Here is a 57,671-nt window from a genome sequence, read left to right on the forward strand (position 1 = left end):
CCTGGCTCAACAAATTCAAACGTGTTCTCACTCGTTGGGACCGTTGCGCTGATCGATATACAGGCTTTGTTCATCTGGCTTTCTCTATGATTCTACTTCGAAGATATTTATGAAATGAGTTCTAGTAAAAACGATTAAGCTGGTATTTCAAAAAAAGAGAAAGTTCAAAGCGAATGATGGCTGAAATGGCTCGGATAAAAGCATAATCAAACAGAGGACGCTCACCGATGCGTCACGCTGCAATACAGAGATGAGATGAGATGAGATGAGATGAGATGAGATGAGATGAGGCAGATTACACCTCCAAAACCAGTCATAACAAGGTGCTTATCCGAAGTAACTGATAATTTACTGTTGCTCAGGATAAGGCACCCTGCCAAAATTATTTTTTCATACCAATAATTGTATAAGATGCGTTGGCATGCGATGTACCACCGCCTGGGAAAGGATGTTCAGTGACACGCATAACAGAACCAACAAAGGTAGGAATTTGATTTTTACCTTCTTTCCAAGTCGGTACTAACCATCCCGTGTAATCGTAGACCCAGCCTTCAGTCGTTTTATTACCTTGAACTGCACGCATCGTAAAGCGGTCCCCCTGAATATCACCTTCGAGTAAATGGCGCACGTCTTTGCCATGTTCGGTTGCTGTCATCACACCAGTAAAATGAGTTCCCGTGAATGGAGGGATGTCAATAACAGCAACGAGTAACTTCATATCGCCGATCTCTACATTAGGATCAGGAATATTTTTTAAACTGCGATATACCCATTGTCCAGCGAGTGTCGCCACTCCATTGGCATTGACTGTTTTTTCAACCGGTTCAGCAGAAATGGCCGTAGCCCAAGGTATGCTGACTAAGCTGATTGCAAGACAGAATTTGCTTAATACTGAAGAGTGAAGTTTGATAGTCATAGGAATTTTTCCAGAGTTTGATGAAATGATGGGAAGGATGTTATTCGTTGTTGATAAGACCTTCAGCCTGAATCGCCAGCTTGATTTCCGGCCTGAAACCCAGTTCCAAATTGACATTAACGCCAAAGTCAGCACGGTTGAAGCTACCAAACACATTGACGCCACATACTTGACGTTTGTAGATGTAACTTTTCATGCATTTGAATGAATCTATCTGTAAATTGAGTGGCTTCGTTACACCGTTCAAGGTAAGGTCACCAATAACTTCAACCGGTTTATCCCCATCAAAGCGCATCGATTTTCCTCGATAGTTAATCGTGGGGTATTTCTCAGCATCCAGAATACGGGATGATTTCAGGACAGCATTCATAGTTGAATGTCCGACATCGACCGAAGCCGTTTCAATCACAACATCTAATGTTCCTGTTTTGGCTTCACGATCAAGCACCACGTTACCAGTGGTCTTCGTGAATTTGCCACGCCAGACAGATAAGCCGTTCCAGTGATCGGCTTCGAAGTTGGGGTAAGTGTGACTAGATAACAAAGTATAGGATTCTGCAGCGTAAGTTTGCGATACGAATGCAGCCAATATGGTTGCAACAAGTAGTGCTGGTTTCATAGGAGATGTCCTTGCGTAGTAATCAACATAATCAACAAAAAAAGAAACGAGTATTTATTTAGCAGAAGCGACGATGTGAAACTTCAGTTGTACCTCGTCAGCTACAAGCGAGGTATCTTTCCATTCTTGTTCACCAATATTAAATTGCAGACGTTTGATCGGGAGCGTACCGTCAAATACATGTGTCGTATCTTCTTTACGAAACACCACAGGAATACTTACCTCCATGGTTTTCCCCTTAATACTCAGTTTTCCATTGACCGCATAACGACCGACAGCAGTCTGTTTAATCGAGCTGGAAACGAACTGTGCCTTGGGATAAGCGCTGGCGTTAAACCAGGTTTTACTACGGACTTCTTTGTTGTAACTGTCGTCACCTATATCAAAACTGGCAACATCAACATCAATACGAACTTGCCCTTGTTCTGGTTTAGACGGATCAAACTGCATATCCAGTACAAATTTTTGAAACTTGCCATCGACAGGTACTCCCATTTGCTTGAAGCCAGCAATGATGCTGCTCTTTGGAAGATCAACTGAAGTTTGTGCCTGACTCACCCAAGGAGTGAGCAGCGCTAGAACTAAATAACTACGAAGTAGAAAATGCATCTTTATCTCTCTAAAATAATGAATCATAAAAATTGAGTCATGGATTACGCTGAAGGAACGGCAGCATGCGCGCCAGCAGATTGTCCCGTTGAATGAACTGATGTTTAAGTGCCGCCAGTACGTGGAGAGCAACGAGCGAGAACAAGAGGTAATTCAATATCCAGTGCACCGTTTTGAGTATGACTTTCCATTGTGGATCGGGAGCAAGTACCGTAGGAATGTTGATCACTCCGAAATACACCACTGCGACACCAGCAGCCTGGCTATATAACAAACCTGAAATCGGAACTGCTATAAGCAAGCCGTACAAGGCCAGATGTGCCAGGTGTGCGGCATATTGATGCATGCGCCCCATCTCTTTTGGTAAGGCCGGTACTGTATGCGTCAGACGCCAGACGATGCGAGGGACTACACTCAGAAACGCCGTAACCCCTATCCATTTGTGCCATGAAAAGTACTTTAGCTTTGTCGGTGTCAGACCAGGTATGTCAGTCATAATCAACCCCAAAATGAACCCTGCCACGATGAGCACTGCACCCAGCCAATGCAAGAAAATAGCCGGCGCCGTATAACAAGTTGGTGATTCCTTCTCGTTGTACTGAATTGATAGAGGTGTTTTCATTGACGTTTCCTTATGACCATTGCTGATTCAAAACTGCTGCAACTGAGCTATGTCAAACTTGAGGCTCGACATAGCTCATTTTTTTCTCATCAGAACATCAGAACGAGTGGTGAATACCGACTGAAATACCGGTTTGATTGGTCTGGCCAGTAGTGGGGATCAAAGCTCCGGTGTAGCGGTTCTTATCGATATCTGCGTACAGGCGTGTTCGCTTAGAAAGAAAGTAAGCAACACTGGTGATAAACAGATCACGTTTACCTGTCGTCACGTTGCTATATTTAGTGTTGTACCAAGCAGCGATCAGTTCGATTTGTGAGGTGGGGCTGTAGATAATGCCCCCCCAGGTGAGCTGATTACGGAAAGTACCGGCATTGAGGCTGTCTTGCCTCTCTTGCGCATAGCCCAACTTGGTGCGGATAGCGCCAAACTGATAACCGCCACCAATGGTGTAGGAGCTATTATCGAAGCCAGTCGTTGTCTTTTTCTTGGTGTAAGCACCACCAAAATTGAGCGGACCTTCGTTGTATCTGAGTGCAACAGCCTGCGCAGCGCCGTTACTGATGCTTCCGGCTTGTTCACCCGCCGCATATTCGGCCATAGCCGTCAATGAGCCAAAGGTGGCGCTGTACTGAATATCGTTATTAAATCGGGTGCCGCCCGTGGCTGATGCTCCCAGACCTGCTGTCGTAGCGACTGTCGGCAGTGTCGTGCCGGCCCCTCCTCCCACCGGGATCAGGCTGATGTAGCGATAAGTAAAGGGTTCATATTCTTTCGCGGTCTGAAATGCGATCGTGTATTGCCGCCCCAGCGACAGGCTGCTTGATTTCCCCGCAATGGCAACAGCAGCAGTCCGGTTGAACAAGGTACTGGTGGTGTTATCAAGAGCGCCGGTTCCTGTATTAAAACCTGACTCCAGTACAAATTTGGCATTCAAACCATCCCCGAGGTCTTCTGTGCCGGTAAAGCCCAAACGATTGGCCAAATAGGTGCCATTGGAGCCTACTGATAATTTGCTGTCACCTGCTGCGGTGGTATTGGTCTGATTACGAAGTCCGCTATCAATGGTTCCGTAAATGGTGACGTTGCTTTGAGCGTGGGCCAAACCACTTGTGAGGCCAAGCATGGCTAGCGCCAGCATAGAATGCTTCATTTCCTATCTCCTTGATTTTATTGATATTTTTTACCGCAATCACAATCCGATGCAGAAACATCTCTGACGAGATGATCTGCATTGATATTGTTTGCCGAAGAAATTATATGCACAATTCAATTTAAAATACATAAAAATATTTTTATGCACAAAATAGTTTTGTATGTATATAATTGAAAAAATGCCGAAAAAATGGTACTTAGTAAGCCTTGTTAAATCAGTTAAGGAGTTGCTGGATGGGCGCTAAAGAAACCTTTGATATACCGTTGTCGGAGCGTGCGTTTCAATTGCTGCGAGGAAAAATATTGCGTTGCGAATATGAACCTGGCGAGAAACTGAAAATGGATACTTTGCAACGTGATCTTGGTCTGTCCAGCAGTCCTTTGCGGGAAGCCCTAAGTCGGTTAGCGGTAGAGGGTTTAGTCGTCAGTGACGAACGTCGCGGCTTTACTGCCGCTCCGGTGTCGCTGGAAGATTTGCGCGAAGTAACACGATTGAGATTAATGCTTGATTGTGAAGCGCTGAGTGAGTCGATCGATTGCGGTGACGACCAATGGGAGGCCAATATTGTGGCGGCTTTTCACTGGTTATCACGTATTGAAGAGCGTCATGGTGAAGGGCCACTCACTCTGGATGCAGACTGGACTATACGGCATAAAGATTTTCATATGGCATTGCTTGCGGCTTGCAAATCACGCAAGTTGATCAGACTGAGTTCCGCGCTGTTTGATCAGTCTGAGCGCTATAGAAGACTATCGATCCGCTATCGTGTAGAACCGCGGCAGAAAGCCGCAGAGCATGGGCAGATCATGGAAGTAGTATTGTCGCGCAACAAAGCCGAAGCAGTGGCGATGTTGCACGACCATATTTCACGTACCGCCGACAATGTCGCGGCAGTACTGGAGAAAAGGTCAGTAGTAACATAGAAAACACAAGGAGATAGTAGATGACTGAAACGGAAAAACAATACATCGTCGGTGGAGTCGCTCTGCCGCGTCCGTTCAAGATAAGACGCCTCGGACACTTTGGTATCAATGTACATGATCCAGAAGTGTCACGAAGTTTTTACGAAAAATTGCTCGGATTCCGCATCTCTGATGTGCTTGATTTTTCCGGTCGTTTGCCTGAAGAAGAACTCAACAAACATGGCCCCCGTGTTGGTTACTTCACCCGTCATGGCACAGAACACCACTCTTTCGTATTTTTCCCTCGCCGTGTCTTAAGTGCTGCCTATGGTTTTCCTTCTGATTATCCGGAAGTAGTCACCAACCAGATTACCTGGCAAGTTGGCAGTCTGCGCGAGGTAGTCAATGGCTACGAGTGGTTCGTCAACAAAGGCACGCGCATCCAACGCTCAGGCAGAGATTTACCAGGATCGAACTGGAATGTTTATCCGTTTGACCCTGATGGGCATGTCAATGAGCTGTATTACGGCATAGAACAAATCGGCTGGAACGGACAAAGCAAGCCATACAGCATGCATAAAGTGCGTCATACCCGCCCACCAGATTTACCGCATCCATCAGAATATTCTGAAATTAAAAAATGTGTGGAAGAAGGTATTGATGGCACCACCGGCTGGAAACAATTAGAAACGATGCCTGAAAAGTATGATGTGGACGGTGTGCTGCTGGGCAGACCCTACAAGATTACCCGGGTCGGACCTGTGCGTTTATTTGTACAGGATATGGAACAGTCCCTACGCTTTTATCGCGATGAACTGGGTCTGATGGTGACCGAAGAAGTAGAGTGGAACGGACACCGATGTGTATTTTTGCGTGCGAACACAGAACATCACTCACTGGCCTTGTATCCGATGGCATTGCGCGAAGAGCTCAACTTGCACCCGAAGGCAACTTTATTTTCTTTCGGGATGCAGGTAGCAAATTACCAGCAACTACGCGATGCAATCGCCTTTCTGACAGAACAGGGTGTGACTATCCGGATGCTGCCGCCAGAACTATTTCCTGGCATCGACTATTGCGCATTCGCGATCGATCCAGACGGTTTTGCGATTCAGTTGTACTACTACATGGAACAAGTCGGATGGGACGGATGTCCACGTCCGTCGAATCAACGTCCAAAAGTTGACCTGAATCATTGGCCTGATACAGTTCCAGCAAAGAGCGATAGTTATCTGGGTGAAACCTATTTCGGCCCCTGGAATTAAACCCGGCTAACGCTGACACTTTGTTCTATTTTCGTTAGCAATTTCTAATAACTTGTACGAAGCAGGATGTGCTCTGGCACAGCCTCGGGGTCTTCCTGCGTCTTCGATTTGTAAAATATCAATCTCTCGCCTAAGGCGAACGAAAGGACAGCTATGAAACTTCTCTCATTTTCTCATCATGGTCGTGAAAGCTGGGGCGCCGTAATCGGAAATGGCATCATTGATTTATGTCAGGTGTTAGGCGGGAAATATCCATTATTGCAAGATTTTATCGGCAGCCCGGACTTTGATCGTCGCGACGAGCTGGTACAAGGGCGTCAGGCAGATCTCTTGTTCGCAGATGTGACGCATTTGCCGGTCATTACCCGCCCTGAAAAAATCGTCCTGCTGGTTCGCAATTACATGGATCACCATAATGAAGTAGTCGCAGCGGGTCTGAAACGCGAGATACCTAAATTCCCTCCTTTGTTTCTGCGTGTGTGGCGCTCCCAGACTGGTCACGATACGGCGATCATCAGACCTTCAATCTCTAATGAACTCGATTGGGAAGGTGAATTGGCCGTTGTGATTGGCAAAGGTGGTCGTCATATCGCTGAAAGCGATGCCTTGTCTCATGTGGCTGGTTATGCTTGCTACAACGATGCCAGCGTACGCGAATGGCAATTTCATGCCCAGCAAATCGCAGCGGGTAAAAACTTTGTCGGCACTGGTGGCTTTGGTCCATGGATGGTCACTGCGGATGAGATACCCGACCCTTCCAATCTGAAACTGGAAACCCGTCTGAACGGCAACGTCATGCAATCATCCAATACCAATAATATGATCTTTGCATTGCCACGCCTGATCAATTACATCTCGACTATTTTTGATCTGGTACCCGGTGATGTAATCGTCACGGGAACACCCGCAGGTACAGGCTGGACACTCAAGCCACCACGTTTCTTGATGCCATCAGACATTGTTGAAGTAGAAATCGAAAAAATTGGCGTGCTGCGCAACTCAGTGGCTGATGAATTGGTAACACCGTAATCACATGAGCCAGAGTGCCATGACCGATACCGTAAACAACAGAGAAAAACATGATTAAAACCGAACATTTATTCGACCTTACATTGCGTCTGGGCACATTGTTGTCAGTCGGGACAACATCAATAGGTGAACGACGTGTCGCTGGTATTAACGGCGGTACGCTGGTCGGTTCAAAACTGAATGGCGAAATACTGAGTGGCAGCGATTGTCAATTATTACGCTCTGATGGCGTACTTGAAATTGATGCGATGTATGTAGTGCAGCTGGCGCAAGGGGAACATGTACGGATTATTAATCAGGGCTATCGGCATGGCCCTGCTGAAGTGCTGGAGCGCCTTGCGCGTGGGGAAGCGGTATCGGCAGATGCATATTTTTTTCGTACAGTAATGCGTTTTGAAACTGGTGCACCTTCATTCGCGTGGCTCAACAAAACCATCGCAATAGCACAAGCGGAGCGCCAAAGTGACAGCGTGATATTCCGTAGTTTTCAGTTGCTCTGAATTGTCTTTGATAGGAACAAAAATGATATACAACAATCTGATTGCTGGCGAATGGAGCAGTGGCGGAGAGCTAATACAGAACATCAATCCATCTAACACGGATGACGTGTTAGGAGACTATAGTTTTGCAACGGCAGAGCAGACGCATACGGCAATCGCAGCAGCACGTTTGGCATTTCCAACTTGGTCACGTAGCAATATTCAATCACGTGCTGAAATCCTGGATAGGATCGGCAATGAAATCCTGGCACGCAGCAAGGAACTAGGTCAATTATTATCGCGCGAAGAAGGAAAGCCGCTCGCCGAAGGTATTGGGGAAACTGTACGCGCAGGGAATATTTTCAAATTTTTTGCTGGCGAGGTACTGCGTACCGGAGGAGAAATTATGCCCTCGGTCCGGCCAGATATTTCGGTTGAGATCACACGTGAGGCAGTTGGGGTGGTAGCACTCATCACTCCATGGAATTTTCCGATCGCGATTCCCGCCTGGAAAATCGCACCGGCATTAGCTTACGGTAATTGCGTAGTATTTAAACCAGCTGAATTAGTACCCGGCAGCGCCTGGATGCTGGCTGACATCATTCACCGCAGCGGCGTGCCTGCCGGGGTATTTAATCTTGTCATGGGTCGTGGAGATGTAGTAGGTGAAGTGTTAGCGACCTCTGCTGACATTGATGCGATCAGCTTTACCGGTTCACAAGGAGTTGGACGTCGCCTTGCTCAGCATGCGATGGTAAACATGACAAAAGTACAGCTGGAAATGGGAGGCAAAAATCCACAAGTCATATTGGATGATGCTGACCTGGAAACTGCTGTGAATGTCGCATTACAAAGTGCTTTCTTTTCTACCGGTCAGCGTTGTACAGCGGCCAGCCGTTTGATCGTTACTGAAGGAATTCACGATCGTTTCGTCACTGCGTTGGGTCAGCGCATGGAAGCTTTGCGTATCGATGATGCGTTGTTGGCTGGTACAGATATTGGACCTGTGGTTGATCAGCGTCAATTATCAAAAAATCTTGAATATATTGCGTCGTCACACGCTGAAGGAGCACGTCTGATATTTGGTGGTGAAACGCTGCTACGTACTCATCACGGCTTTTATCTGGCACCAGCGCTGTTCGCTGATACGACACCCGATATGCGTTTAAACCGTGAAGAAATATTTGGACCGGTCGCCGGAGTTATCCGGGTCAAAGACTATGACGAAGCACTGGCCGTCGCCAATGACACGCCGTTTGGCCTTACTGCGGGTATTGCAACAACCTCTCTTAAATATGCCAGCGATTTTAGGCGCAATGCTCAGGCAGGTATGGTGATGGTGAATGTTCCTACTGCAGGTGTTGATTATCACGTACCGTTTGGAGGTCGCAAAGATTCCAGTTACGGCGCTCGTGAACAAGGTCGATATGCCGCTGAATTTTATACTGCAGTCAAAACTGCTTATATCTCATCACACTAAGGAGAATGAGCGTATGTCCTATGCCACTGCTGTATGCATTCCTTGCGATAACTCGCTAAACATCATATTTGCCACAAGGAGCGAGGTATGAGCGGCGCTTTATCCCATATTAAAGTACTGGATTTGTCACGCGTGTTAGCCGGTCCCTTAGCCGGGCAAATATTGGCGGATCTGGGAGCGGAGGTCATTAAGGTTGAAAGACTGGATAAAGGTGATGACACCCGTGCATGGGGGCCGCCTTATTTATCCGACGATAACGGTGTCACTACCTCTGAGTCAGCTTATTTTGCGACGGCGAACCGCAATAAAAAATCCGTCGTCATTGATCTCGCTCATCCTGATGGGCAGGCGCTGGTTCGTGCTCTGGCAGCCGAGTGTGATGTGATTATTGAAAATTTCAAGGTCGATGGCTTGCATCAATATGGCCTCGATTACGCCTCGTTGAGTGAGATTAATTCACGCCTTGTGTATTGCTCCATTACAGGATTTGGTCAGGATGGTCCCTATGCGGCACGTGCCGGATATGACTTTCTGATGCAAGGTCTTGGGGGGTTAATGAGTATCACGGGCCACGGTGGTGATCAGCCCGGGGCTGGTCCAATGAAAGTCGGCGTTGCACTGACTGACGTAATGACAGGATTGTATGCCGTCATTGGTGTGTTGGCGGCATTATCAGCGCGCGCATTATCAGGAAATGGACAGCATATTGACCTAGCGCTACTTGATGTGCAAGTCGCAGGTTTGGCAAATCAGGCGATGAATTATCTGAGTACAGGCAATGTCCCCCAACGCATGGGGAATTCTCATCCTAGTATCGTACCTTATCAAGATTTTGCCACTGCCGATGGTTTTATGATTATTGCGGTAGGTAATGATGGCCAATTTGAACGCTTATGCAAGGCGCTGGATCATCCGGAATGGGCCAGAGATGAACGCTATGCAACCAACGTAGCACGTGTAGCTCATCGCTCGGAATTGGTGTCGCTGTTGCACGCGGCAACGGTAAAACAGCCGACGTCGTATTGGATTGATACCTTGGAAAAAGCCGGCGTCCCATGTGGGCCTATCAATGATGTTCGTCAGGTATTTGAGGACCCTCAAGTACGCGCGCGAGGTATGCAGGTGAATATGACTCATCCACTGGCAGGTAATGTGGCGATGGTAGCCAACCCTATTCGTCTGTCAGATACGCCCGTTGAGTATCGACTTCCACCACCTTTATTAGGTCAGCATACAGGTGAAGTATTGCAAAGCATTCTGGGTCTTAGTCAGGATCGTCTCAATGAGCTTATAGCGGAAGGCGCAATTCAGTGCCCACAGTACGCTAACACGGTGCCGCCTGCCTGACGCTAGACACCCCATATTAAAAATATAATTACAGGAGACAATCTTGAAAATATCAACAATGATACCGGTTGCACCGGTGGCTAGCCACAGCATACCAATCGCAGAGCCGATTAAACGCGATCCATCGGTCATCGTGCTTACTGAAGTTGTCAGCCGCAGTCAGTTGGGCGGATATCAGATCAGGGTCTTGCTGTTATGCGCACTGGCGGTGATTCTCGACGGTTTTGACGTACAGTCGATGGGCTTTGTTGCTCCGGCGATTAAACAGGAATGGCAAGTAACACCTGCCGTGTTTGGTCCGATTTTTTCAGCAAGTCTGCTGGGAATGGTCATTGGTTCCTTGCTGTTAAGTGCTATTGCTGACCGTATCGGACGTCGACCTGTGCTGATCAGTGCAGTGATCGCCTCCGGTCTACTGACGTTAACCACTTCTTGGGCAAGCTCAGTAGAAATGCTCCTGGTATTACGCTTCTTTACAGGAATTGGTCTGGGGGCGATTTTGCCCAATGCGCTTGCGCTGACGAGTGAATACAGTCCAGCAAAAAATAAAACTTTTCTGGTCATGATGATGGCGTGTTGCTTATCGATTGGTGCTGCCGTAGGTGGTGCGACGGCTGCACTATTAATCCCGGATTGGGGCTGGCGTTCGGTCTTTTTGGTCGGGGGTATCGGCCCTATTTTAGTTGGGATACTGATGCTGTTTCTATTGCCTGAGTCGTTGGCAGTGCTTTTGCTCAAGAAGCAAGGCCATGAAAAAGTAAAAGAAATGCTCAAGAAAATATCGCCAGAGCTTCAAATCAAAGACGATACCAGAATCGTTTTTGGTGAAGAAAAGACTAGCGGCATGCCGATTCAACATCTGTTCATGGAAGGACGCGCTGCAAAAACGTTGTTACTGTGGCTGATGCATTTTGCGAATCTGGCCATACTCTATTTTCTTGCGAACTGGCTACCGACCCTGATTAAAGATGCCGGTTTACCTTTGAGAACATCAGTCATTGCCGGTTCTATCATGCAAGGAGCCAGCGTGATTGGGGCTATTTGTCTGGCACGCTTGATTACGCGTTTTGGCTTTTTCCGCGTTTTACCATTGAATTATCTGATTGGTGCTGCCGCTATTGCTTTAATAGGACAAGTAGCTACTTCTGCTCAGACATTGTTCGCTGTGGTCTTTGTGGTGGGCTTCTGTGCAATCGGGGGACTCAATGGGATTAATGCGCTGGCTGTTGAGTCTTATCCTGTATCACTACGTACTACCGGAATTGGTTGGGCTCTGGGTATCGGACGTTTTGGTTCCATTCTGGCACCGTTACTTGGTGGTATTTTGCTTGCCAATCAATGGTCAATTTCCTCGCTCTTCCTGATAGCGGCTCTGCCAGCGCTATTACTCGCTGGAGGTCTGCTGATCATGCAGGGACTATCCAAAAAGAAAACTACTCACACTGCCATATAAAAATAGACGGGAATCACAATGAAAAAAATCATTTATCTGATGCTGGCGATCCTGTCTTGCGCCATCTTTTCAAGTTATGTTCATGCAGCCGAGCGCGGCAATGCTGAAGAAGCGCAGGCCATGGTAAAAAAAGCGGTGGTCTATATCAAGAAATATGGCAAAGACAAGGCTTATGCAGAATTTAATAATCCACAAGGCCTATTTCGGGATCGCGATCTTTACATTGTTGTATTCGATATGAATGGTCTGGGATTGGCGCATATCAATCCTCGGCTTATCGGCAAAGTAACAGGTGATATCAAAGATGCCGATGGAAAATTAATTTTTCATGCACAACGTAAATTGGCGATGGAGCAAGGCAGCGGATGGGTCGACTACAAATGGCCAAACCCAGTAACGGGACGCATCGAAAGCAAAAGCACTTATCTGGAAAAATTTGACGACCTTATGATCATGTGTGGGATCTATAAGTAAGACTGAGAGGTCTGATACTTTATCTGGCCATTAACAAGAAAGAACAAGAAAGGAATATATGAGTCAATTACCTCAACTGCAAGATGCGTTACTACAATTAGATGGACGTGTCGCTACGCTGACATTTCATCGCGACGATGTTCGCAATGAATTGACCGGCACCAAACTGGTTGATGACATCGAAACGACAGTCAACTGGATTAATGCCAACGATGCCGTTTCTGTATTGATTATGACTGGTGCAGGAAAAGCATTCTCTGCCGGAGGTAATGTCAAACACATGCTGCAGCGTGAAGGTACATTTGGCGGTGATGTATATGCTGTGCAAAAACAATATCGTGAAGGCATTCAACGCATCCCTCTGGCGATGCATAAACTTGAAGTTCCATCAATTGCTGCCATCAATGGTGCTGCCATTGGCGCCGGCTTTGATCTGGCTTGCATGTGTGATATCCGTATCGCTGCCAGTAGCAGCATCATGGGTGAAACCTTCGTCAACATGGGGATTATCCCAGGTGATGGTGGTGCTTGGTTTTTACAACGATTGATTGGTTATCAACGTGCGGCCGAGTTGACCTTCAGCGGACGTGTGCTCAATGCAGAGGAAGCTCGCACACTGGGTATCGTGCTCGAGGTAACAGAAGATGCGGCGCTCCTTGAGCGTGCTCAGGCTCTTGCCACCAGTTTTGCTGCTAAACCACCGCAAGCATTACGTATGACGAAGAGACTGATGAAATCGGCTCAACGTCAGGAATTAGCTGACTTCTTAGAACAGTGTGCAGTATTTCAGGGAATATGCCATAACACGGCTGATCACCTCGAAGCAGTTGGTGCGTTTATCGAAAAACGCACACCTCAATTTAGCGGTAATTGAGTCAATCGTATTTCTTTCATACTTTGCGCTAACGTCAGTAGCGCAAAGTACCCAATTTGCCAGACATTGATACCGGGTTAGAACCAATATTCGACGACTGGCAAACATGGCTCCAGTCACTGAATTGTATTATTGGCCCACCAATGAGCGAAAACAATACGATGAGCACACTCCGTCATCATTTGAATTTTCGTCGCGAATTTAAGCACATGCATTTCCATGATCTTCGGCATTCCGCTGCATCGATGCTGATAAATAATGACGTAGATTTATTCACGGTTGGCGCGATCCTTGGTCACAAATATCAGCGAAGCACAAAGGTATAGTCACCTCGCCACTAAGACATTGACGAAGGCTATTTTTAAGATCAGATGACGAATGACAAATTTCTACCGCCACAAAAGAAAAAAGACCGCATTTAGCGATCTTCTTAAATTTGCGTAAACCCGCATGAATACTGGGAGGGGGGAAGTCGAATAACCACCCAAGAACCGCATAAATAAACGATTTTCCATTAATAAAAATAAACTATGGATGCACCCATGGATGCAAAAAGAAATTCTCAATTACTTTTGCGATTCCCTCATGCCTTAGCTAGACAGGGGCAACATAATGGCATGGAGTAGTCAAATCAAGCATATCAACCAGCAATTCAGGATCTATTTTCTCGTTCAATCCAAGTTTAAACGTCACATTTGAGGAGAAAAAAATGTCAAAATGATTTAATGGGTGGTAATGTCCTTTTTGATGATATGGATCATGATCAAATCGAATATACCCCTCCTCCATCGTCAATAACTCTCTAAATAACGACCAAATTTCTCCATCCATTAAACATAAATCATCGACTGGCTCAGCAAAGTTAAATACCGATGAAGAATCAAAAAGATTCGGAGTATCAAGCAAAGATAAAATATCTGATGAAACCTTATGATTTATATCAGAGTGATTATGTGATTTGAATATAAAAATTCCATCTGACTCTGTGACAAAAAATGGAAACGCCAAAGAAAAGACTTTATTTTCAGAAACAAAGAAAATTCTGCTCATTTTGGAGACTTGCAAAATTACCTTCCCAGCAACTGACTCATTTTTGGGAGGAGTATTAATCAGAAGAACCTTTAAAGTTCTCATTAAAATTCCAATTGCTTCCTTACGAGTCCTAATTGGTGCAAACATCCAATCAGCCTGATATTTATCAATATTAAATTGATAATTTTTCATTTTATTCCCTGAACATCTTTTTATAGTTAAATGCTGCAATTTCTTTTACGTTGTCGTAGTCAAAATCCTCACCTGCAACCTTTTTAACCGTGTCCAAAAGATCAGGCCTAAACACTGGCAACACTCTAAGTTCGTCAAAAATCTTTGTAGCGAAATCATAAAACGACATAGAGCTGTCGTTATGTTTTATTGTTGTTTTTATTGCATTTTTTTCCAATTCCGTTGGCATCCTAGCTTCGATAAATCCACTTTCGTTTATGCTTTTGAGACCAGAATCAATATCTGCCAATATTTGAGTATTAAGTTCATTCGACAAGACTAAATATGTTTGAAGAAAAGAGCGAGTAAGAGTCATGTATAACGAATTGCGGTATCCGTATGTAGGAAAAATTTGCTGCGTAACGCAAATGACGAACGGAAATTCCAATCCTTTTACGTTATTTCGATTACTTACAAATAATTCGCCTTTGACCTTTCTCTTTGACTCATGCGCTTTATTCACCTTCCAACCAATTTCACGCGGTACCAATTGTTCGAGTTGATCAGCGAGAAGATAAGTTGCATCATTTCTATCAATAATGATAATGCCAACGTCATCTGGTGTTGCGGTAGGATTTTCCTGTCTGATTTTTTTTATGATTGCTAAAACTGAATCTGACGCACCTTCATAAAAATTATCTGACCTCCTTTCAATCTGCACACTTGAAAAGGTTAACTTATCAACATCTTCAAATCTACGTAATGGCTCACGTTTCAATCGATAAAGAGTATCATTTTCATTTTCATTTTTATCTACGATATATCCACATGCCTGCCACTCTGCATCTTCTAGCCAACGCAATTTCTTTTTCTCAAATAACCCCATTCCTAACCCATGAGCAAACATTAGTGTGCGTGGATCAGTTCGATAACACTTACTAAGCAAATAATCAGGTTCGATACTTGCAGTAATGGTTTCATCAAAAATACTCTGGAAAATGTCCCCAGCTATATAAACAGCAGTCTTTGTTACCAAATCACATAGTTCAATAAAAGCCTCTGGAAAATCTTGACTTTCATCTATCAGCATAAAGTCAAATGCAAACAATTCTATCTTTTTAGTTTTCAATACCTCAAGAGTCAAAGCACATGCACGCCCAAAAGACATAGACGCGTGATAGCGATAAAAAGGAAGATCATAAAATTCACAGATATATCTGTATGCACCCGAATTTAGATCAGATTGAGACCCCCAAGCGTGAGTACACCAAAGCCGCTCATTCCATTTAATTTGCTGCTCGACCTTCATAAAGTTAAAAAAATCAGGGATACGATGTTTTAAATTGTCCGCCAATATTTTGTTGTGGCAGGTAAACATAATTTTTGTTTCTGAAGAACTTAGATATATCTCTTTAAGTTTATGCAACAACAACTCTGTCTTTCCGGTTCCAGAAAGACCTTGAATCCTAATAGCATGCTTTTTCTGAGGTTGATAAACGAATCTAGTTTGATCACCATCGAACAAAAGTATTTTTTGTTTTACTTTATCGAGCAGGTATTCTGGGATACTAGCTTTTACTTTCTCAACATCATTAATGCTACCTGTCAATAATGAAATTAGTAACTCACACCTACGCTGCTCCTCGGGCGAGTCAATAAAAAACTCCCTGAGAAATTTCTCGGCACTTACATTTTTATCAACATACTGCACTGATGCAATTAAAGTTTCTTTCCAACGCTTAGGACGCCCAATTACATCTCTATAACGATACTTATCAGAAATTGATCCTAAATCCTCAATAAAGTCATCAATAAAGTCCTCGAAATCTTCCTGAACACCGCCAAAGTTAACAAAAATTATTTTATGTTTAGGGATTAACAACACTAATGAATCTTGAAATTCATAGGCGTATTTGTTATCACCCAATGGTTTACTAACCAAATAGGCCTGTTGTTTTGTTTGATTACAAAACTGTTCAATTTGATCGACAAACGAGTGGTTTTTCTCGTTTTTCTCTGCTTGCAAATAAAAAAAGCTACTAGTCATTTTTTCCAACTGTATTTATTTTTTCAATTAAATTCACCCAATATCTGAATATTAATTCCTCAATTACAAATAGGCATCATTAATTGTAAAACTGATGAAAATGAATCAAACCCCTAGGGGAGTAATTTTCGCTTTCCATAAATTGCCAGTTAAGCTAACGGTTTCCATTCGAAATGCGTTCTACTTTATATCCCCCCCCTTCAAAACCTGCGCGCATAAAAAAGCTTCTGTGATACCGGTCTTGATTTTGGAGGCCACAGGGATACGCACCGCCCTTCCTCTGTTGACATATCTGATTGTCACGACGGCACAACCCCCTTAGCGTAAGTCATTGGCTAGAGTCTGGTCAGGGTTTGAATTACCCTTGATCTGTTGAAGTACGGAAGTACCTTGATAGGGGGGGCGACTGACCACCCAAGTGACCACCCAAAAAATTTAATGTGGCGGCTAACACCACGTGCGCGAATATACCCACGTATGTAAAACGCTCAGGAGAACCTAAGTATGGTGGCATACAAGCACATCAACAAATCAGCCAGCCCTTATACCATCTCACTTTTTTATCTCACATGCAGCACTGGTGCAGCCTCGCAAGGCATTTCATCTTCAAACCCGCATAGATAAACGTGATATGTGAAACGTAGCACTGGTGCAGCCTGCAAGCCATTTTCGCCTTGAAAGCTATATCTGGTGCAGCCTCGTTAAAATCCCAGAAAACAGGGGTGTTATTGAAATGAAGTAGGAATGTACCTGTAAACCGGTGTACCGGTGTACCACGGCATACAAATGGGCTGCAAACCCGCATGGATAAAGGGTTTACGTGGTACACGTGTGAGGTGTACCACGCTTGTTTTGAGGTGTACCGGTGTACCAGAATCGTTGCTTTACAGCATGTATATGTGCATGGGCGGCAATGCGTGGCATCCGTGCCGTTTGACTGATCTGTTCTGGAATAGAGATGCAACACAGCCGTGTTTTTGCAGCGCGGAGGGGATTCTCACCCCACCACCACAGGCCGCGCCGCCGGTTCGCTACGCTGGTCAGGCAATCAGTGAATAGAGTTTATCGCTCGGTATCTTGTAGTATCTGGCTTTGGCTCCTGCAAATCGTTCAAGGATGCTGCTTTTACCCTCTTTGTCTTTCTCAAACACGCCCAAATCAGCCAGCTTGCCCGCGACCAGTCTGGCATCATAGCCTTTGCAGACTTCTTCTTTAAACACCTTCGGCAGCAGGTAGTATTCAATGCTTGCGCCTTCGGCTTCTTCTGGGTGTACCTTGTCGCCGTATTCCTTATGCCAGTCGGTATTGCTCTTAATCGGGTTTCCTGCCTTGCTGATCATGCGTTTAAAGCCCGCCTGATTAATGGTTTTAGGTGCGTGGTCGTCCATCGCTCTGTGCGCCCATGCAAAGCGGGAATCGCCATTGACCTGAATGAAGTCAGGTAGCAGTGCCAACATACGATCTTGCTCGATGTCGCCCGCTGTGCCGCGACTTGATAGCCAATCGTTAAAGCAGGTAGTTGCTGCCTCGGTGGCTTCACCATCTGCCCAGCCTGTCACACCGGCGGCGGTCGCTAATTCACCACCAGCGGCCACCAGAGAGAAGAACTCAGACACCCGCTTGACTTGGCCGTGTGCATTGGCGGGGCAAAGGTTGCCAGCCGTGCTGCCGATTGCCTCACGCAACATCTCTGGCAACAGCGCCACATTGTCCACCAGCCATTCGATAAATGTCAGCCCCGCAGTGCCGTGATATTGCTGCGCCATACTGACCAAGTGACGGGATAGTGCAGCGCCATCCGTAAAGCTGTGTAAGGTATCAAACACTCCTAAGCCTTTGCCAGCATCGGCATGAATATGTGCCATGCGCACATCTTGGCCGCCTTTGGTGGCTTTTCCTGCTTCGGCCATTTTGGCCTCTAAAGACAATTCCCCATCACTGATAAAGATCAGTCGCCATGTGGCGATCTTCTTTGCAGTCGCGTTCTGTGTGGCGCGGCCTTTGCCCTTCTCATTACTGAGCATATAGGCGATATTGCCCACCATCTTAGGATCAGCCTGTCCGAGTTCATCCAATACCAGCAAAGCATCAGAATGCTTTTGCGCGGTCGCTTCTAAGGAATTGTCGGTCACGTGCCAGCTTTGCGCATAATCAGCGCCACCAAACACGGAGGCCGCTACTTTCATGGCGGTACTTTTGCCGGTGGAACTACTGCCCATCAGATGCAAGCCAAAGCTCTGCACTTTCGCATGATGCAGCAGCACAGAAGCAAAACCCGCCGATACAAAAAACAATAGCCGCGAATTACCCCGACAATAGGCAGATACATGGGTTTGCCACTCTGCCAGCGTTCCCTTTTGTTTAAATTGCGACGTGGTACTGCCATTCGCCTGAAACAGCACTGTTTCTGCTCCTTGCCCTATGCTGCGATCTGGTAGTACATACACATCATCATGCCAGCCTGTGCGCTCAACACACCGCACACGGTCAGGCACATCCGCCGTTTGTATGTAGGTCGTCAGCAAGTTTTTTACCTTCAGGCCAGGTTCAATCATCAAGCCCAGCGAGAGTAAATCGGCCCGATATTGCGTACCATCCCCCGACAACATGCGGGATGACATCGGCCAGCGTTTGACGTTACCGTCCGGGTCGTTTAATTCCAAGAGATAACCCCATTCACTACTGGCCGCGTCTCGCGTTCTGGCAATCACATACAGGGGCGAACAGATTTTAAGGGCGGGCAGTGGTTCGCCTTCATGGAAGGCATGATAAAACACACCCTCATTACTCACGGTAAAAAATGGCTTACTCGATTGACCAGCGCCAGCAGGTTTGCTGCCCCGATTCTGGCGCGGCGTATTGGCTGGCTTTTGAGGCGTTTTTTGTACGCTGCCCTTGTCAATGGTCACCGCGTCAACGTCGTGTGCCTGTGCCGTGATCTGGCTTACTTCCTGCCCGTTTATTGGCATTGCATTGACTGCCGCTGCACTGGCTGGCGCTGTTCCATTGATTGTGGCCTCGATCTGGCTTTTGACTTCGGCTAGTCCACGCGCCACCGCAAGATCATTAAAATCATTACCACCTGCGGGTAAATTCAGCGGCTTGCACCACAGGCCACCGGTTGTGGTGGCAGCTTCTTTGGCAGCAATCACGCCGGTATTTTTGCCGGTGTTCTGTTCCGTCTCGCTGTCATCGTCAGCACACAGCAACAGGCGCTTATCTGGATGCCGTTGCTTCATCAGGGCGGCGATATGCTTCAGATTGCTGGCGCTGAAGGCAATCGCCACAGGGTAGCCGGTCGCTTCATATAAGGCCGCGCCGGTGGCGTATCCCTCTGCAATCAGCAGCCAGACAGTAGCGCCAGCAACACCGCCGATCAGATGAAAGCCGCCCGACACTTTACCTCCGGTGTAAAAACGTTTATCGCCATTGGCAAACACCCGCTGAATGTTGCAAAGCTGGCCGCTGGTATCCATGACAGGAATCAGCAAGGTATCGCCTTTACGATGACGGACAAACCGAACACCATGCCCCGCAATGCCTTTTCTGTGTAAATAGTCTGAATGGCCTTGTTCGCTGGCGCTGTCCCACTGCTGTTGCGCCATGCTGGCAGCGGCTGCCTGTTTGCGTTCTATCTCTGCCTGTTCTGCGGCTAACTTGGCGGCTCTTTCCTGCGCCATGCTGGCCGCCTGTTCTGCACTGACAGGCGCTGCCGGTGCATGGTCTTTGATATGAAAGCCGCGTTGTTTTGCCTCATACAACACCGTGCCGATACCGATCTTGCCGCCTGCTTTAAAACTGCGCCAGCTTGTTTTGACCGCCGCCGCATCATAGTTGCTGCCGCTCTGACTCCAAGAGTCAAACAGGTCAAAGCCGGCGTCACCACACTCATGCTTAATGCCCATGCCGATCTTTAACCATAACTGCCGGTCATCAGGCGGGATAAAGCTCAGGGCGGCTTGTATGGCCTCTGGTGTAGGCCGCTCAATTGGTTGTCTGGTCATTGCCATTCCTTATTCTTTGCGCCTTTGTTTTCATCCACAGACGGGAACACACATTGAGGTGCAAAATGTACAGACGTATGCACACCCAGCGCATTGACGAATCAATGCGACTCTTTAACTGTTTCGGGGTCATGCCTGCCTCTTAGTGCATCGCGGCAGCGTGGCGCTGGCGTGGTGGAGACGGTCGCATCAGGCGTAATTCCTGCTGAATGCGGCCAAGATAACCGGCGCAAAAAGCATCACGGCTGGCCTGTTCATGTTGCTGTAAGACCGTTTCTGCTAATGCCAGCAAAGCACAGGCTTGCCTTACCATTTGCAGATAATGATGCAGACAGGCTGGCAAATGAGCGTGAAGGCTGATTGCATCGTCTTCACAGAAAAACGCCTGTGCAGCCCGTACACCACAATCAACGGCTTGCTGATAACGGGCATCAATCGGTAACTCTGTTACTGGTGAATGTGTCCCCACCAGCGGCGGCAAAGTAGCGGCTTGATAGGCTGGCTTAAACATGGTTGGCCTTCCTGTCTTCTTGCGCTTCTTGCTCTCTCGCTGCCAATATTGCGGCAGTGTTAGCGTGCACTCTATCGACATCGGCAAACACATCTATTTGCCGTGCCGTTGCAAAGATTAAGCGCTCCAAATGTGAGAAAAAACCTACCCAATATCCTTTAGTGGCAGTCGCATCATTAAAGTCAATATCCGTCACGATATGCCCCAGCAAATTCATGCCCACCGTGCCCGGATTATCTTGCAGGTATTGAGCGAAATGGGCGGCGTATTCTGCACCTAAAAAACAGGCCAGCCCGTAATCATTGGTCGGTGTCACAGCCCAATTGTTATGCAGTTTTTTACCCTTCTTCAGGCGAACCACAAAAGGCAAGGCCTCGATGGTGGCCGGTTTAATTTCAGGCTTGTAGTTTCTACGGGCAGCGCGGTTGTGCGCAGCTAATGCGGTGAAGTGTTTAGATGTGCGTGGTGCAGTCATGGCAGGCTCTTTGGTGTGTGGTTACACTGCGCCCGTCGCCAAACGGGTGGGCAGCAAATGACAGGGTTGGCGAACCGGACACCAAAGGAACCGGCATACCCGAAGGTATCCCCGCCACTGCCGCCCTTAGAGAATGCAATGACATACGCACGTAAAAAAGCCGCATTGCGCGGCCTGTGCGCTTTGGTGTGATTCGAGTCGCCAAACTCGTTCCCTTTTTTCTCAGGGACGCGCACAGCATAATGCTTGCGTGACGGGATGGCAAGGGGCTTTTGTTTCATACTATCCCCTCAATAATCACGCCATTGTGAGGTTCGCCATCAGCATGTCGAATGCTGATGATGTTAGTTTTTTCGCTGGCATGGCGGCATTCGTCACTAGGGCGAGAAATGTCATCATCAATTTGATAGGTAAATTGATGACCGCGAAACGAAAACTTGCCCTCTTTATGGCTGGCGCTGGTCGCTTTCTGATACCAGTAAAGAGACGCGGCGCATTCAAGTAATTCATACGGTTTTTGCGCTTTTTCACACCAATCTTCTGTCTGACTGATTGCGCCCAAATGTACCGTTGCAGCCATATAAAAAGGCGGCTGATCTGGTCGTAACTGGTCGCAAAATTCAATTTCAGCATACAGCACATCTTGCGGCGTATCGGATGCTAACCCCACGGTAGCAAGCTGCTTAAATTCGTTAAACGAATCTCTGTTTTCAGTGCGTGACATCTCGTATTTCAATTGCAACACAGGCTTTGCCCCTATCAGAGGCGCATTAAAGACCGTGTTTTGATCTTGGATATCAAGCAGATTTCCTATCTCATCGCCAAAGCTGCCACGTTCGCTCAACACTTCAGCCGTATCAACGCAAGCGTAATATGCTGAGGTAGCATTGCTCGTTTGCTGAGAAGCGGTAACGGCAATGACCTTGTTCATGTTTTCATTGATGGCGCTCATTTTGCAGACCCCTGCGCCAGCTTTTGAATGTACTGTTCAACGTCCGATTCCAGCCATGCAACGGCACGCACACCGAGAGATACAGGCTTTGGAAAATCGCCTGTACGCATGCGGCGGTAGATTTCAGTTTTTGAGAAAGGTACTCGATTGAGTACCGTAGGCAGTCGCAAAAGTCGGCTGGTAGCGCTGGTGCTGTGTGGTGTCATGTAACCTCCCGTTTCTGCCTTGCACGATTGCAAGGCATGGGAGGCACTTTAGATTTATAACTTTATTAGGAATAGATGATTAGCGGCGCTATCCATGTGATTAGCATCGCTATTACGAATTATTTTTTTCCTGCGGAAGTTTTTTCTTTAGCCCAGAATTTAATCGACCCTCATTTTCAGATTTTTTTACAAAGTTCTTTAGCCAAACTCGCCCGGTGCTTGTGTCTTTACACAGACCTTTTTTGATAAGCATTGATACGAAAGTTGCTTGGTTTGAAAATATATTTGGATTATCGTTCCATTCATCAAACAGTATTTTGGCATCGAGTACCCCTTTTAATCTTGGCTTTGAAGCGTTATTACTATTGATTTTACTGGTGCGACTTTTATCTGCTTCAATTCTTTCTTTTAACGGAATTTTAGAAAGTTCACTAAAAAAAATCATAACTTCATTCGAAAAAAACGGATCAACAAATACACGTTGCATCTTTTCAAAGTGCTTCTCATCTACGAATCTCACCAACATATCAGCTAAAGCAAATGCACCAAGTAGTTTGACAGTCTGTTCAGTGATTTCTTCTTTACTATCATCACACCAGTCTGAGAGAACGCCCAAGATTTCAAAATCAGACACACCGAAGCCTCTTAGACTAAATACGATGTCACAATGACCATATAAAAAATCAAGATGATCTCGTACATTTAATAAAAATATTGAATAATCAGGTTTTTCAAATTTATTTGCTATCTCTGTTAAATACTCAACAGAAAAATCATTAATTTTTCCATTACAAATACTACGGATGATTTCAATATCCATGCCTAATCGCTTGGTAATTTCAGTTGGAATCCATCCAAACGTCAATTTTTTTATTTTTTGTATGAGTAAACTTTTTTCATTACCCTCATCTTTAATATTCGGTACGAAACTAATTTCCAAGTTTTTAACAACAATTGATTGCGTAGGCTCATTTCTTATTTGAGTTATCAGGATTGCTTGTTTATTTTGTCGTGCTGATTCCAGTTGAATAACTTGAGATTTGTTTAACTTTTTATTCATAAATTCCCGCTCAATTCGACACGTGGGTTTGCCAGCCAGTGCCCTTAAATGACTTCAAATTTTGACTTTGGCTACATGATGTAGACTTATTTATCATCCCGACTACTCCCCATAGTGATACCGGCAAGCCAGTACCGTTAAAGCCTCATCATCCACCGCATAGATCAACCGGTGACGCTCATCAATACGCCGAGACCAAAAGCCGGACATATCACCTAATAGTGCCTCGGGTTTGCCTATGCCTGTGAACGGGTCACGGCTGGATGCTTCGATCAGGGTGTTAATGCGCTTCAGGGTCTTTTTGTCTTGCCCTTGCCAGTAGAGATAATCTTCCCACCCATGCGGGGTAAAGCAGATTGACCGACTCATTCCGCCGTCACCAATGTGCGCTTTGCTGTCTTACCTGCACGATATTGCTTAATAGATTCCGCCAGTCTTTGCGCATTCGCTGGCGTTGATAGCAGATACAAGGTTTCTGCCATTTGCTGGTAATGATCTAGCGACATCAATACTGCATCACCACCATCGCGCCGGTTAATCACGGTGATGTCAGCATCGTCAATGACGTTATCAATGACGGATTTCAAAGAATTGCGGGCTTCTGAATAGCTGATTACGCGCATGGTGGCCTCTCTATATGTACAAATAACTGTTCAAGTATAGCGCAAACATGCAGTTTGATTAATCGCCGCTGGGCAGTTGCGCAAGAAAATTCCCCCTGCGCGGCATTCCAGAAGGTGCAGGCTGGTTTCAAATCAACACGATTTCATTCAAAACCCATAGCCGGTGCAGCCTTTCACCGCTTTTACCTTGCAAACCCGCATGAAATGGAAGGCTGTTTTTAGCTGGTACACAGTTGGTACACCTTTGGTACACCTTTGGTACACCTATTTATATATATTGTGTTCCATGAAAAGCTAAGGCTGGCGCTGGTTTCCACTGTTTGGTACACCGGTACACCTGTTTTTGCTGAGATAAGGCTTCTATTTTTTGTGGCTTTGATGGTGGGCATAAAAAAGCCGCACACGGCGGCTATATTTCATAAGGGTTTCAAGGCTAAAACGGCTTGCAGGCTGCGCCAGCGTTCAGGCTTGCTTGAATGTCGCGTGAATAACGTTACCGGAAACCTTCACGCCGTCCAAGTAATCCGCCCAGTGCTGCATCATCTTTTTGCGTTCATCCAAGAATTGCGCCCGATCATAAGCGCTGGCGATCTTGTCTTTTTGGGCGTGGGCAAGTTGCCTGTCCACGGTCTCATGCCGGTAGCCCAGTTTTTCCTTGAGTGTGGTCATCGCCAAGGCGCGGAAACCGTGCGTCGTCATTTTGCCTTCATAGCCCATGCGGTTTAAGGCCATACGGATAGCATCGCCGGACATGGGTTTGCTATGGTCGCGCTGGTTCGGGAATAGGTAAGTGCTGCCGCCGGTATAGCCATGCAGTTCTTTTAGCAGTTCCAGCCCTTGGCGAGACAGGCAGACATGATGATCTGTCTGGTCTGGGTTAATGGTCAGCTTGCCGCGCTTCATGCGCTGCCATGGGATTATCCATTCACCAGTGTCTAAATTGATTTCGCTCCATGGTGTGGTGCGGAGTTCGCTACTACGAACAAAAATCAGCAGCATCAAGCGTAGGGCGATGCGGGTCGGCGCGTACAGTCTGGCATCGTTTTTGTTAATGGATTCCAGAAAGGCAGGCAATTCATCTGGCGCAATGGCGGCGAAGTGTCCGGCCTTCACTGGTTTAAGTACGTCTTTCAGGTCGGCGGCGGGGTTGCGGTTCTCAATGCCGTGCTGATTCGCATAGCTGAATACTCGTGCGCATGTCGCCTTCAGGCGGTGCGCGATTTCACCTGCGCCACGATCTTCAATCTTGCGCAAGGCCGCAATCATTTGCTTGTGCGTTACTTCGCTGATAGGAAGTTTGCCTATCTCTGGAAAAATATCTTTCTCTAGCCGGTTGATTGTGTCCTTGGCCGTAGATGCACTCCATGCACCTAAGCGGGTGTTATGCCATTCGCGGGCAATTTTCTCAAAGGTATGGGCGGCAGATTCAGCGGCAAGTTGCTTCTTTTCGTCACGCTCGGCGGCAGGGTCAATGCCTTCCTTCAGCAACTTTGATGCGGCCAGACATTTAGTTCTTGCCTCAGCCAGACTGATCAACGGGTAGTCGCCAAAGCTCAGGCGGTTGTTTTTCTTGGTGACGGGTCGCCGGTAAGCCATGCGCCAGCTCTTTTTACCAGTGGGGGTAATTTCCAGATACAGGCCGTTCCCATCGGCCAGCGTCCATATCTTCTCTTTGGGCTTGCTGTTTTTGACCTGTATATCAGTTAGCGGGGTAGCGAGTTTCGGCATTTTGCATCCATGGCTTTTAGGTGGGTTCATCCATGGATGCAAGCATGGATGCAAAAAAGTGGGATGTCAATGTATCGTCTGGCACGTTCTGAAACGAAAAACCCGCGTACTCACTGGGAGAATCGCGGGTTTTTGGTGTTTCTTGGAACTGCTTGAAACTTAATTCTGGCGGAGAGGGGGGGATTCGAACCCCCGATAGGTTTGACCCTACGCCTGATTTCGAGTCAGGTACATTCAACCACTCTGCCACCTCTCCGGCATATTTAGCTTTTAAACTAAGCCAATAATTATAGCAAAAATTCTCAATCTCGACTAGGAAGGAAATTCCTGTTGAATTTGCTTTGATATACGCTTGTGAGATCAACAAATATTTCCCCCATGACATCATCGTGTCATAAAGGATCACTATATTCAATCAGTTAATTATCTGCTGTAACGCAACATCGCCATGTTGCACATTACCCTTAATATGAAAAATGTATTAGTGAACCGCATCGTGATTGGAGATTCCGTGAACTCCCTCCCTCAGGCAACGATCATTGCCGATAATCTTTTTTCCCTTCCAGTGAAAAACAAAGAGGCGGCTACCTCCCTTCAGTTACAGCGCATCATTGAAAACCGCTTGCTGACAGCGCGTTTCCAACCGATAGTACAAATGCACAATGGCGATATCATCGGCTATGAGGGACTAATACGCGGCCCTTCCGACAGCTCACTCCATTCGCCAGTCAATTTGTTTAAAGCTGCATGGGAAAACAATTTAACCGTGCAAGTAGAGCATCTTTGCCGCAGAGTTGTACTCGAACAATTTGCTGCACAAAAATTGCCAGGCAAATTATTTCTGAACGTCAGCCCTGAATGCCTGCTGCAACGCGATATGCGATATGGCGAAACTCTCGATTACATTCATGAACTGGGAATTGATCCACGTAGTGTCATCATCGAACTGACTGAATACCAGCCAACTCACGACTATGCTCTGCTATGTGAGGCGGTGGTGCATTATCGTGAAATGGGGTTTGAGATTGCGATTGACGATCTTGGAGAAGGATTTTCCAGCTTGCGTCTGTGGTCTGAGTTAAAGCCAGATTACGTCAAAATCGACATGCATTTTATTCAGGGCATAGACAGCGATCCGGTCAAGGCGCAGTTTGTCCGTTCCATACAAAGCATTGCAGAAAAATCCGATACGCGGGTCGTCGCCGAAGGAATAGAAACACAAGCAGAATTATTGGCGGTACGTGACCTTGGCGTGGCATGTGGGCAAGGCTACTATATTGCACGCCCTCACCCCACTCCTGCGAAAGCCTTATCTGCCGAGGTCTCCAAGGTGCTGACACCGATCCCGCATTTAACACCGCAACGTAGCTTTGGCTCGTTGGAAGGTATCGTCACTGTCGAAAAAATCTTAAAAACGCCGCCGACTATTCCATCCAAAATGCTGAACAATCAGGTGGACGAAATTTTCTTGCAACATCCCAAATTACAAATTTTGCCGGTAGTTGATGATGGCGTACCTGTTGGACTCATCAATCGATATCATATGATTGATCGCTTTGCCCGCCCATATCAGCGCGAACTGTATGGCAAAAAGCCCTGCACCATCTTTATGGACCCACACCCCATCATGGTAGAAAAAAATACCAGTATGCAGGATGTCAGTCACATCATTGTAGAGGCAAATCCTGAACACCTGATTAACGGCATCATTATTACGGATCAGGGTAGATACATAGGCTTAGGAACAGGCCCTGATCTGATGCGGGAAATCACACAAATGCAGATCAACGCAGCCCGCTATGCCAATCCGCTGACGCAGTTGCCTGGTAATGTGCCGATCAATGAACACATAGAACAATTATTGTTGAGAAAAGAAGCATTCTGCGCCTGCTATTGTGACCTTGATCATTTCAAACCATTCAATGATGTGTATGGTTACCGCCGCGGCGATGACATCATACAGATGACCAGCGAAATATTAAAAAAACACTGCGATCCACAACTGGATTTTATCGGACATATTGGCGGTGACGATTTCATTATTCTGTTTCGCAGTGACGACTGGGAAGTACGCTGTCAGGGCATCCTACATAGTTTCGCCAGCGCGATATATGACTTTTACAGCAATGAAGATCGGGAGCGTGGAGGCTATCTGAGCGAAGACAGACAAGGGAAAAAAGTATTTTATCCACTCGTCAGTTTGTCATTAGGCGTAGTGAAATCACGATTAAACAAATACTATTCTCACCACCAGATTTCTTTAGCTGCCTCAGAAGCTAAAAAACAAGCCAAGAAAATTCACGGTAACAGCTTGTTTGTTGATCGCCGCGCAGAGCTGGAGACGCGCCTGCAAACATGAGATATACGGATATGATTGAGATCATAGAGGACTTATGCAAAACCGACTCAGAGCGTTAAAGCGTTTTTTCGTAAAGCCTGGCATAAGCTCTGTAAAACTCGTACCACCTTCGTTGCCCTACCCTGCCGGAACAACGTTGCGTAAATCCTGATCTCTGACCTTCAGTAAGCAGCCGCATTATTGTTCTATTTATTGTTCTATTGAATCTGACATCAACTGATAAATCGATCAACAGCCACCATACAAAAAAACCTCACGTCAGGACATAACATGAGGTTTTTTTAATTTTTACGAGCAGAATAACGAGAAGTTATTTGGCGACTGGCTCAAGTTTTTCGATGCCACCCATGTACGCACGCAGCGCTTCCGGAATCACCACGGAGCCATCTGCCTGCTGATAGTTTTCCAGCACCGCGACCAGCGTGCGTCCCACTGCCAGGCCAGAGCCATTCAGCGTATGCACCGCTTCTGGTTTGCCTTGCGCATTGCGGAAACGTGCCTGCATGCGGCGCGCCTGGAAGGCTTCCATGTTCGATACCGATGAAATTTCGCGGTAAGTATTTTGTGCTGGCAACCATACCTCCAGATCGAAAGTTTTGGTCGCGCCAAAGCCCATATCGCCAGTACACAAACTGACGACGCGGTAAGGCAAGCCCAGCTTTTTCAGAATCGCTTCGGCATGACCGACCATTTCATCCAGTGCTTCCATAGATTTTTCCGGATGTACGATCTGCACCATTTCCACTTTGTCGAACTGATGCTGACGTATCATGCCGCGTGTATCGCGACCATAGCTGCCCGCTTCAGAACGGAAGCATGGTGTATGCGCCGTCATCTTGATCGGCAAAGCATCCGCTGGAATGATTTCGTCACGCACAGTGTTGGTCAATGTCACTTCAGATGTCGGGATCAGATACAGCGTTTCACCTTCGCCATCTTGTCCGCCCTTTTTAACGGCAAACAAATCTTCTTCAAATTTCGGCAATTGGCCGGTACCGCGCATGGAATCAGCGTTCACCATGTACGGCGTGTACATTTCTGTGTAGCCGTGTTCAACAGTTTGCGTGTCGAGCATGAATTGCGCCAGCGCACGATGCAGACGCGCCATGCCGCCTTTCATTACAGAGAAACGTGAACCGGTTAATTTGACTGCGGTATCAAAATCCAGCCCCAGTGCGGAGCCGATATCGACGTGATCTTTGACCTCGAAATCAAACACTGGCGGTGTGCCAACTTTGCGGATTTCGACGTTCGCCGATTCATCCTGCCCCACCACCACAGATTCGTGCGGCAGATTAGGAATCGTCTGCAAGAATGCTGTCATGGCGGTCTGCACTTCTGACAGACGGACTTCTGAGGCTTTCAATTCGTCGCCGATGCCGCCGACTTCGGTCATCACTGCGGAAGCATCTTCGCCTTTGCCTTTGAGCATACCGATTTGTTTGGACAGGCTGTTACGCTTGGCTTGCAGTTCTTCAGTGCGGGACTGAATCTGCTTACGTTCACCTTCCAGCGCGTTGAACGCATCGACATCGAGTTTGAATTTACGGGTAGCAAGACGCGCGGCAACAGCGGCGATATCTTTACGCAGGAGTTGAATATCTATCATAGTGATCTGATACGAATAAGTGGAATGAGCTAATCGGCTATTGTAGCAAGGGCGGGCGAATTTCCCTAAACTTATAGCATGCGACCGCGACTGAATTTCAACGCTATCCAGCGCATGTAAATGCAAATAATGGGGAGTATATGAGCAAAATCAGCTTATCTCTATACAAACAAAGGGGGATAGGCTGGAAAAAATAGATACCCCCGGGAGTATATTTCAGGCTTTTTCCTGCTTTTTGAGTGATTTCTGAGCGTTTTTTTTGCCGCGTTTTGACATTAGCAAATGCGCTGAAACCTGATCAAGCGCATCAGCAAATCGACAGACGCCGTTAAACGCCGTCCACCTCATCATCCAGCCGCCGCAAATACGCGAGCTTTTCTGCAATTTTGATTTCCAGTCCGCGCGGCACAGGGTGATACCAGGATTCCCCTTCCAAGCCTTCCGGCAGATAGGTTTCACCAGCGGCATACGCATCCGGTTCATCGTGGGCATAGCGATACAGTTTGCCGTAACCGAGTTGCTTCATTAACTTGGTCGGCGCATTCCGCAAATGTTCAGGCACGACGCGGGATTTATCTTTGGCGACCAGCGCCCTGACGGCGTTATAGGCTTTATAAACCGCATTTGATTTCGCGGCGCAAGCGAGGTAAATCACCGCCTCCGCCAGCGCTAACTCGCCTTCCGGCGAGCCCAGACGTTCATAGGTTTCAGCTGCATCCAGACAGATACGCAAAGCGCGCGGATCAGCCAGACCGATATCTTCCGACGCCATGCGGACAATACGGCGCGCCATGTAGCGTGGATCAGCGCCACCATCGAGCATGCGCACCAGCCAGTAGAGCGCAGCATCAGGATTCGATCCACGCACCGATTTATGCAAGGCAGAAATTTGATCGTAAAACGCGTCACCGCCTTTATCAAACCGCCGCAAAGCGTCGCCCAGACATTCACTGAGCAAGGCTGGATCAACGACAGTTAAATGTTTGGCAGTCGCGGCATGCGCCACAATATCGAGGTTATTCAATAATTTACGACCGTCGCCATCGGCGCTGGACACCAGACTGGCTCTCGCTTCCGGCAACATCTGCAAACCATCAAGCTGACGCTCGCAGGCACGATCCACCATCAGCGCAAGATCGTCATCCGTCAGCGATTTCAGCACATACACAGCAGCCCGCGACAGCAAAGCGCTATTGACTTCGAATGAAGGATTTTCGGTGGTCGCGCCGATGAAGGTGAACAAGCCACTTTCCACATGCGGTAAAAAAGCATCTTGCTGACTTTTGTTGAAACGATGGACTTCATCAACAAACAAGATGGTGCGGCGTTGCGAGGTCGCCTGCAGTATCTGTGCGCGCTCGACCGCTTCGCGTATATCTTTAATCCCTGATAAAACAGCGGACAAGGCGATAAATTCGCAATGAAACGCATCCGCCATCAGGCGCGCCAGCGTGGTCTTACCCACACCCGGCGGGCCCCACAGGATCATCGAATGCGGCTCACCAGACTGAAACGCAACGCGTAGCGGTTTGCCCTCGCCCAGAATATGCTGCTGCCCGATCACATCATCCAGCGTCGCCGGACGCATGCGCTCTGCCAGCGGCGCGAGCTTCTTACGTGGTGCGTTCATCATGCAATCACATCTGCCATCTCATTTGTCATCTCATTTGTCATCTCATTTGCCAACATTATTGGCGGAACACATCCGCCCCGGCCGGGACGACGAATTTAAACTGATCTACTTTCAAAGCCGGATTTTTTTCCATGCTTTTGAGCGTCACCAACGACACCTGACCAAACTGATCGCGCAATTCCAAAGCGTAAGGAACGCCGTCTTTCATGCCGATGCCGATATGATCAAACTGGCTGCCTTTGGCTTTCGCAGTCGCCTCCAGCCATTCCATGCCCTGCTTCGATGGCACATCTTTGAGGACGAAATTTTTATCCAGATCAGCGGCACCAGCGCTGCCAAACAGAATCGCTGCAGGGCTGGAACCCAAAGCATTGCCTAATTCTTTGATCGTGACTTGATTCAGATCTTTATCAAAGATGAAGAGTTTTTCACCATCGGCCTGCAACACTTGCTCGTAAGGTTTTTGGTAAGTCCAGATGAATTTCCCAGGACGGGCGAAAACAAACGCGCCGCTGAAGGTCTTGGAGACTTTAGGGTTGCCATCCACCATCTTGATCTGCTGCTGAACGAATTCACCTTTGGCACTTTTGGTGTTCGAGACAAAGGATTTGAATTGATCAACCGCAGACGCCATGGCGATTGCGGGTAACAGCGTGGTGGCAACAACACATGCCAGCAGACCGCGTAATGCTTTACTTTGCTTCTTCACTGATTTTCCTTGATTACTCATCTGTACTACTTATCACAACGTCAGCCTGATCCGCCTGTCGCGGCTATCCATGGCTACTCAGCATTTCCGATCGGGACCAGAATTTCACGGTTACCGTTCGACTGCATCGTTGATACGACCCCGCTTTGTTCCATTTGTTCCAGCAAGCGGGCAGCGCGATTGTAACCAATACGCAAATGCCGCTGCACCAGCGAAATCGAAGCGCGGCGGTTTTTCAATACGATCGCTACAGCCTGATCGTACAAGGCATCGGCCTCGCCACCACCGGCAACCTCGCCCGCAGCGCCGCTCTCACCACCCTCTTCCAAGGTGCCGCCTTCGAGTATGCCTTCGATATAATTGGGCTCGCCCTGGGCTTTTAAATGCTCGACCACACGATGCACTTCTTCATCCGACACAAACGCGCCGTGTACCCGCACCGGCAAACCGGTGCCGGGCGGCATGTACAACATATCGCCCATACCGAGCAAGGTTTCTGCACCCATTTGATCGAGAATCGTGCGCGAGTCGATTTTACTGCTGACCTGAAACGCGATACGGGTAGGAATATTCGCCTTGATCAGGCCGGTAATCACGTCCACCGATGGTCGCTGCGTTGCCAGAATCAAATGTATGCCGGCAGCACGCGCTTTTTGCGCAATACGGGCGATCAGCTCTTCCACCTTTTTACCCACCACCATCATCAGATCGGCCAACTCATCAATGATGATGACGATGGTTGGCAATTTATCGAGCGGTTCCGGCGCATCCGGCGTGAGGCTGAATGGATTCGGAATATGCTGTTCTTTCTTTGCCGCTTCTGCGATTTTGACGTTGTAACCGGCCAGATTACGCACGCCCAGTTTGGACATCAGCTTATAGCGGCGTTCCATTTCGGCCACTGCCCAGTTCAGGGCATGTCCAGCCTGACGCATATCCGTCACCACCGGTGCCAGCAAATGCGGAATGCCTTCATAGACTGACATTTCCAGCATCTTAGGATCGATCAGTATCATGCGCACGTCGTTCGGATCTGACTTGTACAGCAGTGACAATATCGTCGCATTAATACCAACAGACTTACCTGAACCAGTCGTACCAGCTACCAGCAAATGCGGCATCTTCGCCAGATCGGCACAAATCGGATTGCCTGCAATATCTTTACCTAAAGCGACCGTCAGGCTGGAGGAGCTATCGTTATAGACTTTGGATCCCAGAATTTCCGTCAGCCGGACAATCTGGCGCTTGGGGTTAGGCAATTCCAGTCCCATGTAATTTTTACCTGGGATTGTTTCCACGACGCGGATTGATGTCAGTGACAAAGAACGCGCCAGATCGCGCGCCAGATTGACGATCTGACTTCCCTTGACCCCGGTTGCCGGTTCAATCTCATAGCGGGTAATCACAGGGCCAGGGTACGCAGCCACTACTTTGGCATCAACGCCAAAATCAGATAATTTCTTTTCTATCAAACGACTGGTAAATTCCAACGTCTGTATGCTGACAGTTTCCTGCACTGGTGGTGCGTCATCCAGCAAAGAAATCGGCGGCAGGTTCGTGTCAGGCAATTCATTGAACAGAGATACCTGTTTTTCTTTTTCGACCCGCTCGGAACGTTGCACTGCAACGACTTGCGGCTCAATGCGCACAGGAGGAGCCTCGACGATTTTTGCGCGCTCCTGTACGACGGCCTCTTCGCGCTTGACAGCGGCAGTCTGACCAACACGCCGGTCTTCCGCGTCTTCATGCTTATTCTGAATAAATACAAATACAAACTCAATCGCACCGCCAATACGCTCAGCAATCGTCAACCAGGACACATGAAAATAAAGACTGATGCCAAGTGCAATCATCATCAGCAACAACAGTGTCGCTCCTGTAAAACCAATAGCAGAAAATGTTGCTTTACCGATCAACTCACCTAACACTCCACCCGGTGCAAGCGGTAAAGCAACTTTGAGCGTATGCATGCGTAAATACTCAATGCCCATGCTACCGGCCAATAAAAGCGCAAAACCGAACATTTGTATGATTTTTTCAGACTGATGCTCTTCTTCCGCTTCTGCCTGCAAGTCAAAGCGGCTGGCCAGTTTTTGGTAAGCCTTCCAGACTTGGCGCAATGAGGCGATGCACCACCACCAGGTTGAAAACCCAAAAATATACAGCAGCACGTCGGCCAGCCAGGCTCCCAGGCGTCCGCCCATATTATGAAATTTAGGCACCACACTCGATTGGGACCAGCCGGGATCTGCCTTGGAATAACTGATCAATATCAGCATCAGGCATACACTCAGTGCTGCAAATAATATCCAGCGCGCTTCCATCAGCAGCACAACGAATTTATTCGGCAACGGTGGCGGGGGCATTGCCTTGTTGGTACGTGTGTAGGCTTCGTTACTTGTAGTCATAGACAAAGGGAGACATCATTCATACGGCCATCAAAGGCTGACAAGATAGCATGTAAGGCGGTTACCGCAAACCCTGTCCACTGACGCAGCGGCTACGGATAGACTATAATTTGCAATTAATCTCCCAGGCAGGCGTAAAAACACCTGAAGGCTTGTTTTTTGTAAATAAACCGCCACCTGCCAGCAACAACGAAGATATATCTTCACACATTGATCAACTTTTTTCTGTAGGCCTGCTCATGTCCACACCTAAACACGCTCAAGTACTGATTCTCGGCTCCGGTCCTGCTGGCTATTCTGCAGCGGTATATGCTGCCCGTGCGAATTTAAATCCAGTTCTGATTACTGGCGTGGAACAAGGCGGCCAGTTGATGACGACCACGGACGTAGAAAACTGGCCTGCTGATCCGATGGGCGTACAAGGTCCAGAATTGATGCAACGTTTTTTACAGCATGCAGAGCGTTTCAATACAGAAATTATTTTTGATTACATTCATACTGCAAAGCTTGAAGAAAAGCCCATCCGGCTGATTGGTGATCAGGCGGAATACACCTGCGACTCGCTGATCATCGCAACAGGCGCGTCGGCACAATATCTGGGGCTGCCATCCGAACAGGCATTTATGGGTAAAGGCGTTTCTGCCTGCGCTACCTGCGACGGCTTCTTTTATCGAGGCAAAGAAGTTGCTGTTGTCGGCGGTGGCAACACTGCAGTGGAAGAAGCGCTGTATCTGTCCAATATCGCCAGCAAAGTGACTGTCATTCACCGTCGGGACAAGTTCCGTGCCGAGGCGATTCTGATTGACCGTCTGATGGCCAAAGTGGCAGAAGGAAAAATCGAGGTCAAATGGAATCACACTCTCGATGAGGTGACTGGTGATGATTCAGGTGTCACAGGCATCAATATCAAAGCGGCGGACGGCAGTATCAGTGCCATCCCATTACACGGTGTATTTATCGCCATCGGTCATAAGCCAAACACCAGCATATTCGAGGGCCAGCTTGACATGCACAATGGCTATATCAAAACCCGTACTGGCAATGAAGGCATGGCAACCGCTACCAGCATCGCTGGCGTGTTTGCAGCAGGCGACGTGCAAGATCATATTTACCGTCAGGCGATTACCAGCGCAGGAACAGGTTGCATGGCAGCGCTTGATGCGCAACGTTTCCTGGAAGAATAAGCTGGCTTGCCATCATGTCTTCTTTGAAAAATTTTGCTGACCTTAAATCGTTAAGTCAGCAACTGAAAGAACAACAGGAAGCCAGGCAGCGGGCGGACGCTTTACGCGCTGAACAGGAAAAAAAAGCAAAAGCCGAAGCTAATATTTTTCGATCCAGTATTGGCGGCGTAGAACCCATTAAGGCATCGGCAAAGCATCTGTCGATGCCACAACGCCCCGCGCCACTGCCGTTTCAGCATATTGCGGATGAACAAGCCGCTTTGCAAGAATCGCTCTCGGACGAATTTGATGCAGACTCCTTGCTGGAAACTGACGAAAACCTCAGTTACACGCGGCCAGGTGTAGGTTCAGATGTAGTCCGCAAGTTACGTAAAGGTCATTGGGTAATACAGGCACAACTTGACCTTCACGGATTAAGACGTGATCAGGCAAGAGATTCTCTGGGGGAATTTTTACGTAAATGTGGGAGAAACGGCACTCGCTGCGTACGCATCATTCACGGCAAAGGTCTGGGCTCTGTCAATAAAGAGCCTGTGCTGAAGCACAAAGTCAGAAACTGGCTGATTCAAAAAGATGAAGTACTGGCTTTTAGCCAGGCCACTGCTGCAGATGGTGGCTCTGGCGCATTGATTGTGTTGCTGAAATCCTGACCTCAGCAACATCAAGGTCATTCCCTATTTAGCTCAACTGCAAATTAAACTGCATCCGAACCAGTCTCACCAGTACGGATGCGGATAACCTGCTCTACATTCTGAACGAAAATCTTACCATCGCCAATCTTGCCGGTATGCGCTGCCTTAATAATGGCGTCCACTACGTTGTCGCAGATTTTGTCATCGACAACGACTTCCACTTTGATTTTTGGTAAAAAATCAACCACATATTCTGCGCCACGATACAGCTCAGTATGACCTTTCTGGCGACCAAATCCCTTCACCTCGACTACGGTCAAGCCCGTTACACCCACATCTGCAAGGGCTTCACGTACTTCATCTAGTTTGAATGGTTTAATAATTGCTGTAACTTGTTTCATCATTTCTCCTTCGTTGTTTCCTACATTTAATCTCTGAATTTTGAAGTAATCGGATAACGCCAGTCACGCCCGAACGCACGATGCGTAATGCGTATTCCTACCGGCGCCTGACGACGCTTGTATTCGTTAATTTTAATCAGTCGCGTAATACGCTCTACGTCCTCTTCCCTATACCCCTCAGCAACAATCTCGGCACGCGCTTTGTTTTCTTCCATATACAAACGCATAATGCCATCCAGAATCTCGTAGGGAGGCAAAGAATCCTGATCCGTCTGATCTGGACGCAGCTCCGCTGACGGAGCGCGGGTAAGAATGCGTTCAGGAATGATATCTGACAAGCTGTTTCTATATTCGCACAAACGATAAACCAATGTCTTGGCAATGTCTTTGATAACAGCAAAGCCTCCAGCCATATCACCATACAAAGTGCAATACCCTACGGCCATTTCACTCTTATTACCCGTTGTCAACACGATCGAACCATGTTTATTCGACATCGCCATAAGAAGTGTGCCACGAATTCGCGCCTGTATGTTTTCTTCAGTGGTATCTTCTTTTAATCCTTGAAACTCCTGACTCAAGCTTGCTTTAAACGCATCGAAACAAGCTGCAATCGATATTTCATCGTAACGAACCCCAATCCGCTGAACCATATCCCTGGAGTCTGTCAGCGAAATATCTGCCGTATAAGGAGACGGCATCATCACCGCACGCACTTTCTCCGCCCCTAGTGCGTCAACAGCAATCGCCAGTGTCAATGCCGAATCGACGCCACCGGACAAACCAATCAGCACACCGGGAAAACCATTTTTAGTCACGTAGTCATGTACGCCCAGTACCAGTGCCTGATAGATCTGCGCCTCGGCAGATAACCCAGTTTCTATACGTGCAGGTAATGGCTGAGCACCATCAAACTCAATCACCAGCAAATCAGGCTGACAATGATGCAACTGTGCACAAACTTGCCCTTGCTGATCCATGACAAAGGAATTTCCATCAAAAATCAGTTCATCTTGCCCACCTACAAGATTGGCATAGGCAAGCGATAACCCTTGTGATGTAACGTTCGCGCGCATCACATCAAAACGCTGACTCTGTTTATCCATATGAAATGGAGAGCCATTAGGAACCAATAGCACTTGCGCACCAGCCTGCTTCGCGAGTCTTGGAGCCTCTGCAAACCAGGTATCCTCACAAATATTCACACCAAAACGAATACCTTTGACGTCAAATACCAGCGGTTGCTCTGATGAGGAGAAATACCGCTTCTCATCAAATACCATATTATTAGGTAACTCCCGTTTGAAATACGTCCCAAACAATATGCCATTACGCAATACGGCTACTGCATTAAAGTATCGCCCATCTTGCTCAGCCGGATAACCCACCAGTACTGTGATTTCTGGAAATAAGGTAATCTGTTTGCAAAGCTGCTCCAAGGTTTCTCGTGTGCGGGCATAGAATGCTGGACGAAGTAGCAAATCCTCGGGAGGATAGCCAACCAGAGATAACTCTGGCGTCACTACAATATCAGTCCCCTGACCGGCTGCACGCTGAACGCAGTCCAATATCTTTGAGGCGTTACCGGCGAGATCACCGACAACGCTATTTATCTGAGCGATGGCAACTTTAATTGTCATAATGGTTAAATCTGAATCAAATCAAAAAAATGAATTCTGCTTCTCTGGACTCACATTATCGCATGCGCATCACAAGTTCTCTGTCTGACATTGGCAAGAATCAATGGGATGCCTTACTTAGTACCCAGACAAAACCCAATCCATTTTTATCTTATACGTTTTTAGATGCATTGCATGAATCCGGTTCGGCATCGGAAGCGACTGGATGGACGCCATGTTTTCTGAGTATATGGGAAGCCGACGAGCTGATTGCCGCCATGCCTCTCTATGAAAAAGCCCATTCCTATGGCGAATACGTCTTTGACTGGGCATGGGCTGAAGCCTATCATCGCCACGGACTGCCTTACTATCCGAAATTATTATCAGCCATTCCATTTTCTCCTGTCACTGGCAATCGTCTATTGGCAAAAAATGCTCATGCCAGACATTTGCTTGTTCAATTGCTCAACAAAATACAAGAGACTAATCGATTTTCATCATCCCATATTTTGTTTCCAACCGAAGACGAAGCCACTGTCTTACAAGAAAATGGGTATATGTTGCGTAAAGGAGTTCAATTTCACTGGATAAATCAGGGATATCAGGATTTTGATGATTTTCTGGCCAGTCTGGATCAGAAAAAAAGGAAAAATATCCGCGCTGAACGCCGCAAAGTAGCCGAAGCAGGCATTCGATTTCAGCATGTCAAAGGCGAAGAAGCAAGCGCAGAAGACTGGGCGTACTTTAAACGCTGTTATGACACGACTTATCGCGAGCATCATTCATCCCCTTATCTGAACCTGTCGTTTTTCCTGCAAATAGGTAAGCAAATGCCTGAGCATATTCATCTGATTTTTGCAGAACATGAAGGCATCAGAATTGCTGCGTCGTTATTGATTTATGATGAAAAAACGGTCTATGGCAGATACTGGGGATGCACTGAAAATTATCCGTGTCTGCATTTCGAAACGGCCTACTATCAGTCGATTGAATTCTGCATCAATCAAGACATTCAAATCTTTGAAGGTGGCGCACAAGGTGAGCATAAAATGGCCAGAGGATTCCTGCCACAACAAACCTGGTCCGCACATTACATACATGAAACAGGGTTTGCAGATGCGGTATCGCGTTTTTTGGAAAGAGAGTCCGTAGGTGTCGAGCAATACATAGATGAATTACTAGAACGAAATCCCTACAAATCTTCCATGTAGACTTATATAAGTAACTTGAATTTTTCGGTCGTTCAAGGCATTCTGCTGCTATGCAAAACAATTCTGCCCCACCCTCCACACCAACAGACAATGCGCTGCCCGTCAAACGCGTCGGACGCTTTTATCTTAGTGAAAAAATAGGTACAGGTTCTAATGGATCAGTATATCTGGGACATGATCCGGTTATCGACAGAAGTGTTGCAATCAAAATTTTATCTCCAAGCATGACCGCAGTAGACAAGCGGCAAAGAGAGCAACAATTTATTAATGAAGCACGCGCTGCGGGGCGCTTGTCTCATCCGAATATCATTACCATTTTTGATGCCTCCAGTGAAGGTGGCACCACCTTCATTGCAATGGAATTTCTACAGGGAAACGATTTACGGGTTTTATTGTCCGAAGGGAAGAACTTTGACATTATAGAAACTGCGAATATCGTACAGAAAATTTCTGATGCACTCGCCTATGCTCATGAACATGGTGTGATTCATCGCGACATCAAACCGGGCAATATCTTCATCTTGCCCAATCAACAGCCTAAAGTTGTAGATTTCGGGATTGCCAGAGCCCCGAATCGACTGCCTGACCCCATGTCAGATCAAGGCGTGACTCTGTTCAATAACAACATCATGGGAACGCCAAATTACATGTCGCCCGAGCAAGCGACAGGACAGCCCGTTACGGCATTGACCGACGTCTATTCTTTGGGTGCGGTGATGTACGAAATGCTCACGAAACAAAAACCATTTCAGGCTCAAGACATCAATAAGTTATTACATCTGATCGCAACAAAAAATCCCAAACCAATCCCTGACATTAACCCTAACATCCCGGTCTCGCTCACTAAGATTGTGATGAAAGCGATGCAAAAAAATCCTGCTGATCGCTATCAAAGTGCAGCAGAAATGTCAGCAGACATGACTAAATTTTTGGAGCGAGATAAAAAGCTCAAGCGAAAACGTGGACGATCAAATAATTCGCATGGAGCAAGCGAAATGCAAACATCTCTGGAAGAACCAACTTCCTGGATAAGTTGGGCTGCAGTTATCATTGCAACAGTTGCAATATTAGTGTATCTCATACGCTAAACAGGGCTTAGCTGCGTTGTGACTCAAAGACATAAAAAAATGCCATCCGCGGATGGCATTTTTTAAAATATCAATTTTACTTTTCTGCTTTCTGGAAATTCGCTACACCTTCAAGAATTTCAGCTTTTGCATCTTCAGGGCCACCCCAACCTTCTACTTTGACCCATTTGCCTTTTTCAAGGTCTTTGTAATGTTCAAAGAAATGCTGGATTTGTCTTAAACGCAATTCATTCAAATCTTCTGGCTTTTGCCAGTGAGTATAAATTGGCAATACTTTATCGATAGGCACAGCCAATACTTTAGCATCCTGACCACCTTCATCGCTCATTTTCAATACGCCGATAGGGCGGCAACGAACAACAACACCGGGAATGAGAGGGAATGGTGTTATCACCAGCACATCAACAGGGTCTCCGTCACCAGCAATCGTTTGAGGAACGTATCCATAGTTGCAAGGATAGTGCATTGCTGTACCCATGAAACGATCAACAAAAATGGCACCAGTCTCTTTATCTACTTCATATTTGATTGGATCGGCATTCATTGGAATTTCGATCACGACGTTGAAGTCATTTGGCAGATCGCGACCTGCAGGAACACTATTCAAGCTCATGTTGCTCTTTCTCAGTAAGTATCGGGAAGAATGTAATTGAATTCGGCAAAATTATATCTGCTTTCAGCTATCAATTGCGCATTGCAGCACCAGTCTGAATAACTATTACAACATAGTTGCTATGGCGCACTGGCGATAATGACTTGCCGCTTCTTCTTCCTGCCCTAAAGCTTCATGCAATTGCGCTAATTTAAGATTTGCCTCCCTGACGGTACGTGGATCAATCGCATCAGATAAGGCTTGCTCCATGTGCCGCTCGGCTTTACCCCATAATTTCTGCCTGAAGCACAATGTTCCCAACGTCAAAGCTAATTCAGGGTCTGTTGGGTGAGACTCAGACCATTTCTCGCAATATTCAATTTGCGATAATAAAGCTGCCGAACCCTCTGATGCTGCCGCTTCCCGGTATGCACGCATCAGGCGTTCATCCCATTCTTCCGAAATCGATTTTTCAACGATCGTTCTTGCATCGTCAAACAATCCGCGGGAGTTAAATGCATCCGCCGCAGTAGAGGCAACAAAAGGAATTTTTCTGTCTGCTGCAGGAATTTCATACCATACACGGCGCAGGGATTCCGCATCGTGTCCGTGGTCTTTCAACAAATCTTCGTAAGCAAGTTCACGTAGTCGATTAGACAATGCAGGATGCAAAGCCTTGTGTTTATCCAGCGTACGAACCAGCTTGAGCACCTCTTGCCATTTTTGCGCCTGCTGATTTGCTTTCAAAGCCCAACGTAATACCTGAATATGTCGAATGCCGCTGGAATTCAATTCACGTACAGCATCCAATGCCTGATCGGATTTATGTTGATCAACTAACAACTCTGTCATACTGACGAGCCGTGCCACTTTATGCGTAGTATCATGCTCTACGGCAGACAGCCAAGAATCACGACGCTCAAACTGTCCCATATAATGTGCTGCTCGCGCACCGATCAAGGAAGCAATGCCGGTGTTTTCAGGTAAATCAGCAGCACGGACAGCCGCTTTCTCTGCGTGTCCAAAGCGACCTTCAAATAATGCTTTGAGCGCTTCTCTGAGTGACTTATTACCATCTCTTTCACGCTTATTCTGTCGGTATGCTGCAACTTTTCGGGGCATTTTCTTCGCCGTAAGAACTGCAGTAATGATCGTGTACACAATCACAAACAACACCAACAGCAAGAACAGGAAAAAATTGAGGGACAGATCAATCCGGTAAGGTGGATAAAACAGCACCACATTACCAGGATTAAATCTCGCGCCAATAGCAAGCCCAACCGCCAGCGCAAACAAAATTAAAAGCCGGATAAAAATTCGCATACGTTCAAGGCTTCACTTTGTAGTTACGCACAGCATTCAAACTATCAACCAAGGTGGGCATTTCTATTGACAGATTGCTTCCTTGCACCTGTCTCAATAAAGCCTGAGCAGCCTGAGTCTGCTTGGCACGTGTATCAAAATATTTGGCGATAGCGTCTTGTGCAGCGATCATATCACTACGGAAAATGCCTTCATTTCTAGCCAACAAAGCTAAGCGCGCATTTAACAGACGCAATTTCAGGTTCTCACGGGCGAAATAAGACTGAGACGGCGTTAACAACAAAACATCCGGTGTTTCTACATTCCGTACACGAATCAATTGCTTAATTTCATTCCACATTTCACTGGAAAAACTTTGCCACCCATCCTGCAAACGCATAGTCCAGGTGATATCTTCAGGCTCATCATTCGTTTTTTTACTATTTTTCGAATTGATAGATGATTTAGGTAAAACCCGCAGAGGTGCTTTAGGCGCTGTTGCCGACACAACTGAACGCTCGTCTGCCCACAGAGGAATGTGATCAACCTGGGCAATCACACTATCAATACGCAAAGCAATGCCCGGCAAATCTAATGCGGGCAATGATTTCAAGCGCTCCATATCTCTGGCAATCGCACGACGTATGGTGATGAATTGGGGTTTATCCGACTTGGCTAAACGACTATCGGCATTTTGTAAGGCGATCAGAGCACCTTGAACATTGCCAGCCAACTGCAACTGCTGACTAGCGGTAGACAATACCTGCTCAATTTCTGCCAATGCCCAATCATCACGATTTTTAGACAAATCCTGATACAACTGCTCCAGCGCAAGCTGCTGACTTTGCGCCTCACTTTGCTTACCTTCCAGCAAAATGACTTTAGTCTGAATTTCTTTTGTCGTGTCCTGCACATTACGGGCAAGTACCTTCGTCTCGCTGCTGGACGTGTCCGCACTTAATAAGCGCCTTGCCACTTCTTCGCGCAAATTAGTAATCTGGTTTTGCGAAGTCCACCAGTTGGCAGCAAGCAATACTGCCAACACGCCGGACATCATATACGCAGGCTGAACCCAGCTCACATCTCTCGTCGCAACAGGCGCGACTGTTGATGCTGTTTGTTCGCTTGCTGGAGCCGTCGGTGCGGCACCTGAATTTGGTTGCTGTTCGCTCATAAATAAGATTGTAGCGCGACAAGCAGGTGTTCGTCGCCTGACGCTGTGAGTGTGATCGATTGGAATCCTAAATTTTTTGCAGTTTCAGCAATACGGATATGGGGAATAATCAAATGCTGATGTTGCATTTTTGCCACTCCCAAATCGCCGGATATTGTATTTACCCATAAAACCAGATTTTTTAATGCTTCTGAACTCGTAATTATCCAGTAGGCAGACTGCTCAGATAAAACACTGAGCTGACGTTGTTTTATAACATCAAATAGTGGTGCAGCTCGTTTGTAGGCAGCGATAATTTCGACCTGCACGCCTTTGTCTCGCAAACGATCTGCCAGTAACTCACGACCACTATCACCACGCACGATCAATACTTTACGGCCTTTTAGCCTGGCGAAATCTAATTCTTCTAACAAAGTCTCAGAATCCGTTTTCAGCAAATTACTGGGACTGATAATGATTGCGTTCTGATCCGTTATCCCGTGCCTGCGTAATGCTTGCTTACTCCCCTCGCCCATCACCGCAATCGCGAGCTGCTCCGGCCAGCGATCTATATGAGCAAAAAATGCATCGATCGCGTTTGGACTGATAAATGCAAGCATATCGAATTCATTCAGGCGTCTCACAACATCCGTTAAGGGTGCCTGATCCTGCAATGATTGAATTTCTAACAACGGAAATTGTTCAACTTCAAAACCCATTGCCTGGGCACGCTGAACAAATTCAGCTGCTTGCTGTACAGGTCTGGTGACAACAACTTTGGGGCGTAATGTCTGCATCAATCGAGGTTATTCGCTCAATTGTTGCTGGCAAACCGCAAGGATGCCCTCTGCATCCTGCGCCGCTAATTGCGCGGAAACTGCCTCCCCCAATTGCTGCGGATGTGCAGCATTCCCGCTAACTTCAGCTTTGGCCACCCTGATGCCGTCCGGCGTTGCAACCATCGCACGCAAATGCATTACTCCTTCAGTGACAGTCGCAAATGCTGCTAACGGAATTTGGCAACTTCCGCCAAAAGTTTTAGACACGGTGCGCTCGGCAATGACAGCCTGGGAGGTTTCCAGATGATTCAATGGTGCCAGCCATGTGCACAGATCCGCCCGACCTTCAGGTATCTCAATGGCCATTGCCCCCTGCCCTGCCGCGGGAAGGCTTTGCTCTGGCTCGAGAAAAGCACGAATGCGCTCTGGTAAGGCAAGTCGTTTTAAGCCAGCCGCTGCCAAAATGATTGCTGCATATTCACCCTGATCAAGCTTTCGTAAGCGCGTGTCAAGATTGCCACGCAAGGGTTTAATCACGAGGTGAGGATACCGTGCAGATATCAGAGCTTGTCGACGCAAGCTGCTGGTGCCAACAATAGCCCCCTCAGGCAAATTATCAAGACCATCAAAATCATTCGACACAAAAGCATCTCTGGGATCTTCCCGCTCCAGAATCGCTGCCAATGTAAAACCTTCAGGCAATTCCATCGGCACATCTTTGAGCGAATGTACCGCAAGGTCAGCCCGACCTTCTTCCATGGCGATTTCTAACTCTTTGACAAACAATCCTTTCCCGCCGACTTTAGATAAGGCTCTGTCCAATATCTGGTCACCACGGGTTGTCATTCCCAAAATTTCTATCTGACAATCAGGATAAAGACTGGCCAGGCGATCACGCACATGCTCCGCCTGCCACATTGCAAGTCGACTTTCTCTGGAGGCGATGATCAATTTGGTTGGGGAAGCAGCAGCCAAGATGTTTACTTTCAAAAGATTGATATGGAATTGCAAATAAGTTGCCGAATTTTATCATTGCGGTGGCATATATTCGACTCCGATAAAAGGAAACGCGAATGATTGTTTGCCGCGAAACAAGCAAATTTCATCATAACGCCCAAACTTGACACGGAAACTGCTATAACGGCATCATATTGAGAAATTCTTTACGCCAGAATGCCGCCACGAATGAGCGGCATTTTTTATGCATGCACTCTACAACGTGCAGACGCGCATCAACTCGCAACATATGGGTCACCTATGCACGCCACTGAAACAAAAAATCATCTTATCCTGACAGGCGATCGCCCTACAGGGCCTTTGCATCTTGGCCACTTTGTCGGCAGCCTCAGAAATCGAGTCAAATATCAGCATCAGTATGAGCAATATATTATGCTCGCTGATGCTCAGGCATTGACAGACAATATGGATAACCCAGCCAAAGTGCACGACAACGTCATGGAGGTTGCGCTGGATTATCTGGCGGTTGGCATAGATCCATCAAAGTCCACTATTTTTATTCAGTCGCAAATTCCTGAACTTACCGAACTGACGTTTTATTATCTGAATTTGGTGTCTGTTGCTCGACTGGAACGTAATCCGACCATCAAACAAGAAATCATTTTGCGCAATTTTGAGCGTGATATTCCTGCTGGCTTTTTGACATATCCGGTTAGCCAGGCAGCCGACATCACTGCATTTAAAGCCAGCCTGGTTCCAGTAGGTGAAGATCAAATCCCGATGATCGAGCAGACGAATGAAATTGTCCGGCGCTTTAATCGCCTCGCCAACAAAGATATTTTGGTTGAGTGCCAGGCCTTGGTACCAGAAATCGGCCGCTTGCCAGGAATTGATGGAAAAGCAAAGATGAGTAAATCACTGGGCAACACCATTAATCTGGGTGCAACTCCTGCAGAAATCAAAGCAGCAGTCCGTAATGTCTACACAGATCCATTACATCTGCGCGTGAGCGATCCCGGCCACCTGGAAGGGAACGTGGCATTTATTTACCTGGATGCGTTTGACGAAGACAAAGTGGCACTACAAGAAATGAAAGACCATTATGTACGCGGCGGGCTGGGTGATAGCATTGTCAAGAATCGTCTGGAAGGTATTCTTCAGGATATGCTCGCACCGATACGTGAACGTCGAGAAGAGTTTGCGAAAGACCGTGGTCAGGTATTACAAATGCTAAAAGAAGGCACGAGAAAAGCACGTGAAATAGCAGCAAAAACAACTGATGAAGTCAAAGCAGCGATTGGTCTGAAGCATTTTTAACGATCTGATAATCGAGAATCCAGTCGACAATCCAGAAGTAGTGTCCCTGAAAAACCTGCGACGAGTATTTTTTAGTCGGCAATAGTCAAGAAATTCCGCAGCGTGAAGTGCCGCAATGCATTTCACGCTTTTTTATTGATGACACTCACAAAAATTCATCCAATATCTTTTTTACTACGCATCTGATCCCGGATGATGCATTGCGGCGTAGAATAATCACAGAGAGATGAAACCGCCGCACCGCATACCTATCAATCTATCGTGAAGAGGTGTATCCATGTACAGCAAAATCCTGTTACCAACAGACGGCTCTGAATTATCCAATGCCTGCGTGACAGCTGGAATCGAGTTCGCCAAACAATTAAATGCAGAAATTGTGGCAGTTTTTGTTGCCGGCAATTATCAATATCCGATTTACGTTGATATTATCCCGCCGAATACACCGACAGAAGAAGAGTATCAAGCCGCGATGAAAGCGCTTGGTGAAAGCTATCTGGAACCATTAAAAAATATTGCCGAGCAAGCGGGCTTAAAAGTGAGTACCGTCGTCCAGTTCAATGACTCTGCCGCCAAAGAAATCGTACATACAGCTCAGCAGTATCAATGTGATCTGATTTTTATTGGCTCACATGGCAGAAGTGGTTTCGGTCAGCTGTTGTTAGGCAGTGTCACCACGAAAGTTTTATCAATGTGCCAAATTCCGGTTCTGGTTCATCGCGTCAAACATGCCTGAATATCCTTAATCTACATGTCATGGAACGGCGCCGGCAGGCTGGGTCGGCAGACGCCACTACCATGTATCCAATATCAACGTTATATTTAGCTCAGATTACAAGCAGGTGAATCAGTAGAATTTATCCCAAATATCCAGGTTTTGACCGGCACAATGTCAAGTACAATGGCGCGCATTCAACCTTTCCGTCTTTAACGAAACAACTACCCTCTGCGTTCCTCCTTAACTAATGATTCGTATTTTAATTGCTGACGATCACACTATTATGCGTGAAGGTTTAAAACGCATACTTGATGGTATCGACGATATACAAGTTGTTGCCGAAGCCATTGATGGTTTTGATACTCTGGAAAAAGTACGCGCTACAGAATTTGATGTTCTGCTCATGGATTTGTCGATGCCCGGACGTAGTGGTGTGGACCTGATTCGCCAGATCAAAGATGAGTGGCCTAAATTGCCAATTTTGATACTCACCATGCATGAGGAAGAACAATATGCAGTCAGGGCAATACGTGCTGGTGCCAGAGGCTATCTGACAAAAGAAAGCGCAGGTACACAACTAGTAACGGCCTTACGAAAGGTTGCTTCCGGACGACCGTATATCAGCATTGAAGTCGCCGAACAACTGGCCATGAATGCCATGCCTGCAGATGATAATTTGCCACATACAATGCTGTCCGACAGAGAATTTGAGGTTTTCAGTCACTTAGTCGATGGTAAATCCATCACTGAAATTGGCGACAGATTGCATCTAAGCGTGAAAACAGTCAGTACGCACAAAACCAGAATCATGCAAAAGATGAATATGAGTAATTTATCTGATCTGGTGCAGTACGCAGTAGCCCATCATTTACTGACCCCAAAAGCCTGACCCTCCTCTTCCTCTTACAGGCAACAGATTGATATCGCTTTCAACTTTACTGCCAACTAGGAATATTCCTACAATATCAGCGCCAAATCTGACAATTCAAATCAGCATTGACTGATGTAAATCAAACCGGGCAACCGTGATAATGGACACATACAAACAAACGGTGTCCAACATCCGCCCGCATCATGAATCTGTTTATCGTCGAAGACTCCTTACTGATCCAGCGTCGTCTGGTTCAGTTCGCCGAAGAAATTCCTGGCGTACATGTCATCGGGGTAGCGGCAGATATTGATAGTGCTTATCAGGGTGTTATCGGGAGTGAGACAGATGCCATGATCCTCGACATTCATCTGGGCGAAGAGAATGGCCTGCAGTTATTAAAAAGCATCAAACATAGCAAGCCTTCAGTCAAAGTGGTCGTGCTGACCAATCATGCAACAGAAGCAAACCGAATTCATGCCCTTAAAGCGGGCGCCGATGATTTCCTGGATAAGTCCACTGACTTTCAACAAATTCCAGATGTTCTTCATCGCTGGCAATAAAGATTTTCGTCTATTCATTATTTAACTATTACGCTTTTTATCAGGGGATTAACATGACTACAGCGGTGCTTTCCAATATTGCAAAAGGATCGTCAACATCCATGCAGAATGTCAATTTTGCCGTCACACCGAATGAAGCAGGATGGCGCTGTCATGGCAACCTCTGGTCTAATCTGCGCGAAATCTGCGAATTATTGCGTATTCCTGCCCCAGCAGCATCAGCGGATGAAGAATCACTGTTTCAGCATGTACGCTTCAAAGCCGGACAACGTATCCATACGATTGGCCAAAGTTTCGATACCCTGTATATCGTTAATTCAGGCTTTCTGAAAACAGTACTGATTGATGAATATGGCAATGAGCAAGTGCTGAGCTTCCCAATGAAGGGCGACTTACTTGGAATTGATGGAATCCACAATCAACATCACGCATCAGAGGCTGTTGCGCTCTCCGATTGCGATATTATTCTGCTGCCTTATAAAACATTTTCCACATTGGGCCGGACTTACATTGAACTCGAGCAAGCCATGTTCAACGTCATGAGTCGTGAATTAGTACGTGAACAGTTAATGATTGGCATGCTCAGTGCACTCAGTGCAGAAGCCAAGGTTGCACGCTTTCTGATCAATTTGGGAGAGCGTTTCAGCCAACTTGGTTACTCAGGAAAATCGTTTAACTTGCGTATGACACGCCATGAAATCGGTAGCTATCTGGGACTGACTCTGGAAACCGTCAGCCGCACATTATCTGCCTTCAACGAAATGGGATTTATCAGTGTTGATCAAAGAGAGATTTGCTTGTTGGATACAACAGCATTAAAAACTCTGCGCCGCCTCCCTCCTGCAAAAGCACGCAGCAAAGTCAGTGAAAAAGTATCTGCCTTGGTTGGTAAAAATTTACTGCCTCAGTGGGGTAATGAAGTTGCAGCAGTTCTGAACTAGTGTAAGCTAAACAAGTGTTCGACAACTTTACCAAAAGCGGGTTGAGCAAAACGTAATACTTCGGATCTTCTTCAGAAGAAGCCAGTCAGCCGGATCTGGCGCTTACTATATTGAAACGATTGCAAGGAGCACATACATGGCATACAAGACCGTACTCGTACATATTGACGAATCCGCACGCTCTGATTTCAGAGTGAAAATTGCGGCTGAGATCGCGAAAGCCGATAATGCCCATCTGCTGGGTACCGCAGTCACCGGAGTATCCCGTTTCATATATCAAGATGGAAATATCAGTGCAAGTGATCCTAATCTGACAATTCATCTGAATTTTCTAAAAGAGCGAGCAGAACGTGCTGTCGCCAACTTTAATAAATTAGTACAAGAAACAGGCGTGAGTTCTTACGAAAGTGCTATCGCCAACGACGAAGCAGGCGGTGGTATTGGCCTGCAAGCACGATATAGTGACTTGGTCGTGATAGGACAAACTAATCGCGACGAACCATCACCGTCAGTATTACCCGACTTTCCTGAATATCTGGTCATGAACTCAGGACGCCCTGTATTGATCGTTCCTTACACCGGTGATTTTACGACTGTAGGTAAGCGTCCATTGATTTCATGGGATGCCAGTCGCGAAGCAACCCGGGCATTGACTGATGCAATCCCTCTGCTTAAACAAGCAGAATTAGTACAAGTCGCGATTTTCAATCCGAAAGCAACGCCAGATGCGCATGGCGATCAACCGGGTGCGGACATCGCCCTTTATCTGGCGCGTCACGGTATTAAAGTCGAAGTGTCAGTACACAAAACATCGACCGATATTGGCAATGCGCTGCTCTCACTCTCCAATGATCTGGACAGCGATATGCTGGTCATGGGTGGCTACGGGCATTCAAGGTTCAGAGAAATGATTATGGGTGGCGTGACCAGAACGATTTTGGAAAGTATGACCGTTCCAGTACTCATGTCACACTGATCGATCGCACTTATACCTAGATATTGAAGCACCATAGCTCCGCTCTTCATTCAACGTAATTAATAAATGGCATTCTTTTTTGAATGCCATTTTCTTTTGGTTACGGGACGCCAAAGGCATGGCACTACATAAACAAGATAAAATGCCGGGCTTACTTCCGCTCTTGCATTGCTACTCATCATCATGGATACCGACCAAAAACTGGCACGTGCACGTATCGCAGCTGCGATATTATTGATTCTTTCCGGCGTACTCTGGATGAATCAACAACAATTGACAGAATTCAGGGTGTCCACACCGCTTCCTCTGCATACTGCATTGGAGACTATGACGATAGTCATATTTACTTCCGTATTTATCGTCTGCTGGAATGCATTTGGGGACTCAAGAAAAAAAAGTAGTGTCATCCTAGCTGTTGCCTTTCTCTGTACTGCCATTCTGGGGTTTTTCCATGCTGTCAGTTTTCAGGGCATGCCCGGGTTTGAGAGTGCGGAAGACATGCATAAGTCATTATCTTTCTGGCTGCTTTCCCGCTCTTTGGTTGCAACCACATTGCTCGGACTCGCGCTCGACCCACAAGATTCGGCAATCAGCGACAGACAAGCGTATACATTGCTACTAACAGGATTAAGCCTGACTGCAGCTTGGATCTTGGTCATCTTTAAATTCCCTCATCTACTGCCATTGACCTATATTGAGGGCGAGGGACAAACAACATTTAAAATCAGCTGTGAAGCCGCACTGATCGGCATCAATATATATACGGCATTTCAGTTGCATCAACATGCGATGCAATTTCAATTCGACAAAACAGCAGAGCATCTTCATATCGATCGCACGCCTTTGTTTTTAGCAAGTGCAATGATGGCGATGTCCGAAGTCTACTTTTCGCTTTATGTAGAGACCAGTGACGTCAACATCGTAATCGGACACCTGTTTCAGCTATTTTCTGCTATCGCGATTTATCGCAGCATGGTCGCTGTCAATATTCATACTCCCTATGAAAATCTAGCAAAAACCAGCATACATCTTGCAAAATCCGCGGAAGAATTAGCATTGCAACGACAACGGCTCACTCGTATGATCGATACAGCCATTGATGGAATCATCACCATCAACGAAAAACAAGACATCATCCTGATTAATCCTGCTGCTGCCACGATATTTGGCTATGAAGTCGATGCATTACTCGGTGCGTCATTGAATGATGTGATACCTGCACGCCATCGTCATTCTCATGGCTCACACGTTACCAAATTTGGTCAGACTGGTGTGACACGCCGTAAGATGGGCGATGATTATGAGGATTTTTACGTGACTGGCTTACGCTCAAATGGCGATGAATTTCCCATTGAAGCCTCTATCTCCAGCCAATTAGAAAATGGATTACGTTATTACACTGTCATTTTTCGGGACATCACTGAAAGAAAAGTCGCCAAACAAAAAATGGCTGCCTATCACGAACAACTAAGCCAACTATCATCAACACTCCAAAGCATACGGGAAGAAGAGCGTAAATATATTGCTCGCGAATTACATGATGATCTGGGTCAGTTGCTCGCTGCTTTGCGCATGGACTTATCGTTATTACAAAGAGATACCACGCTAACTGGAAAATCCCAGCAAACGATCAACAGTATGGATCAACTCATTCTGACTGCCATCACTACTTTGCGCAGGATTGCGAGTGATTTGCGCCCGCGTGCACTGGATGAAGGGGGACTCTATTTTGCCTTGCAAACACTGCAAAAAGAATTCTCTTATCGCCATGGTATAGATTGCGAATTAATCGCCTCTGAAGAGTTATTAACTCTAGACGATGCACGTAGCACAGCTATTTTTCGCATAGTTCAGGAATCTCTGACGAATGTAGCAAGACACGCTAACGCCAGCGAGGTTCAAATTGAATTTTCCCAATCCACACAGAAAATACGATTTACGATTACTGACAATGGCAAAGGTATAGACGAAGATGATATGCACAAATCGCGCTCATTTGGCTTGGTAGGCATGCGAGAACGCATTAAAGCATTATCCGGAGAGTTTTTAGTTGAAAGCTCACCGGGAGAAGGAACCAAACTGGATATTCAAATACCAGTAATTGATGAACAATTGAATTGAAACACCGCTTGCCCTTGCTAAATTCAAGTGTAAACTAGGCAAATAGAGAATATTTTCTGGGATAGCGTATATGTCAATATCAGCATTAAATACTGGCTTGTCCGGTCTAAAAGCGTATGAACGGGCACTGGATAGTTCGGCACACAATGTTGCCAATACCAATACAGCCAACTTTTCTCCCGAAAATGTGAGTTTTCAGGAATCCAATACTGGGGGGGTTGTCGCCAACATCAGTCGTGAAGGTTTGGCAGCGGCATCGGCAAGTGGTACAGATTTGAATACAGAAACCGTAAAATCATTGGAGTACAAAGCTGGCTTTGATGTTTCTGCAAAACTGGTGAAAACTGCTGATGAGGTTCTTGGTACTCTCATCAATATCAAAGCATAAATATCAGGTATATATCGGTATATCGAAACAAAAATATTAGGTAACCGGTGTAACGCATAAAAAATCTGGCATCCCCTTCATATCAAAATACCAGAGTCCTATCAGTCCAATACCAATCAAAAATAGCGCACAAACCTTACGCAGTAAGGATGACGCTTTTTTTTGCATACCAGATGTGAACAAAGTCTGCGCAAACAACAGATGCGGTAATGCAGCAATACCAAACAAGAACATCAACACCGCACCGGATATTGCACTCCCAGATAACAACGCAAATGGCGCAACGGTGTACAGTAGCCCACAGGGCAGACATCCCCAGCTCATACCCAATAAAAATGGATATCGACTTCCCCTCCTCAGTGCAGGCAAAAAGGAATGTACAAACCCCAAAAAGCGATCGGTAAATTGATGCAACATGGGAAATTTCAATGAAATTTCCAGCAAACGCAAACCTAGAAAAATTAAGGCTAAGTTACCGAGTACAAAAAAAATTTGCTGCAAAGGCAACGCTGCTTTGAATAGCATACCAGCTGCACCAAATGAACCAAATAACGCACCTATCAACATATAAGTGAAGATACGACCACTTTGCAGCATGAGCGTATAACTCCAAGTATTGGATACCCAGCCGTAAGAAGATGGCAGTAGCTCTCTTGTTGCTGCCTGTATTTTTATTGGGATAGTTTTATTATGTTGCGTAGATAAATGATCCTGACCGGCCTTAGTCAGCATGGACGAGATACCACCGCACATTCCAACACAATGAATACCACCAGCCAGACCTGCACTCACTGCAGCCAGCACTAAAGGTAAGGTCAGCATGATTCACATAAGTTGATAAAAGAAGCCGAGCCTGGTTTGACTCGAATGAAGCCAGGATAACTTATTGGTAAACAAATAGTTCAATCACTGTCGGCGGAAGTAAATACGTAAGGCAATAGGATCATCACCATCAGCAAAATTGTGATAAAAATACTGGAAATCAATATATTTCCAGTATTTACCAAGAACACTGCAAAAAAATCAATGCGCTTTTCTCACCAGCAAAGCAGTGAGGCCACTAGAGAGAATTCCCAATAACCAAAATGCAAAAAACCCTACCGTGTAAGCACCAGTAATATGAATTTGTATGCGCTCATCGAGAACAATCAACTCCATCGGGTCAACCAAACTAAAAAACAAACCTGTCGCCGCGCATGCCATCAGGAATGAAGGCCAGAGAACGATCATTAACATCGGACGCAATAGTACGTTTTTTTGTGCAGAAATATTATTTTCCAAATCCCGTCCCCCTTCTAGTGATTATTCAACCGATCATCCAGCATTGCGCGGGAAAAGGAAGCTTATTTTTCCGCAGTCAGTTGTTTTGACTTTTGTTCCGGCTCAAACCAGTCGCCTGTTAAACGCCATGCCGTAGTTTCGAGTTTGATATGAAATAATTTAACAGAACTAGATGCTAAGCTAGAGAATATTTTAAATTCTCCCTCATAATTTCTAGGACTAGTTTGTTTCAACGATAAACGATGAACAACTTCGGTCACTGAATTATGATCAGGAACTGCATTCGCAAGACTTAATTGCACGGTTTCCGGTAAAACACCATCGCCGGTAAGTTTCAGTTTGATCTTTGACTCCACAGGATCCAGCATAAGATTCGCAGACAAGTGCAACTCTCTGGCTCTTGCGTCACGCTGAATGTCTTTATTAATCATCAGACCTTGCTTGTAATAATCTTCAGCGACAACTTTATCTGCACCACCAAAAGCAACGAAACCTGTGTACAAACTAGCACACACGACAACCAATGGGCCGCCTGCAACCAACAATAACCATGGTTCTTTAAACCATGCGTCTTTTTTGTGCTTCTGCGGCATTAATGCGACACTCATCAACTTCTCCTATCTTGGTACTATAAACACTGCTTTTTCTGTCACAGTAATATCAGGTGCATCTAAATCTTTGACTATAAAGCGAATGCGATTAGAACCAGTTTCTAACACGCTCGCCGGTATCTGTACTCTCAGTGGGAAGGCTTTGGTCGTTGCAGCAGCAACACTCAGATCCGCATTATTGATGATTACTGAACCAGATGGTGCCTTCAGCGTAACACTATAACGGCGCGGACTTTCTTGCGTGTTCATTACCTGTAAGCGATATACATTTTCAATCGCACCAGTTTCAGTAATTTTTGGCATGCCTCGATCACGCAAGACATCCACTTTTAAGGGCATGTGATAAGCAAGCGACATTGCTGCCGCAAGAATGATCAAACCAAGAATCGCACCATAAATCAAGGTTCGCAAACGGAATACCCTCTTCCACATAGCCTGATTATCCAGATTACGTGTCAGCGCATGTTCAGTTGTATAACGGATTAATCCACGCTCATAGCCCATTTTATCCATCACCTGATCGCAACCATCAATGCAGGCACCGCAAGCAATACATTCGTATTGCAACCCATTGCGAATATCAATTCCTGTCGGACATACCTGGACACAAATGCCGCAATCGACACAAGAGCCCAGCCCCTGTGCTTTATAGTCTACTTTTTTATTACGTGAGCCGCGTGGATCACCACGAGCCGTATCATACGTAACGATTAGCGTGTCCTTATCAAACATTGCACTCTGAAAGCGTGCATAAGGACACATATATTTGCACACCTGTTCGCGCATCCAACCAGCATTGCCGTAAGTGGCAAAACCATAAAACAGGAACCAGAAAGTTTCCCACGGACCCAGAGTAAAAGAGCCAACCTCAATCGCTAACTGACGTATTGGCGTAAAGTAGCCAACAAAGGTAAATCCGGTCCAGAGAGCGAGGACAATCCAGATAAAATGTTTAATAAATTTCAGTGAAAACTTCCGCACAGACATTGGTGCAGAATCAAGTTTCATGCGCGCGTTACGATCGCCTTCGACTTTACCCTCTATCCAGAGAAATAATTCAGTATAGACCGTTTGTGGGCAAGCGTAACCACAGAACAAACGTCCGGCAATCGCTGTAAATAGAAATAAACTCAGCGCAGAGATGACCAACAAAATGGCAAGATAAATGAAATCCTGCGGCCATAATACCAGCCCAAAAATATAAAATTTCCGGGTAATTAAATCAAATAAAACTGCCTGCCTGTCGTTCCAGGTAAGCCAGGCAGTTCCATAAAATAGCACTTGAGTAAAAAACACCAATACCCAGCGCCAGGAAGAAAACCAGCCCTTTTGCGCACGAGGATAAATCTTCTTACGCTCTTCAAATAGTGCAAGCTCTGCTTCTTCGATCGGCACTTGGATAATGGGGATATGCTTCATTGTATTTCTTCGTATTTCTATGTTTTCTTACTTGGCAGAAGCACTGACATCGGTAGATGACGCTGTTGTCGCAATCTGATTAACAGCAGCTGCATCCGCACCTGAAACTTGCACGTTAGAGCTATTAGACAGACTCCAAACGTAAGCAGCTAACAGATGAATTTTACCTTCAGACAAAATTGTCTTATGAGCAGGCATCTGATTATTGCGACCTTTGTTAATCGTTTCCATGACAGTATTGATGTCACCGCCATACAACCATGTTTTATCACTCAGGTTAGGCGCACCAATTGCTTGATTACCTTTGCCTTCTATGCCATGGCAGGCTGCACATGCTGCAAACTTTGGCTTACCAAGCGCGGCCTTAATTGGATCATGCGCAGAATTAGACAAGCTCAACACATAATTTGCAACGTTACGAACATCATCGTCACTACCAACTACAGCACCCATTGGAGGCATCTGACCATGACGACCTTCAGTAATCGTCGTTTTAATCGTTTGCGGGTCGCCACCATACAACCAGTCACTGTCTGCCAGATTTGGATAGCCTTTACCACCTTGCGCGTCAGAACCATGGCACTGTGCGCAGGTATTCAAAAATAAACGCTGACCAATTTCATGTGCCTGTGCATCTTTAGCAACTGCTTTCAGATCCATTGCCAGGTATTTGTTAAAAATCGGACCATACTGTGCTTCACCATCCTTCATTTCTTTTTCGTATGCTCCAACCTGACTCCAGCCAAAACTTCCCTGACGTGTGCCAAATCCTGGATAGACAATTAAATAACCAATACTGTAAAT

At 46.5% G+C, this 57,671-nt stretch carries 56 protein-coding genes and 1 tRNA gene (1 of these 57 running past the window's edge); 23 read left to right on the forward strand and 34 right to left on the reverse strand.

Features of this window, described 5'->3' with window-relative positions; genetic code table 11:
- Positions 1 to 382: 382 nt before the first annotated feature.
- The 5 genes from ACO0LB_RS16360 to ACO0LB_RS16380 all read right to left on the reverse strand — a co-directional run bounded on the left by ACO0LB_RS16360 (position 383) and on the right by ACO0LB_RS16380 (position 3,916).
- Positions 383 to 916, reverse strand: coding sequence for a hypothetical protein (locus ACO0LB_RS16360; RefSeq protein ID WP_423050985.1), 534 nt, complete (start codon positions 914 to 916; stop codon positions 383 to 385).
- Between the two features lie 40 nt (positions 917 to 956).
- On the reverse strand, positions 957 to 1,535 hold the full coding sequence (locus ACO0LB_RS16365) for a YceI family protein (RefSeq protein WP_423050987.1): 579 nt from the start codon (positions 1,533 to 1,535) through the stop codon (positions 957 to 959).
- A gap of 54 nt (positions 1,536 to 1,589) precedes the next feature.
- Positions 1,590 to 2,144, reverse strand: a complete 555-nt coding sequence (locus tag ACO0LB_RS16370) for a YceI family protein (protein ID WP_423050989.1) — start codon at positions 2,142 to 2,144, stop codon at positions 1,590 to 1,592.
- A 37-nt stretch (positions 2,145 to 2,181) separates the two neighbouring features.
- The gene (locus ACO0LB_RS16375) at positions 2,182 to 2,766 is read right to left on the reverse strand and encodes a cytochrome b (protein ID WP_423050991.1); all 585 of its coding nucleotides are present in this window, start codon (positions 2,764 to 2,766) and stop codon (positions 2,182 to 2,184) included.
- 97 nt (positions 2,767 to 2,863) lie between these two features.
- A complete protein-coding gene (locus ACO0LB_RS16380) occupies positions 2,864 to 3,916 on the reverse strand; it encodes a porin (protein ID WP_423050993.1) in 1,053 nt (350 codons plus the stop codon).
- 236 nt (positions 3,917 to 4,152) lie between these two features.
- Between ACO0LB_RS16380 and ACO0LB_RS16385 the strand changes: the two genes are divergently transcribed.
- The 10 genes from ACO0LB_RS16385 to ACO0LB_RS16430 all read left to right on the forward strand — a co-directional run bounded on the left by ACO0LB_RS16385 (position 4,153) and on the right by ACO0LB_RS16430 (position 13,548).
- The gene (locus ACO0LB_RS16385; RefSeq protein ID WP_423050995.1) at positions 4,153 to 4,842 is read left to right on the forward strand and encodes a GntR family transcriptional regulator; all 690 of its coding nucleotides are present in this window, start codon (positions 4,153 to 4,155) and stop codon (positions 4,840 to 4,842) included.
- Between the two features lie 20 nt (positions 4,843 to 4,862).
- Positions 4,863 to 6,086, forward strand: coding sequence for a VOC family protein (locus ACO0LB_RS16390; RefSeq protein WP_423050997.1), 1,224 nt, complete (start codon positions 4,863 to 4,865; stop codon positions 6,084 to 6,086).
- A gap of 153 nt (positions 6,087 to 6,239) precedes the next feature.
- Positions 6,240 to 7,115 carry a fumarylacetoacetate hydrolase family protein gene (locus tag ACO0LB_RS16395; RefSeq protein ID WP_423050999.1) on the forward strand — a complete coding sequence of 292 codons (876 nt, stop codon included), beginning with the start codon at positions 6,240 to 6,242 and terminating at the stop codon, positions 7,113 to 7,115.
- 50 nt (positions 7,116 to 7,165) lie between these two features.
- Positions 7,166 to 7,615 (forward strand): DUF3237 family protein, encoded by a 450-nt coding sequence (locus tag ACO0LB_RS16400; RefSeq protein WP_423051001.1) that lies wholly within the window; start codon positions 7,166 to 7,168, stop codon positions 7,613 to 7,615.
- Positions 7,616 to 7,637: 22 nt separating this feature from the next.
- Positions 7,638 to 9,074: an aldehyde dehydrogenase family protein gene (locus ACO0LB_RS16405; protein ID WP_423051002.1), complete on the forward strand. Its 1,437-nt coding sequence runs from the start codon at positions 7,638 to 7,640 to the stop codon at positions 9,072 to 9,074.
- 87 nt (positions 9,075 to 9,161) lie between these two features.
- The gene (locus ACO0LB_RS16410; protein ID WP_423051004.1) at positions 9,162 to 10,421 is read left to right on the forward strand and encodes a CaiB/BaiF CoA transferase family protein; all 1,260 of its coding nucleotides are present in this window, start codon (positions 9,162 to 9,164) and stop codon (positions 10,419 to 10,421) included.
- A 43-nt stretch (positions 10,422 to 10,464) separates the two neighbouring features.
- Complete coding sequence (locus ACO0LB_RS16415; protein WP_423051006.1) at positions 10,465 to 11,874, forward strand: MFS transporter; 1,410 nt, start codon at positions 10,465 to 10,467, stop codon at positions 11,872 to 11,874.
- An 18-nt stretch (positions 11,875 to 11,892) separates the two neighbouring features.
- The gene (locus tag ACO0LB_RS16420) at positions 11,893 to 12,348 is read left to right on the forward strand and encodes a cache domain-containing protein (protein ID WP_423051008.1); all 456 of its coding nucleotides are present in this window, start codon (positions 11,893 to 11,895) and stop codon (positions 12,346 to 12,348) included.
- Positions 12,349 to 12,406: 58 nt separating this feature from the next.
- On the forward strand, positions 12,407 to 13,222 hold the full coding sequence (locus ACO0LB_RS16425) for an enoyl-CoA hydratase-related protein (RefSeq protein WP_423051010.1): 816 nt from the start codon (positions 12,407 to 12,409) through the stop codon (positions 13,220 to 13,222).
- A gap of 209 nt (positions 13,223 to 13,431) precedes the next feature.
- Positions 13,432 to 13,548 carry a tyrosine-type recombinase/integrase gene (locus tag ACO0LB_RS16430; protein ID WP_423051155.1) on the forward strand — a complete coding sequence of 39 codons (117 nt, stop codon included), beginning with the start codon at positions 13,432 to 13,434 and terminating at the stop codon, positions 13,546 to 13,548.
- Positions 13,549 to 13,816: 268 nt separating this feature from the next.
- Here ACO0LB_RS16430 and ACO0LB_RS16435 read toward each other — a convergent pair whose 3' ends face one another.
- The 13 genes from ACO0LB_RS16435 to ACO0LB_RS16495 form a co-directional block, all read right to left on the reverse strand.
- Complete coding sequence (locus ACO0LB_RS16435) at positions 13,817 to 14,446, reverse strand: hypothetical protein (protein ID WP_423051012.1); 630 nt, start codon at positions 14,444 to 14,446, stop codon at positions 13,817 to 13,819.
- Position 14,447: 1 nt separating this feature from the next.
- The gene (locus ACO0LB_RS16440) at positions 14,448 to 16,472 is read right to left on the reverse strand and encodes a DEAD/DEAH box helicase (protein ID WP_423051014.1); all 2,025 of its coding nucleotides are present in this window, start codon (positions 16,470 to 16,472) and stop codon (positions 14,448 to 14,450) included.
- 1,040 nt (positions 16,473 to 17,512) lie between these two features.
- Positions 17,513 to 20,476, reverse strand: a complete 2,964-nt coding sequence (locus ACO0LB_RS16445) for a DUF927 domain-containing protein (RefSeq protein WP_423051016.1) — start codon at positions 20,474 to 20,476, stop codon at positions 17,513 to 17,515.
- A 142-nt stretch (positions 20,477 to 20,618) separates the two neighbouring features.
- Positions 20,619 to 20,987: a hypothetical protein gene (locus ACO0LB_RS16450; RefSeq protein WP_423051018.1), complete on the reverse strand. Its 369-nt coding sequence runs from the start codon at positions 20,985 to 20,987 to the stop codon at positions 20,619 to 20,621.
- Entirely contained in the window at positions 20,980 to 21,462 is a 483-nt protein-coding gene (locus ACO0LB_RS16455; RefSeq protein WP_423051020.1) for a hypothetical protein, read from the reverse strand. Before ACO0LB_RS16455 ends, ACO0LB_RS16450 begins: the two co-directional genes overlap by 8 nt.
- Positions 21,459 to 21,743 carry a hypothetical protein gene (locus ACO0LB_RS16460; RefSeq protein WP_423051022.1) on the reverse strand — a complete coding sequence of 95 codons (285 nt, stop codon included), beginning with the start codon at positions 21,741 to 21,743 and terminating at the stop codon, positions 21,459 to 21,461. Before ACO0LB_RS16460 ends, ACO0LB_RS16455 begins: the two co-directional genes overlap by 4 nt.
- A complete protein-coding gene (locus ACO0LB_RS16465; protein WP_423051024.1) occupies positions 21,740 to 22,414 on the reverse strand; it encodes a hypothetical protein in 675 nt (224 codons plus the stop codon). The genes ACO0LB_RS16460 and ACO0LB_RS16465 overlap by 4 nt, the downstream gene beginning before the upstream one ends.
- On the reverse strand, positions 22,411 to 22,620 hold the full coding sequence (locus tag ACO0LB_RS16470; protein ID WP_423051026.1) for a helix-turn-helix transcriptional regulator: 210 nt from the start codon (positions 22,618 to 22,620) through the stop codon (positions 22,411 to 22,413). Before ACO0LB_RS16470 ends, ACO0LB_RS16465 begins: the two co-directional genes overlap by 4 nt.
- Before the next feature lie 112 nt (positions 22,621 to 22,732).
- Positions 22,733 to 23,680 carry a hypothetical protein gene (locus ACO0LB_RS16475; RefSeq protein ID WP_423051028.1) on the reverse strand — a complete coding sequence of 316 codons (948 nt, stop codon included), beginning with the start codon at positions 23,678 to 23,680 and terminating at the stop codon, positions 22,733 to 22,735.
- 102 nt (positions 23,681 to 23,782) lie between these two features.
- Positions 23,783 to 24,049 (reverse strand): Txe/YoeB family addiction module toxin, encoded by a 267-nt coding sequence (locus tag ACO0LB_RS16480; protein WP_423051030.1) that lies wholly within the window; start codon positions 24,047 to 24,049, stop codon positions 23,783 to 23,785.
- Positions 24,046 to 24,303 (reverse strand): type II toxin-antitoxin system Phd/YefM family antitoxin, encoded by a 258-nt coding sequence (locus ACO0LB_RS16485; RefSeq protein WP_423051032.1) that lies wholly within the window; start codon positions 24,301 to 24,303, stop codon positions 24,046 to 24,048. The genes ACO0LB_RS16480 and ACO0LB_RS16485 overlap by 4 nt, the downstream gene beginning before the upstream one ends.
- A 462-nt stretch (positions 24,304 to 24,765) precedes the next feature.
- Positions 24,766 to 26,031 carry a tyrosine-type recombinase/integrase gene (locus tag ACO0LB_RS16490; RefSeq protein ID WP_423051034.1) on the reverse strand — a complete coding sequence of 422 codons (1,266 nt, stop codon included), beginning with the start codon at positions 26,029 to 26,031 and terminating at the stop codon, positions 24,766 to 24,768.
- A gap of 166 nt (positions 26,032 to 26,197) precedes the next feature.
- Positions 26,198 to 26,287: transfer RNA gene (locus ACO0LB_RS16495), tRNA-Ser, on the reverse strand.
- 309 nt (positions 26,288 to 26,596) lie between these two features.
- Here ACO0LB_RS16495 and ACO0LB_RS16500 point away from each other — a divergent pair.
- A complete protein-coding gene (locus ACO0LB_RS16500; RefSeq protein ID WP_423051157.1) occupies positions 26,597 to 28,390 on the forward strand; it encodes a GGDEF domain-containing protein in 1,794 nt (597 codons plus the stop codon).
- Between the two features lie 310 nt (positions 28,391 to 28,700).
- Here the strand turns inward: ACO0LB_RS16500 and serS are convergent, their stop codons facing one another.
- The 4 genes from serS to ACO0LB_RS16520 form a co-directional block, all read right to left on the reverse strand.
- On the reverse strand, positions 28,701 to 29,999 hold the full coding sequence (serS, locus tag ACO0LB_RS16505) for a serine--tRNA ligase (RefSeq protein WP_423051036.1): 1,299 nt from the start codon (positions 29,997 to 29,999) through the stop codon (positions 28,701 to 28,703).
- Positions 30,000 to 30,327: 328 nt separating this feature from the next.
- Positions 30,328 to 31,632 carry a replication-associated recombination protein A gene (locus ACO0LB_RS16510; protein ID WP_423051038.1) on the reverse strand — a complete coding sequence of 435 codons (1,305 nt, stop codon included), beginning with the start codon at positions 31,630 to 31,632 and terminating at the stop codon, positions 30,328 to 30,330.
- A 55-nt stretch (positions 31,633 to 31,687) separates the two neighbouring features.
- Positions 31,688 to 32,362: an outer membrane lipoprotein chaperone LolA gene (gene lolA / locus ACO0LB_RS16515; protein WP_423051040.1), complete on the reverse strand. Its 675-nt coding sequence runs from the start codon at positions 32,360 to 32,362 to the stop codon at positions 31,688 to 31,690.
- 53 nt (positions 32,363 to 32,415) lie between these two features.
- Complete coding sequence (locus tag ACO0LB_RS16520; RefSeq protein ID WP_423051042.1) at positions 32,416 to 34,749, reverse strand: DNA translocase FtsK; 2,334 nt, start codon at positions 34,747 to 34,749, stop codon at positions 32,416 to 32,418.
- Positions 34,750 to 34,988: 239 nt separating this feature from the next.
- Here ACO0LB_RS16520 and trxB point away from each other — a divergent pair, with 239 nt between their 5' ends.
- Entirely contained in the window at positions 34,989 to 35,933 is a 945-nt protein-coding gene (gene trxB, locus ACO0LB_RS16525; protein ID WP_423051044.1) for a thioredoxin-disulfide reductase, read from the forward strand.
- Between the two features lie 14 nt (positions 35,934 to 35,947).
- Positions 35,948 to 36,583 (forward strand): Smr/MutS family protein, encoded by a 636-nt coding sequence (locus tag ACO0LB_RS16530; RefSeq protein ID WP_423051046.1) that lies wholly within the window; start codon positions 35,948 to 35,950, stop codon positions 36,581 to 36,583.
- A gap of 44 nt (positions 36,584 to 36,627) precedes the next feature.
- Here ACO0LB_RS16530 and ACO0LB_RS16535 read toward each other — a convergent pair whose 3' ends face one another.
- The gene (locus ACO0LB_RS16535) at positions 36,628 to 36,966 is read right to left on the reverse strand and encodes a P-II family nitrogen regulator (RefSeq protein WP_423051159.1); all 339 of its coding nucleotides are present in this window, start codon (positions 36,964 to 36,966) and stop codon (positions 36,628 to 36,630) included.
- Positions 36,967 to 36,992: 26 nt separating this feature from the next.
- A complete protein-coding gene (locus ACO0LB_RS16540) occupies positions 36,993 to 38,606 on the reverse strand; it encodes an NAD+ synthase (RefSeq protein WP_423051048.1) in 1,614 nt (537 codons plus the stop codon).
- A 29-nt stretch (positions 38,607 to 38,635) separates the two neighbouring features.
- Here ACO0LB_RS16540 and ACO0LB_RS16545 point away from each other — a divergent pair, with 29 nt between their 5' ends.
- Together ACO0LB_RS16545 and ACO0LB_RS16550 are read left to right on the forward strand one after the other, a co-directional pair.
- The gene (locus ACO0LB_RS16545) at positions 38,636 to 39,796 is read left to right on the forward strand and encodes a GNAT family N-acetyltransferase (protein WP_423051050.1); all 1,161 of its coding nucleotides are present in this window, start codon (positions 38,636 to 38,638) and stop codon (positions 39,794 to 39,796) included.
- A gap of 50 nt (positions 39,797 to 39,846) precedes the next feature.
- The gene (locus ACO0LB_RS16550) at positions 39,847 to 40,884 is read left to right on the forward strand and encodes a serine/threonine protein kinase (RefSeq protein ID WP_423051052.1); all 1,038 of its coding nucleotides are present in this window, start codon (positions 39,847 to 39,849) and stop codon (positions 40,882 to 40,884) included.
- 76 nt (positions 40,885 to 40,960) lie between these two features.
- Here the strand turns inward: ACO0LB_RS16550 and ppa are convergent, their stop codons facing one another.
- The 5 genes from ppa to hemC form a co-directional block, all read right to left on the reverse strand.
- On the reverse strand, positions 40,961 to 41,497 hold the full coding sequence (ppa, locus tag ACO0LB_RS16555; RefSeq protein WP_423051054.1) for an inorganic diphosphatase: 537 nt from the start codon (positions 41,495 to 41,497) through the stop codon (positions 40,961 to 40,963).
- 105 nt (positions 41,498 to 41,602) lie between these two features.
- Entirely contained in the window at positions 41,603 to 42,799 is a 1,197-nt protein-coding gene (locus ACO0LB_RS16560; protein ID WP_423051056.1) for a heme biosynthesis protein HemY, read from the reverse strand.
- Between the two features lie 4 nt (positions 42,800 to 42,803).
- Positions 42,804 to 43,952, reverse strand: coding sequence for a uroporphyrinogen-III C-methyltransferase (locus ACO0LB_RS16565; protein WP_423051058.1), 1,149 nt, complete (start codon positions 43,950 to 43,952; stop codon positions 42,804 to 42,806).
- Entirely contained in the window at positions 43,949 to 44,728 is a 780-nt protein-coding gene (locus ACO0LB_RS16570) for a uroporphyrinogen-III synthase (protein ID WP_423051060.1), read from the reverse strand. The genes ACO0LB_RS16565 and ACO0LB_RS16570 overlap by 4 nt, the downstream gene beginning before the upstream one ends.
- A gap of 9 nt (positions 44,729 to 44,737) precedes the next feature.
- Positions 44,738 to 45,685, reverse strand: coding sequence for a hydroxymethylbilane synthase (hemC, locus tag ACO0LB_RS16575; protein WP_423051062.1), 948 nt, complete (start codon positions 45,683 to 45,685; stop codon positions 44,738 to 44,740).
- A 282-nt stretch (positions 45,686 to 45,967) separates the two neighbouring features.
- Between hemC and trpS the strand changes: the two genes are divergently transcribed.
- The 8 genes from trpS to ACO0LB_RS16615 all read left to right on the forward strand — a co-directional run bounded on the left by trpS (position 45,968) and on the right by ACO0LB_RS16615 (position 53,556).
- A complete protein-coding gene (gene trpS, locus ACO0LB_RS16580) occupies positions 45,968 to 46,984 on the forward strand; it encodes a tryptophan--tRNA ligase (RefSeq protein ID WP_423051064.1) in 1,017 nt (338 codons plus the stop codon).
- 277 nt (positions 46,985 to 47,261) lie between these two features.
- Positions 47,262 to 47,717, forward strand: a complete 456-nt coding sequence (locus ACO0LB_RS16585; RefSeq protein ID WP_423051066.1) for a universal stress protein — start codon at positions 47,262 to 47,264, stop codon at positions 47,715 to 47,717.
- Positions 47,718 to 47,946: 229 nt separating this feature from the next.
- A complete protein-coding gene (locus tag ACO0LB_RS16590; protein WP_423051068.1) occupies positions 47,947 to 48,588 on the forward strand; it encodes a response regulator in 642 nt (213 codons plus the stop codon).
- Between the two features lie 185 nt (positions 48,589 to 48,773).
- Positions 48,774 to 49,130, forward strand: a complete 357-nt coding sequence (locus ACO0LB_RS16595) for a response regulator (protein WP_423051070.1) — start codon at positions 48,774 to 48,776, stop codon at positions 49,128 to 49,130.
- 101 nt (positions 49,131 to 49,231) lie between these two features.
- Positions 49,232 to 50,071, forward strand: a complete 840-nt coding sequence (locus ACO0LB_RS16600) for a helix-turn-helix domain-containing protein (protein WP_423051161.1) — start codon at positions 49,232 to 49,234, stop codon at positions 50,069 to 50,071.
- Positions 50,072 to 50,207: 136 nt separating this feature from the next.
- Complete coding sequence (locus tag ACO0LB_RS16605; RefSeq protein ID WP_423051072.1) at positions 50,208 to 51,047, forward strand: universal stress protein; 840 nt, start codon at positions 50,208 to 50,210, stop codon at positions 51,045 to 51,047.
- Between the two features lie 183 nt (positions 51,048 to 51,230).
- Positions 51,231 to 53,168 (forward strand): MASE3 domain-containing protein, encoded by a 1,938-nt coding sequence (locus tag ACO0LB_RS16610; protein WP_423051074.1) that lies wholly within the window; start codon positions 51,231 to 51,233, stop codon positions 53,166 to 53,168.
- Positions 53,169 to 53,238: 70 nt separating this feature from the next.
- Complete coding sequence (locus tag ACO0LB_RS16615) at positions 53,239 to 53,556, forward strand: flagellar basal body rod C-terminal domain-containing protein (protein WP_423051076.1); 318 nt, start codon at positions 53,239 to 53,241, stop codon at positions 53,554 to 53,556.
- Positions 53,557 to 53,592: 36 nt separating this feature from the next.
- On the opposite strand, the gene ACO0LB_RS16620 is transcribed toward ACO0LB_RS16615, so the two are convergent.
- The 5 genes from ACO0LB_RS16620 to ccoP form a co-directional block, all read right to left on the reverse strand.
- The gene (locus ACO0LB_RS16620; RefSeq protein ID WP_423051078.1) at positions 53,593 to 54,378 is read right to left on the reverse strand and encodes a sulfite exporter TauE/SafE family protein; all 786 of its coding nucleotides are present in this window, start codon (positions 54,376 to 54,378) and stop codon (positions 53,593 to 53,595) included.
- Positions 54,379 to 54,579: 201 nt separating this feature from the next.
- On the reverse strand, positions 54,580 to 54,837 hold the full coding sequence (locus ACO0LB_RS16625; RefSeq protein ID WP_423051080.1) for a hypothetical protein: 258 nt from the start codon (positions 54,835 to 54,837) through the stop codon (positions 54,580 to 54,582).
- Between the two features lie 62 nt (positions 54,838 to 54,899).
- Positions 54,900 to 55,445 (reverse strand): FixH family protein, encoded by a 546-nt coding sequence (locus ACO0LB_RS16630; protein ID WP_423051082.1) that lies wholly within the window; start codon positions 55,443 to 55,445, stop codon positions 54,900 to 54,902.
- A gap of 9 nt (positions 55,446 to 55,454) precedes the next feature.
- The gene (ccoG, locus tag ACO0LB_RS16635) at positions 55,455 to 56,867 is read right to left on the reverse strand and encodes a cytochrome c oxidase accessory protein CcoG (protein ID WP_423051083.1); all 1,413 of its coding nucleotides are present in this window, start codon (positions 56,865 to 56,867) and stop codon (positions 55,455 to 55,457) included.
- 27 nt (positions 56,868 to 56,894) lie between these two features.
- Positions 56,895 to 57,671, reverse strand: partial view of a cytochrome-c oxidase, cbb3-type subunit III gene (ccoP, locus tag ACO0LB_RS16640; protein ID WP_423051085.1) — the 3' portion only. The gene runs 231 nt beyond the window's last position; 777 of the gene's 1,008 nt are visible here — the last part of the coding sequence; the start codon falls outside the window, past its right edge — the gene reads right to left on this strand; its stop codon occupies positions 56,895 to 56,897.

Origin of the sequence: Undibacterium sp. SXout7W (assembly GCF_049339385.1) — a bacterium.
In the GTDB taxonomy this organism is placed as follows: Bacteria; Pseudomonadota; Gammaproteobacteria; order Burkholderiales; family Burkholderiaceae_D; genus Undibacterium.

Coding starts and splice junctions, on each gene's coding strand:
- ACO0LB_RS16360 (WP_423050985.1), bottom strand. CDS start 916: ATGACTATCAAACTTCACTCTTCAGTATTAAGCAAATTCTGTCTTGCA.
- ACO0LB_RS16365 (WP_423050987.1), bottom strand. CDS start 1,535: ATGAAACCAGCACTACTTGTTGCAACCATATTGGCTGCATTCGTATCG.
- ACO0LB_RS16370 (WP_423050989.1), bottom strand. CDS start 2,144: ATGCATTTTCTACTTCGTAGTTATTTAGTTCTAGCGCTGCTCACTCCT.
- ACO0LB_RS16375 (WP_423050991.1), bottom strand. CDS start 2,766: ATGAAAACACCTCTATCAATTCAGTACAACGAGAAGGAATCACCAACT.
- ACO0LB_RS16380 (WP_423050993.1), bottom strand. CDS start 3,916: ATGAAGCATTCTATGCTGGCGCTAGCCATGCTTGGCCTCACAAGTGGT.
- ACO0LB_RS16385 (WP_423050995.1), top strand. CDS start 4,153: ATGGGCGCTAAAGAAACCTTTGATATACCGTTGTCGGAGCGTGCGTTT.
- ACO0LB_RS16390 (WP_423050997.1), top strand. CDS start 4,863: ATGACTGAAACGGAAAAACAATACATCGTCGGTGGAGTCGCTCTGCCG.
- ACO0LB_RS16395 (WP_423050999.1), top strand. CDS start 6,240: ATGAAACTTCTCTCATTTTCTCATCATGGTCGTGAAAGCTGGGGCGCC.
- ACO0LB_RS16400 (WP_423051001.1), top strand. CDS start 7,166: ATGATTAAAACCGAACATTTATTCGACCTTACATTGCGTCTGGGCACA.
- ACO0LB_RS16405 (WP_423051002.1), top strand. CDS start 7,638: ATGATATACAACAATCTGATTGCTGGCGAATGGAGCAGTGGCGGAGAG.
- ACO0LB_RS16410 (WP_423051004.1), top strand. CDS start 9,162: ATGAGCGGCGCTTTATCCCATATTAAAGTACTGGATTTGTCACGCGTG.
- ACO0LB_RS16420 (WP_423051008.1), top strand. CDS start 11,893: ATGAAAAAAATCATTTATCTGATGCTGGCGATCCTGTCTTGCGCCATC.
- ACO0LB_RS16425 (WP_423051010.1), top strand. CDS start 12,407: ATGAGTCAATTACCTCAACTGCAAGATGCGTTACTACAATTAGATGGA.
- ACO0LB_RS16430 (WP_423051155.1), top strand. CDS start 13,432: ATGCATTTCCATGATCTTCGGCATTCCGCTGCATCGATGCTGATAAAT.
- ACO0LB_RS16435 (WP_423051012.1), bottom strand. CDS start 14,446: ATGAAAAATTATCAATTTAATATTGATAAATATCAGGCTGATTGGATG.
- ACO0LB_RS16440 (WP_423051014.1), bottom strand. CDS start 16,472: ATGACTAGTAGCTTTTTTTATTTGCAAGCAGAGAAAAACGAGAAAAAC.
- ACO0LB_RS16445 (WP_423051016.1), bottom strand. CDS start 20,476: ATGACCAGACAACCAATTGAGCGGCCTACACCAGAGGCCATACAAGCC.
- ACO0LB_RS16450 (WP_423051018.1), bottom strand. CDS start 20,987: ATGTTTAAGCCAGCCTATCAAGCCGCTACTTTGCCGCCGCTGGTGGGG.
- ACO0LB_RS16455 (WP_423051020.1), bottom strand. CDS start 21,462: ATGACTGCACCACGCACATCTAAACACTTCACCGCATTAGCTGCGCAC.
- ACO0LB_RS16460 (WP_423051022.1), bottom strand. CDS start 21,743: ATGAAACAAAAGCCCCTTGCCATCCCGTCACGCAAGCATTATGCTGTG.
- ACO0LB_RS16465 (WP_423051024.1), bottom strand. CDS start 22,414: ATGAGCGCCATCAATGAAAACATGAACAAGGTCATTGCCGTTACCGCT.
- ACO0LB_RS16470 (WP_423051026.1), bottom strand. CDS start 22,620: ATGACACCACACAGCACCAGCGCTACCAGCCGACTTTTGCGACTGCCT.
- ACO0LB_RS16475 (WP_423051028.1), bottom strand. CDS start 23,680: ATGAATAAAAAGTTAAACAAATCTCAAGTTATTCAACTGGAATCAGCA.
- ACO0LB_RS16480 (WP_423051030.1), bottom strand. CDS start 24,049: ATGAGTCGGTCAATCTGCTTTACCCCGCATGGGTGGGAAGATTATCTC.
- ACO0LB_RS16485 (WP_423051032.1), bottom strand. CDS start 24,303: ATGCGCGTAATCAGCTATTCAGAAGCCCGCAATTCTTTGAAATCCGTC.
- ACO0LB_RS16490 (WP_423051034.1), bottom strand. CDS start 26,031: ATGCCGAAACTCGCTACCCCGCTAACTGATATACAGGTCAAAAACAGC.
- serS (WP_423051036.1), bottom strand. CDS start 29,999: ATGATAGATATTCAACTCCTGCGTAAAGATATCGCCGCTGTTGCCGCG.
- ACO0LB_RS16510 (WP_423051038.1), bottom strand. CDS start 31,632: ATGATGAACGCACCACGTAAGAAGCTCGCGCCGCTGGCAGAGCGCATG.
- lolA (WP_423051040.1), bottom strand. CDS start 32,362: ATGAGTAATCAAGGAAAATCAGTGAAGAAGCAAAGTAAAGCATTACGC.
- ACO0LB_RS16520 (WP_423051042.1), bottom strand. CDS start 34,749: ATGACTACAAGTAACGAAGCCTACACACGTACCAACAAGGCAATGCCC.
- trxB (WP_423051044.1), top strand. CDS start 34,989: ATGTCCACACCTAAACACGCTCAAGTACTGATTCTCGGCTCCGGTCCT.
- ACO0LB_RS16530 (WP_423051046.1), top strand. CDS start 35,948: ATGTCTTCTTTGAAAAATTTTGCTGACCTTAAATCGTTAAGTCAGCAA.
- ACO0LB_RS16535 (WP_423051159.1), bottom strand. CDS start 36,966: ATGAAACAAGTTACAGCAATTATTAAACCATTCAAACTAGATGAAGTA.
- ACO0LB_RS16540 (WP_423051048.1), bottom strand. CDS start 38,606: ATGACAATTAAAGTTGCCATCGCTCAGATAAATAGCGTTGTCGGTGAT.
- ACO0LB_RS16545 (WP_423051050.1), top strand. CDS start 38,636: ATGAATTCTGCTTCTCTGGACTCACATTATCGCATGCGCATCACAAGT.
- ACO0LB_RS16550 (WP_423051052.1), top strand. CDS start 39,847: ATGCAAAACAATTCTGCCCCACCCTCCACACCAACAGACAATGCGCTG.
- ppa (WP_423051054.1), bottom strand. CDS start 41,497: ATGAGCTTGAATAGTGTTCCTGCAGGTCGCGATCTGCCAAATGACTTC.
- ACO0LB_RS16560 (WP_423051056.1), bottom strand. CDS start 42,799: ATGCGAATTTTTATCCGGCTTTTAATTTTGTTTGCGCTGGCGGTTGGG.
- ACO0LB_RS16565 (WP_423051058.1), bottom strand. CDS start 43,952: ATGAGCGAACAGCAACCAAATTCAGGTGCCGCACCGACGGCTCCAGCA.
- ACO0LB_RS16570 (WP_423051060.1), bottom strand. CDS start 44,728: ATGCAGACATTACGCCCCAAAGTTGTTGTCACCAGACCTGTACAGCAA.
- trpS (WP_423051064.1), top strand. CDS start 45,968: ATGCACGCCACTGAAACAAAAAATCATCTTATCCTGACAGGCGATCGC.
- ACO0LB_RS16585 (WP_423051066.1), top strand. CDS start 47,262: ATGTACAGCAAAATCCTGTTACCAACAGACGGCTCTGAATTATCCAAT.
- ACO0LB_RS16590 (WP_423051068.1), top strand. CDS start 47,947: ATGATTCGTATTTTAATTGCTGACGATCACACTATTATGCGTGAAGGT.
- ACO0LB_RS16595 (WP_423051070.1), top strand. CDS start 48,774: ATGAATCTGTTTATCGTCGAAGACTCCTTACTGATCCAGCGTCGTCTG.
- ACO0LB_RS16600 (WP_423051161.1), top strand. CDS start 49,232: ATGCAGAATGTCAATTTTGCCGTCACACCGAATGAAGCAGGATGGCGC.
- ACO0LB_RS16605 (WP_423051072.1), top strand. CDS start 50,208: ATGGCATACAAGACCGTACTCGTACATATTGACGAATCCGCACGCTCT.
- ACO0LB_RS16610 (WP_423051074.1), top strand. CDS start 51,231: ATGGATACCGACCAAAAACTGGCACGTGCACGTATCGCAGCTGCGATA.
- ACO0LB_RS16615 (WP_423051076.1), top strand. CDS start 53,239: ATGTCAATATCAGCATTAAATACTGGCTTGTCCGGTCTAAAAGCGTAT.
- ACO0LB_RS16620 (WP_423051078.1), bottom strand. CDS start 54,378: ATGCTGACCTTACCTTTAGTGCTGGCTGCAGTGAGTGCAGGTCTGGCT.
- ACO0LB_RS16630 (WP_423051082.1), bottom strand. CDS start 55,445: ATGAGTGTCGCATTAATGCCGCAGAAGCACAAAAAAGACGCATGGTTT.
- ccoG (WP_423051083.1), bottom strand. CDS start 56,867: ATGAAGCATATCCCCATTATCCAAGTGCCGATCGAAGAAGCAGAGCTT.